Raw genomic sequence first — 53,404 nt, 5'->3', positions numbered from 1 at the left:
GGACCGGCGTGCCCCTGCCGGCGTGACCGTGCCCGCGAGCCCCAACCGGGAAACGGGCACCCGCCGTTTCGGGTGTCAGGGCCGCCGGACCTCGAAATGGAAGCAGCCGTACTCCACGGCCCGGACGTGCACCAGCACCGTCTCCGGGTCGGCGAACGCCTCCCCGAGGGCCGCGTCGAACGCGGCCTCGGCATCTTCCGGGACCTCCAGGAGCCGGCCGCCGGTGATCTCGCCCCGGGCGTTGTAGCGGCGCAGCACCCGCAGCGCGCCCGCGCGCACGGCCGGATACCGGCCGGCCGCGGCGTCCGGCCCGCCGCACGGCTCGGCGTGCACGAACACCGGGCCCTGCTCGTCGTAGGCCCCGGGCCGTGCCCCGGTCGCGTCCGCCCAGCGGCGCAGCGGCGCGTACGAGACCAGGGCGACCCGCTCGCCGGCGCGGACGTCGCGCAGACAGCAGCGCAGCGGACTGCCGACGGCGTCCAGCGGCACCCCGTCCTCGCGGGCGGTGAACGGTGCGGCGGGCCGGCCCGCGTCGTCGGTGCCGCGGAGTTCCTGGTGGGCGGATGCCGGAAGGGGGCGTGCGGTGTAGGTCGTCATGGGTCCAGCGTCGTCCGCCGGGGGCGCGTGCGCTGGCGGGAATCGGACGCCGTGATCGGCGCGTGCTCCCCCGCGCCGGGAGCCGGTGCGGTGCGGCGGCCGCGCACTCCGCCGATCACCACTCCGCGGGGGCCGGACCACGTGGAAGGATGGCCGAAGAGTCCGATGTGATAACCCATGCGAAGGAGATGGCCGGGTGCCTGGCACAAATCTGACCCGCGGCGAGGCGCAGGAGCGGGCGCGCCTGCTGACCGTGGACGCGTATGAGATCGACCTCGACCTCTCCGGTGCGCAGGAAGGCGGCGCCGGTGCCGAGGACGGGGGCGCAGGAGGCACATACCGGTCCGTGACGACGGTGCGGTTCGACGTCGCCGAGGCGGGCGCGGACTCCTTCATCGACCTGGTCGCGCCGGCCGTGCACGAGGTCGTGCTCAACGGCGAGGCGCTGGATGCGGGCGCGGTGTTCCAGGACTCGCGGATCGCGCTGGCGGGGCTGCGGGCCGGCCGCAATGAACTGAGGGTCGTGGCGGACTGCGCCTACACCAACACCGGTGAGGGGCTGCACCGCTTCGTCGACCCGGTCGACCAGCAGGCCTATCTGTACACCCAGTTCGAGGTGCCGGACGCCCGGCGGGTGTTCGCCTCCTTCGAGCAGCCGGATCTGAAGGCGACGTTCCAGTTCACCGTGAAGGCCCCGGAGGGCTGGACGGTGATCTCCAACTCGCCCACGCCGGAGCCGGCCGGGAACATCTGGCGCTTCGAGCCGACCCCGCGGATCTCGACGTACATCACCGCGCTGATCGTGGGCCCGTACCACAGCGTGCACAGCACGTACGAGAAGGACGGGCGGACGGTGCCGCTGGGCATCTACTGCCGGCCGTCGCTGGCCGAGCACCTGGACGCCGACGAGATCTTCGCGGTCACCCGGCAGGGCTTCGACTGGTTCCAGGAGAAGTTCGACTACGCCTACCCGTTCGCCAAGTACGACCAGCTCTTCGTGCCGGAGTTCAACGCCGGCGCGATGGAGAACGCGGGCGCGGTGACCATCCGCGACCAGTACGTCTTCCGGTCCAAGGTGACGGACGCGGCGTACGAGGTGCGGGCGGAGACGATCCTGCACGAGCTGGCCCACATGTGGTTCGGCGACCTGGTCACCATGGAGTGGTGGAACGACCTGTGGCTGAACGAGTCGTTCGCCACCTACACCTCGATCGCCTGCCAGGCCTACGCCCCGGGCTCGAAGTGGCCGCACTCGTGGACCACGTTCGCCAACTCCATGAAGACCTGGGCGTACCGGCAGGACCAGCTGCCGTCCACCCACCCGATCATGGCCGAGATCAACGACCTCGACGACGTCCTGGTCAACTTCGACGGCATCACCTACGCCAAGGGCGCCAGCGTCCTCAAGCAGCTGGTCGCCTACGTCGGCATGGACGAGTTCTTCCAGGGCGTGCAGGCCTACTTCAAGGCGCACGCCTACAAGAACACCCGGCTGTCCGACCTGCTGGGCGCGCTGGAGGAGACCTCCGGCCGGGACCTGAAGACCTGGTCGAAGAAGTGGCTGGAGACCGCCGGGATCAACATCCTGCGGCCGGAGATCGAGGTCGACGGCGCGGGCGTCATCACCTCCTTCGCGGTGAAGCAGGAGGCTCCGGCGCTGCCGGCCGGCGCCAAGGGCGAGCCTGTGCTGCGCCCGCACCGGATCGCGATCGGCGCCTACGAGCTGCAGGACGGCAAGCTGGTGCGCACCGAGCGGATCGAGCTGGACGTGGACGGTGCGCTGACCCCCGTACCGCAGCTGGTCGGCAGGCAGCGGCCGGCCGTGCTGCTGCTCAACGACGACGACCTGTCGTACGCCAAGGTCCGGCTGGACGAGGAGTCGCTGAAGACCGTCACCGAGCACCTCGGCGACTTCACCGAGTCGCTGCCGCGCGCCCTGTCGTGGGCCTCGGCCTGGGACATGACGCGGGACGCCGAACTCCCCGCCCGGGACTACCTGTCGCTGGTGCTGTCGGGCATCGGCAAGGAGTCGGACATCGGCGTGGTCCAGTCGCTGCACCGCCAGGTGAAGCTGGCGCTGGACCTGTACGCGGCGCCGGAGTGGCGCGAGACCGGTCTGGCGACCTGGACCGCGGCGGCGCTGGAGCAGCTGCGGGCGGCCGAGCCGGGCAGCGACCACCAGCTGGCGTGGGCCCGCGCGTTCGGCGCCTCGGCCCGCACGGACGCCCAACTGGACCTGCTGCAGGGCCTGCTGGACGGCACGGAGGAGATCTCCGGGCTGGCCGTGGACACCGAGCTGCGCTGGGGCCTGCTGCAGCGGCTGGCGGCCACCGGCCGGGCCGACGAGAAGGCCATCGCGGCGGAGCTGGAGCGGGACAAGACCTCCGCGGGCGAGCGGCACGCCGCGACGGCGCGCGCGGCGCGTCCCACGGCGGAGGCGAAGGCCGAGGCCTGGGCCTCGGTGGTGGAGTCGGACAAGCTCCCCAACTCCCTGCAGGAGGCCGTCATCGGCGGCTTCGTCCAGCCGGACCAGCGCGAGCTGCTGGCGCCGTACACCGCGAAGTACTTCGCCGCGGTGAAGGACATCTGGAGCTCCCGCAGCCACGAGATGGCGCAGCAGATCGTGGTGGGCCACTACCCCGCGCTCCAGGTCTCGCAGGAGACCCTGGACACCACGGACGCCTGGCTGGGCTCGGCCGAGCCGACCCCGGCGCTGCGCCGGCTGATGACCGAGTCGCGTGCGGGCATCGAGCGGGCGCTGAAGGCCCAGCGGGCCGACGCGGCCTCCTGACCGGCGTACGGCGCACGGTCCGGCGGCAGGGATGCCGCCGGACCCGGGCGGCGGCGGGAGGTCCTCCCGCCGCCGCGGCTCAGCCGTCGAGCGCGTCGAAGCGGCGGCCGAGTGCGGTGCGGCCGGCCTCGGTGAGGCCGCCGTGCAGCCGCATCCGCGCGAGGCCGCCGTCGGGGAAGACGTCCAGCCGCACGTGGGTGGCGGTGACGGCCGCCGGCAGGACGAAGCGGTGCGGGGTGTCGGGCTGGAGCCTGGTCTTCGGCAGGATCTCGAACCAGGAGGCCTCGTCGGCCGGGTCGCCGTCGCACCCGGACAGCGCGGCCCAGCCCGCCGAGTTGCCCTTGAGGCAGGCGGTGTCGATCTCCACCGCCCGGATCTCGCCCTGCGCGGCGAGCCGGAAGCGCACCCAGTCGTTCGTACCCCTGACCCGGCGGCGGCGGTTCTCCCAGCCGTCGTCCATCTGACGGGAGAGATCGGGCCGGATGATCTGGGTGGGCGAGGAGTAGAAGCGGTCGGAGGCGTCCTCGACGGTGCCGCCGTGCATCACCGAGGCCAGGTCGAGGGTGCCGAGCACATCGAGCCACGCCGGGTCCGGCACGACCTCACCGTGCACCCGGAGGCGGGCTATGCCCCCGTCGGGGTGCTGCTTGAGGCGCAGGTGCGTGAAGCGGCGTTCGGCGGTGACCTCGAAGCCGTTGGCGGCGTGGCCGCGTACCGGGGTGCGCGGGACCAGCTCCTCCCACTTCCCCCCGCCGGCGAGCAGTTCCTCGGGGCCGGGGCTGCCGGGCAGCGAGGTGCCCTCGACGGAGATCTGCTGGGGGTAGTTGCCGCGGAAGTGGGCGGTGTCGACGACGATGCCGCGGATCACGCCGGGGGTGGCGAGCCGGATCAGCGCCCAGTCGTGCGCGTCCTCCGCCGGGAAGGGGTGGTCGCCGTCGGTGCCGCGGCGGCGCCGGGTCTCCCAGCCGTCCATGATCTTGCCCTTGTGGCCGAAGTGCTCGGGGTCGAAGACCGCCGGGCCGGGCTTCAGCAGGTTCTCGCGCTCGGCGAAGAACTCGTCGTTCGCGGCGAGGACACCGGCGCCGAGACGGCGGTCGGCGAGGTCGACGAGCGCGGTGAAGGGGAAGTCCCCGCCGCGGTAGTCGGCGTAGGGGTCTCCGCCGCCGTACGGGTCGGCGTCGTTGGCGTGCGGATCGGTGGAGTCGGCGGCCGGGTTGGCGGTCATCGTTGCCCTTCGACGGGTGGAGGTGTGGACCACTTCACCGTCGCAGCGGACCACCCCATAGGTCCATCGAAAGTTTTTGAGGAATACGTTCAGCTGGACTGAACGGTTTCCTCGTCCGGCGGCTGCGCGGCGGCCGCCTGCCGGAGCGCCGCCAGCACCCGGGCCAGACCCGGCGCCCCCTCGGAGCCGCGCCGGGCGGCGGCGATCACATGACGGCGCGGCTGGTCCGCGTGCAGGACCCGCAGCGTGACGCCGTCGCCGGCGCGCTCGCGCCCGGCGCCGAGGCCGCCCGCCCGCGCCATCCGGGGCACCAGGGCCACCCCCATCCCCGCCGCGACCATCGTCCAGATCGCGCTCCAGTCGGCGGCGGCGTGCGCCTGCTCGGGCACGAACCCGGCGTTCTCACAGGCGGTGGTGGTGATCTGCGACCAGGGCCCGCTGCTGCCGAAGATCCAGGGCTCGTCCGCCAGATCGGCCAGCCGCAGCCCCGGAGCGGCGGCCAGCGGATGGCCGGCCGGCAGCGCCACGTCCAGCGGGTCGGCGAGCAGCGCGACCCGGCTGAACTTGGGGTCGCGCGGGGTGGGGGCGTGCGCGGCCAGGGACAGCGCCAGATCGACGCTGCCCTCCGCCAGCAGCTCGTAGGCGGCCTCCGCCTCCGCCTCCCGTACGGCGACCGACAGCCCGGGGTGGGTGCGGCGCAGCTCCTGCACGGCGGGGACCACCAGCGCGGGGATGGCGGTGGAGAACGCCCCGACCCGCACCTGGCCCGCCTCGCCCTGGAGGTAGCCGAGCAGCTCCGCGTCGGCGCGCTCCAGCTGGGCGAAGACCGCCTCCGCGTGGCGCAGCACCAGCTGGGCGGCGCCGGTCAGCCGCACGCGGCGGCCGTGGGCCTCCAGCAGCGTCACCCCGAGCGCCCTGGCCAGCCCGGTCAGCTGCTGGGAGACCGCGGAGGGCGTCATGTGCAGCGCCTCGGCGGTCGCGGTGACCGTGCCCAGCTCGTGGAGGGTGCGCAGGATGCGCAGCTTCTTGAGGTCCCAGTCGGCCATGCGGGCAGCGTACGCACCCGCTGCCGCGGTCACCGCGGACCACGGCAGCGGGAGCCGTCCGGGTCAGGCCCGGCGGTTGGCCTCGCGGCGGGCGAGGATGGCCGCCTGGCGCTCGTCGAACTTCCGCGCCTGGTCGTCCAGGCCGTTCATGAACAGCCCCAGCTCCTCCTGCGCAGCGAGCCCGGCCGGGCCCAGCCCGCCGATCTCCAGCACCTTCAGATAGCGCAGCACCGGCTGCAGCACGTCGTCGTGGTGGATGCGCAGGTTGTAGATCCCGCCGATGGCCATCCGGGCGGCGGACCGCTCGAAGCCGGGCATCCCGTGGCCGGGCATCCGGAAACCGGTGACGACGTCGCGCACCGCGCACATCGTCTGGTCCGGCGCCATCTCGAAGGCCGCACCGAGGAGGTTGCGGTAGAAGACCATGTGGAGGTTCTCGTCGGTGGCGATCCGGGCCAGCATCCGGTCGCAGACCGGGTCACCGGAGTGGTGGCCGGTGTTGCGGTGCGAGATACGGGTGGCCAGCTCCTGGAAGGCGACGTACGCCACCGAGTGCAGCATGCTGTGCGCGTTGTCGGACTCGAAGCCCTCCGACATGTGGGCCATGCGGAAGCGCTCCAGCTCGTCCGGGTCCACGGCCCGGCTGGTGAGCAGGTAGTCGCGCATCACGATGCCGTGCCGGCCCTCCTCGGCGGTCCAGCGGTGCACCCAGGTGCCCCAGGCGCCGTCACGCCCGAAGAGGGTGGCGATCTCGTGGTGGTAGCTGGGGAGGTTGTCCTCGGTGAGGAGGTTGACCACCAGGGCGATCCGGCCGATGTCGCTGACCTTGGACTGCTCGGGGTCCCAGGCCTCGCCGTCCAGCGGCCCGGGGAAGTTGCGCCCGTCGCTCCACGGTACGTACTCGTGGGGCATCCAGTCCTTGGCGATCTTCAGATGGCGGTTGAGTTCCTTTTCGACGACCTCTTCGAGCGCGTAGAGCAACTGGGCGTCGCTCCAGGCGGCATGGCCGAGCTCTCCGTTATGGCGGGCGGGGGCGATGGTCACGGGGGGAACTCCTGGGGACGATGACCTACGGGTCCGTAGGTTTGACCTACGGCTGCGTAGGTTACGTCATCGTAGGTTAGGGCGGGTTAAACGTGAGCCCCTCGCAAACCGGCCGAAATTCGCGCGATAGCGACCTCGCAACCCCCTTTTCCACCTGCGGAAATATCCGGGTACGACAAAGGGCGCCACTCGGTTCTGTAACCGAGGGGCGCCCTTGCGGCGTCGTGTGGTGCCCGGTGTCAGGCCTTGGTGCCGGCCTGCTTGTGGGACTTGTCGCCCACCATGACCAGCCCGGCGATGACCAGGAAGAGCACGATGGGCAAAGCGACGAAGAGGCCGAGCGTCGCGATCACGCTCAGACCCGGACCCGGGTCGTCACCATCGTCGCGGGTGAGCGCAAACGCGGGGGACGACATCAGCAGCATCAGCGCGGTGCCGGCGGTGATGGTTCCGGCGCGCAGGACATTCTTATTGACCTTGTTGCTCACGAAGTCAACGTATCGGACGCCCCGGCGCCCCGCGCGCCCGGGGTGGCACAACCGGCGCCGGCCCTCTCCCCGGCCCGTCCGACAGCTCCCGCATCAGGGCGTGCAGCCGGGGGGAGGCGGCCAGCTCCTCCAGGGTGTACGGGCGGCCGTCGGGGCCGGCGACCGGCAGCCGCCAGTTCGGGTACTCGTCGCAGGTCCCGGGGAGGTTCTGCGGGCGCCGGTCACCCACCGCGTCGGGCAGCCAGACGCCGACCATCCGCGCCGGGGTGCGCAGCAGGAAGCGGTGGACGGCCTTGACCGCCGCCTCCTCGTCGCCGCGGCCCTCGGGCAGCAGTCCGCGCCGGACCAACTCCCGCATCCACTCGGTGAGTTCCTGGGCGGCGCGGGACCGCTCCCGCTCCGGCGGACCGGCGAGCAGCCCGAGCCGTTCGCGCAGGGCGACGTCCGCGCCGGTCAGCCGGGCCGCGGTGGGCGGCAGATCGTGGGTGGTGACGGTGGCGAGGCAGGCGCCGCGCCACTCGTCGGGCGCCAGGATGCGGGCCGCGCCACCCGGTGCGGGTGCGGCCGTCTCCCGCACCGCCCCGCGCTCCCCCGCCGGGCCCGCTGCGGGGCCGTCGGCCACGGCCTCCGGCGCCACGGCCGCACCGGGACCGTCGCTCACCCGCACCGTGTCCGCCCGCGGCGCCCCGTCCCCCGCCTCCCGCTCCCCGGCCCCGTCGTCGTCCCCGCGGTCCCGGTAGTCCCGTTCGAACCACAGCACCGACGTCCCCAGCACCCCGCGTTCGGCGAGCGCGCCGCGGACGCCCGGTTCGACGGTGCCCAGGTCCTCGCCGATCACCGCGGCACCGGCCCGCCGCGCCTCCAGGGCCAGCACGGAGAGCATCGCCTCACCGTCGTAGCGGACATAGGCGCCCTCGGTCGGCGGCCGCCCTTCCGGGACCCACCACAGCCGGAACAGGCCCATCACATGGTCGATCCGCAGCGCACCGGCGTGCCGCAGCAGCCCGCGCAGCAGCTCGCGGTAGGGGGCGTAGCCCGCGGCGGCCAGCGCGTCGGGGCGCCAGGGCGGCAGGCCCCAGTCCTGGCCGCGGGCGTTGAAGGCGTCCGGCGGCGCCCCGATGGACATCCCGGCGGCGAAGGCGTCCTGCTGGGCCCAGGTGTCGGCGCCGGAGGGATGGACGCCGACGGCGAGGTCGTGCACCAGCCCGACGGCCATCCCGGCGTCCCGCGCGGCCCGTTGCGCGGCGGCCAGCTGCTCGTCGGTGAGCCAGGCCAGCCGGCAGTGGAAGTCGATCCGGTCCAGCAGCCGGTGCCGCAGCCGGGCGGTGTCCGGGGACCGGGGGTCGCGCAGCGCGGCGGGCCAGCCGCGCCAGTCCGGGCCGTGCCGCTCGGCGAACGCGTACCAGGTGGCGTGGTCCTCCAGCGCCTGGCCCTGCTCGGCGAGGAAGTCGCAGTACGCGGCCCGCCGGCCCGGACCGAGCGGGACCGCGCACACCAGCTCCAGCGCCGCGCGCTTCAGCTCCCAGACCGCGTCCCGGTCGATCAGCGCGCCCCGTTCGAGCACCTCGGAACGGAGCGCCCCGGCGCGGGCGGCCAGCTCGTCGGCCCGTAAGCGGGCGGTGCCGGTGAGGTGGGTGTACTCCGGGATGTGTTCGATCCGCAGATGGACCGGGTCGGGGAAGCGGCGCGAGGAGGGGCGGTAGGGCGAGGGGTCGGTGGGCGGGCCGGGGACGGCCGCGTGCAGCGGGTTGAGCTGGAGGAAGCCGGTGCCCAGGGCGCGCCCGGACCAGGCGGCGAGATCGGCGAGGTCCCCGAGGTCGCCCATGCCCCAGGACCGCCGGGAGAGCAGCGAGTAGAGCTGCACCAGGAAGCCGTGGCTGCGGCCGGCCGGCCCGGGCACCCGGTCGGGCGCGACGATCAGCGGGGCGCGGGCGGTCCGGCCGCCGGGGGAGGTGGCGTGCAGCACATGGATGCCGAGGGGCAGCCGGGCGAGCGCCGCCGGACCGGGCGCCACCGGCTCCGCCGTCCCCCCGCCTTCGGTCTCGACCCGGAGGGCGGTGCCCTCGGGGAGACCCGTGAGGTCGGGTGGCCGGCCGGGCCGGGCGACGACGGTGCGGGGAAGCAGGGTGCGGGCCGCGTCGTCCTCGTACGCGGCCAGGGCGGTGCGGATGGCGTGCGGGGTCGAGGCGTCGACACCGAGTGCGGCGAGCACGGCGACGGCGGTGTCGTCGGTGATCTGGACGCTCCTGCCCGGCGCGGGCGTGTACGACGTGGCGACGCCGTGCAGCCGGGCGAGCCGCGCGCGGCCCATCGGTCCTCAGACCTCCATGGACTCCGTGCCCATGCCCGCGGCCGTCGGCTCGCTGGTCAGCGGCAGCTCGGCGGCGATCGGGACCTCACTGGTCAGGGGTGCGGCGTCGGCGAGCGGGGGCTCGCTGGTCAGGGGCGGCTCGACGAAGCTGTAGGAGCCGGAGCCGTCCAGGCCGGAATCGGGGTCGGACACCCCGTCGAAGAGATCGGGCTCCACGGTCGCACCTCCCGGTTTGGAGGACAGAGCATCGAGGAGCAGTTGAGCGGACGCGGCCACGAGGGCCTCCCGTTCATCGGTAGTGGGACACGTGGGCCCTACCCACTCGACACGATCGCAGACGTATCTGCTCACGAAACGTGACCCAGGTCACATTATGCCCTACGCAGGCGATTTCACGGCGGCGGACACCGGCAGGCGCACAGAACGCCGAGAATCCGGGCCCCCCGGCGAAATTTCTGCGGACCCGCGACCCCCGCACACTCCCGCCCCGCGACGCCCGGCGGCCGCCGCCCGGACCGCGCCGACGGGGACCCCGCCATGGCCCTGTTGACACCCCGACCGCCACAATGGTGGGCTCACGGCCGAAGGTCTGTCCTAACGGGCATCGGCGGGGAAAACGGGGCGCCGGTGCGGACCGGTGAGTGATGGACGGGGACGAGGAGCAGCCGTGCGAGGCCGGGGCGTGTGGGGCGTCGGAAACGTCGGGAAGAACGGTAGGGGCGGCAAGGGCGGCGCAGCGGGCGCCCGCGCGCGCGTGGCGGGGACCACCGCCGTCGCCGCCGCCGTGATCGGAGGCCTGCTGGGCGGGGCGCCCGGCGCCCAGGCGGCGCCCGCGGAGCCCGCCATCGGCACGCCCGACCGGCCGGACCGGCCGGCCGGGGCGGAGCGCGCGCCCGCCGTCTGGCCGCGCCCGCAGTCGATGCAGGAGCTCGGCGCGGCCGTGCCCCTCACCGCCGAGGCGGCGCTGGTGGCGCCGCCGGACACCGATCCGTACGCACTGGACGCGCTGCGCGGGCTGCTGCGCGACGCCGGGGTACGCTCCGTCCGGACCCTGGCGCCCGGCGACCGGCTGCCCGCGGACGGCCTGGTGCTCAAGGCCGGCGGCGAGCAGGCCGCGGCCGCGCTGCGGGCGCTGCGGGCACCGGCCCGCGGGGACCTGCCCTCCGGCGGCTACCGGCTGGCCGTCGGCCAGGTCGCGGGCCGGGACACCGTCGCGCTGGACGGCGTCGGCCCGGACGGCCTCTTCCATGCCGCGCAGACGCTGCGGCAGCTGGTCACCGGGCGGCAGCTGGCGGCGGTGGCGGTACGGGACTGGCCCGGTACGGCCGTGCGCGGCACCACCGAGGGGTTCTTCGGGCAGCCGTGGAGCCAAGATCAGCGGCTCGCCCAGCTCGACTTCATGGGGCGCACCAAGCAGAACCGCTATCTCTACGCGCCCGGCGACGACCCGTACCGCCAGGCCCGCTGGCGCGAGCCGTACCCGGCCGGTGAGCGCGCCGGCTTCCGGGCGCTGGCCGAGCGGGCCCGCGCCAACCACGTCACCCTGGGCTGGGCGCTCTCCCCCGGCCAGGACCTGTGCTACTCGTCCGAGGACGACCTGCGGGCGCTGCGGCGCAAGGTGGACGCGATGTGGGCGCTGGGGGTGCGGTCCTTCCAGCTCCAGTTCCAGGACGTCAGCTACAGCGAGTGGCACTGCGACGCCGACGAGGACACCTTCGGCTCCGGCCCGCGGGCCGCGGCCAAGGCGCAGGCCCGGATCGCCAACGCCCTCGCCGCGCATCTCGCGGAGCGGCACCCGGAGGCCGCGCCGCTGGCGCTGATGCCGACCGAGTACTACCAGGACGGCGCGACGGCGTACCGCAGCGCGCTCGCCGACGCGCTCGGCGACCGGGTCGAGGTCGCCTGGACCGGTGTCGGGGTGGTCCCGCGGACCATCACCGGCGGGGAGCTGTCCACCGCCCGCCAGGCGTTCGGCCACCCGATGGTGACCATGGACAACTACCCGGTCAACGACTACGCCCAGGACCGGATCTTCCTCGGCCCCTACCGCGGCCGGGAGCCGGCCGTCGCCACCGGCTCCTCGGCGCTGCTCGCCAACGCCATGGCGCAGCCGCTCGCCTCCCGTATCCCGCTCTTCACGGCCGCCGACTACGCGTGGAACCCCCGCGACTACCGCCCCGAGGAGTCCTGGGAGGCGGCCGTGAACGACCTGGCGGGCGAGGACCCCCGGGCCCGTGCCGCGCTGCGGGCGCTGGCCGGCAACGACTCCTCCTCGGTGCTGGACCGCACCGAGTCGCGGTATCTGCAGGTGCTGATCAAGCGCTTCTGGGCGGCCCGCGAGAAGGCGACCAACCACGGGCGGCCCGGCAGGGACGCGGACCTCGACCGGGCGGCGCGGGCGCTGCGGAAGGCGTTCCGGACCATGAGCGGCGCGCCCGGCGCCCTGAACGCGGAGCTGGCCGCCGAGGTCCGCCCCTGGGCCGAGCAGCTGGCCCGCTACGGCACCGCCGGGGTGCACGCCGTGGACACGCTGATGGCGCAGGCCCACGACGAGGGCGACACCGCCTGGTCCGCGCAGCGCACGGCGCAGCGGATGCGCAAGGAGATCGGGCGCAGCCCGGCGACGGTCGGCAAGGGGGTGCTGGCGCCGTTCCTGGAGCGGGCGATGACCGAGGCCGACGCCTGGACCGGGGCCCGCCGCGAGACGCCCCGGCCCGACGACGACGCCGGGCCGACGTCCCTGACCGTGCCGTTCGAGCGGGCCCGCCGGCTGGCCGCGCTCACCGCCCAGACCGAGCCGGACCCCGCCGCGGGCGCGGTGTCCCTGGAGGCGCATGTCCCCGGTGAGGGCTGGCGCCGTCTCGGCCGGCTCTCCACCACCGGCTGGACGGAGGCGCACACCCCGCGGCTGCGTGCCGACGCGGTACGGCTGACCTGGGCGAAGGGCGCCAAGGCCCCGGCCGTGAAGGCGCTCACCCCGTGGTTCGAGGACACCGAACCGGCCGGGCTCGAACTGTCCCGCAAGGAGACCGACGCCCAGCCCGGCGACCACGCGACGGTGGACGCCCTGATCTACTCCCGGCGCCCCGCCGACGTCCGCGAGAAGCTCCGGGTCAAGGCCCCCAAGGGCTTCACCGTGCACGCCCCGCAGGAGGTGACCGCGCCGCGCGGCGGCACCGCCACCGTCCGGATCGCGGTCGACGTCCCCGAGAACGCCCCCTCCGGGACGTACCGCATCCCGGTGGAGTTCGGCGGCGCGGAGCAGACGCTGACCGTGCGGACCTATCCGCGCACCGGCGGCAGGGACCTGGCGCGCGGCACCGTCGCCACCTCCTCCGGGGACGAGACCCCGGACTTCCCGGCGTCGGCGGCGACCGACGGCGATCCGCGCAGCCGCTGGTCGTCGACCGCCGAGGACGGGGCGTGGCTCCAGTTCGCCCTGGCCCATCCGACCCGCCTCGGCCGGCTCGTCCTGAACTGGCAGGACGCCTACGCGGCGAGCTACCGCGTGCAGGTCTCGCCGGACGGCCGCACCTGGCGCACGGCGGCCACGGTCCGGGACGGCAAGGGCGGCCGGGAGTCGGTCCGGATGGACGCCAAGGACGCCCGCTTCGTCCGTATCCAGGGCGACAAGCGGGCCACCCGCTTCGGCTACTCGCTCTGGTCGGTGGAGGCGTACGCGGTGCAGGAGCCGGGCGACAAGGACAACGGCAGGGGCAAGGACGAGGGCAGGGGCGAGGACAAGGGCAACGGCAAGGGCAGGGGTAGGGACGAGCGCTGAGAGCCGTCCCGGGCCGGGCGGGCCAGGGCCGCAGTCACGGAAAGCCGTCCGGGGGCCGTCGGAGCCGCGCACACGGCGCGCACCCCCACGGTCCCCGGACGGAAGAACCCGGACCTACGCCGATACGGCGTCGATCCGGGCCAGGGCGTCATCCGCGCCGTACGGCTGCAAGTAGGGCAGCCAGCGCGGGTCACGATGGCCCGTACCGATGATCCGCCACGCCAGTCCTGACGGCGGGGCGGGCTGGTGCCGGAGCCGCCAGCCGATCTCGGCGACATGGCGGTCGGCCTTGACGTGGTTGCAGCGCCGGCAGGCGGCGACGACGTTCTCCCAGGTGTGCTGACCTCCGCGGCTGCGCGGGATGACGTGGTCGACGCTGGTTGCGACGCCACCGCAGTACATACAGCGCCCGCCGTCACGGGCGAACAGCGCCCGGCGGGTCAGTGGGACGGGCCCCCGAAAGGGCACCCGCACGAACCGCTTCAAGCGGACGACGCTCGGAGCAGGGATGACATGAGTCGCGCTGTGCATCAGGGCGCCGGACTCCTCAAGGCTGACAGCCTTCTCATTGAGGACGAGGATGAGCGCGCGGCGGAGCGGTACGACGCCGAGCGGCTCGTACGACGCGTTGAGGACCAGGACGTGCGGCACGGGTGCCTCCTTGTACGCCGGCGGCGCGTGGCTCGCGCCGGGACGATCTCCCCACAGTGTCCCCCGCTGCCTGGTCGGAGCGCCACCATGACCGAGTAACGGCCCGGAGGTGTTTTCCACCACACCCCGGCGCCGCTGTCTCGATCCCGCTCTTTCCGGCCCACGCAAAACCTGCCTGTTCGAACAAGAGCGCGGACCGTTTCCGTTGCCCCGTTAGTGTGGTTGGTCTGCCCGGTTCCTGGGGTCCCACCGAGGCCCGGGTCTGCTGTCCCACACGGAAGGTTCGACTGTGTTCTGGTCCGCTTCGCCGGTCGCCACCGCGCACCTGAGCGCCGCCACACCCGGCTCCTCCGGCCCGACGTCGCTCGACGACGCCACCGAGAAGGCCACCAGCGCCGCCGGCTGGGTGCAGGAGAACTGGGGGACGTGGCTCACGTCCGGCCTGCAGATCTTGCTGATCCTGGTGATCGCGGTGGTGCTGCGGCATGTGATCCGCCGCACCCTCACCAAGCTCATCGAGCGGATGAACCGCACCGCGGCCGCCGCCCAGGGCACCGCGCTGGGCGGCCTGCTCGTCAACGCCGAGAGACGCCGGCAACGCTCCGAGGCCATCGGCTCGGTGCTGCGCAGCGTCGCCTCCTTCGTGATCATGGGCACGGCCGCGCTGACGGTGCTCTCCGTGCTGAAGATCAACCTGGCGCCGCTGCTGGCGAGCGCCGGTGTGGCCGGTGTCGCCATCGGTTTCGGCGCCCGCAACCTGGTCACCGACTTCCTGTCCGGCGTCTTCATGATCCTGGAGGACCAGTACGGCGTCGGCGACGAGATCGACGCCGGGGTCGCCACCGGTACGGTCATCGAGGTCGGCCTGCGGGTCACCAAGCTGCGCGGCCCCAACGGCGCGATCTGGTACATCCGCAACGGCGAGGTCAAGCGGATCGGCAACCTCAGCCAGGGCTGGTCCACGGCCGCCGTCGACGTGGTGATCGCCGCCGACCAGGACCTGGAGCGGGCCCGCGACACCATCACCGCCGTCGGTGAGGACATGTCCAAGGCCGAGCCCTGGAACGAGCAGCTGTGGGAGCCGGTGGAGGTCCTCGGCCTGAGCGAGGTGCACCTCGACACGGTCACCATCAGCGTCTCGGCCAAGACCATGCCCGGCAAGTCCCTCGGCGTGGAGCGGGAACTGCGCTGGCGCATCAAGCGCGCCCTGGACGCGGCCGGTGTCCATCTGGCGCCCCGCCCGCTGCCCGGGGAGGAGGAAGCGGAGTCCACCGACCCCACGGCCGGTATGGCCGCCCCCTCGGCCCTCAACAACCCGCTGTCCCCCCAGTCCCTGGCGACGAACCCGATCGCCTCGCCGTCCAAGCTCGGCAAGTAGGCCCAGGCGACGGACTGACGGCCCCGCATCGGAGGGGAGGGGCGCACCACGACCGGTCGGTGTGCCCCTCCCTTTTTGTGTTGTCCGGGGGGAGGGGACAGGGCCTTTCGTGGGGGGCTGTGGGGCGGTGTGGGGCGCCGTGGTTCGCCGTGGGCCGCGCGCCCGGACGGGAATGCTCGGTGGTCGCGGGTCGCGGGTCGCGGGTCGCGGGTCGCGGGTCGCGGGTCGTGTGGGGACGCCCGGTGGCCGTCGGTCGTTTCACGGGGCATGCTGCTGGGCGTGTGGCCGGCTGCCGGGGCGGCGTTGAGGGAGGGGTGGGGGTGGCAGGTCTCAACTGCCTCAGCCGGCCTGGAAGGCAGGCCCCGCAGGGACGTACGTGACGGGAGTCCAGGTGGGGAGTCCGTGCCGGGGCCCGTGCAGGAAGTCTGTGCAGGGAGCTCGCACATGGAGTCCGCCATGCCGCCCCCTGCAGGGAGTCCGCCATGCCGCCCGTACGGACAGAATCCGGCTTACCGCGGCACCGGCCGGCCGGTGCCGCCTCGCTCGTTCCGAAGGCCTTCGTCGAAGGCGCCGCGCTCACCGGAGTGAAGGGCTGACCCGTATGCCGTCTTCCCAGGAACACACCCCGCGCACCCGCATCAAGCTCGCCGTGGTCGGCGGCGGCTCGACCTACACCCCCGAACTCATCGACGGCTTCGCGCGGTTGCGTGAGCTGCTGCCGCTGGAGGAGCTCGTCCTCGTCGACCCCGACACGGAGCGGCTGGAGCTGGTGGGCGGACTGGCCCGGCGCATCTTCGCCCGGCAGGGGCACCCGGGCCGGATCACCTGGACCGGCGACCTGGACGCGGGGATCGACGGCGCCGACGCCGTCCTGCTGCAACTGCGCATCGGCGGCCAGGCAGCCCGCCACCAGGACGAGACCTGGCCGCTGGAGTGCGGCTGCGTCGGCCAGGAGACGACCGGCGCGGGCGGCCTCGCCAAGGCGCTGCGCACCGTCCCCGTCGTCCTCGACATCGCCGAACGGGTACGCCGCCGCAACCCCGCCGCATGGATCGTCGACTTCACCAACCCCGTCGGCATCGTCACCCGGGCCCTGCTCACCCACGGACACCGGGCCGTCGGACTGTGCAACGTCGCCATCGGCTTCCAGCGCACCTTCGCCACCTTGCTGGGTGTGGCGCCCGCGCAGGTCGAGCTGGAGCACATCGGCCTCAACCACCTCACCTGGGAACGGTCCGTACGCGTCGCGGGTGAGGACGTCCTCCCCGAACTGCTGGCGGCCCACGGCGACACCCTCGCCGGCACCCTGCGGATGCCCCGCACCCTCCTCGACCACCTCGGCGCCATCCCCTCCTACTACCTGCGCTACTACTACCAACACGACGCCGTCGTACGGGAGTTGAGCGACCAGCCGTCCCGCGCCGCGGAGGTCGCCGCCCTCGAACGGCAGCTGCTCACCCTGTACGGCGATCCGGCGCTGGACGAGAAGCCGGAGCTGCTGTCCCGGCGCGGCGGCGCCTACTACTCGGAGGCCGCGGTGGCGCTGACCTCGTCCCTGCTGGGCGACACCGGCGACACCCAGGTCGTCAACACCCTCAACCACGGCACCCTCCCCTTCCTCCCCGACGACGCGGTGATCGAGGTCCCCGCGACCGTGGACGCGAAGGGCGCCGCACCCCTCCCCGTACGCCCCCTGGAACCCCGGTACGCCGGACTGGTCGCCCACGTCACCGCCTACGAACAACTCGCCCTGGAGGCCGCACTCCTGGGCGCCACCGCACGCGACACCAGCCGGGCCGAAGGCCGCGGCGCCGTCTTCTCCGCGCTCCTCGCCCATCCCCTCATCGGCCAGTTCGACCAGGCGGACCGGCTCACCGACGCGCTGATCGCGCACAACCGGGAGCATCTGACGTGGGCCTGACCGGCGCGGCAGCCGCCCGCACCGGCAGCGCGCTCGCCATCGACGCGGGCAACAGCAAGACGGATGTGGCGCTGGTGGCCTCGGACGGCAGCGTGCTCGCGACGGCGCGGGGCGGCGGCTTCCGCCCGCCGACGGTGGGCACCGGGCCGGCGGTCGACGTCCTGGCCCCGCTGGTGGCCTCGGTCCTGGCGCAGGCCGGGCCGGCCGGCCCCACCGACCGCCCCGCCCACGGCCCCGTCGACCACCTCGCCGCCTTCCTCGCCAACGCCGACCTCCCCGTCGAGGAGGCGCGGCTGGCCGCCGAACTCGCGGGCCGGGGATGGGCGCGTACCGTGCAGGTCCGCAACGACACCTTCGCCGTACTGCGGGCCGGACTGCCGGACGACGGGGAGCCGGTGGGGGTCGCCGTGGTGTGCGGGGCCGGTATCAACTGCGTCGGCCTCGGACGCGACGGGACCAGCGCGCGCTTCCCGTCCCTCGGCCGGATCTCCGGTGACTGGGGCGGCGGTTCGTACCTCGCGGACGAGGCACTCTGGTACGCGGCCCGCGCCGAGGACGGCCGCGGCGCCCCCACCGAGCTGGCCCGCGCGCTGCCCGCCCACTTCGGCCTGACCACCATGCGGGACCTGATCGAGGCCTTCCACCTGCACGGCATCCCCGGCCAGCGCCGCCACGAACTCCCCCCGGTCCTCTTCGCCGTCGCGGCCTCCGGCGACCGCATCGCCCGCGCCCTCGTGACCCGCCAGGCGGAGGAGATCGCCCTCCTGGCCCACGTCGCCCTGGAACGCCTCGCCCTCCTCGACGAACCCACCCCCGTCATCCTCGGCGGCGGCATCCTCTCCGCCCACCACCCCCTCCTCCACGACCACCTCACCCAACTCCTCGCCGAACGCGCACCCCAGGCGGTCCCACGTGTCCTCACCGCCCCACCGATACTGGGCGCGGCCCTCGCCACCTTGGACTGCGCAGGAGCGGGAGCGGGGGCTTACGAGCGGGTGAGGGAGGCTTGGAAGTAGGGCCCGCAGACCGCCAGAGGCCCTCACCCCACCCGCACGCTGTCCCCCCGCCAGGTCTCCAGGCGCTCCCCCGGCGCGAGGACGAGGTCCCGGGCGGGAGGGCGGCCCGGTGGTCGGAGGTGGTCCGGTGGTCGGGGGTGGGCCGATGGTCGGGGGTGGGCCGATGGTCGGGGGTGGGCCAATGCGTGGCCGTCGCTCGAAGCGCGGGCATCGCCCGGTCCGCAGCGCCGGCCCCGTTCGCCGACGAGCTCCGGAACGGTGGCGCGGCGGCTCCTGAACAGGGGGACGGGCGGATCGTGATGGTCGCTTTCCGTCACCACCGTGATGTAGCGGTCCGTCTCGTTGATGATCAAGGTCGCGGAGCCGTCCAGGCGGTGGGCGAGGGGATAGCTGCCGTGAGGGTCGATATAGGTCGTGCTGCCGATGGTCAGGAATCCGCTGGCCGTAGGGGAGTTGCCCGAGGTGGGGCCGGTGTCGGCGGCAGGGGTGGCGGTGAGGGCGGCGAAGAGGTTCTTCAGGCGGCGCATGGTGGTTCCTCCGATGCGGCGGCGCGGGTGGGCCCGTGCCGGTTGCTGGGACGCGGATCAACCTTCGTCACTCAGCGTAGTCGGAGGAGGGTGTGCGGGACAGCGGCGCGTGGGGGTGAAGTGGGGGGCGTGGGGAGGTGGTCCGCGCGCGGGCGGCGGGGGGTCAGGCGTCGAGCGGGAGGGCGAGGTCCCGTACGTGGCCGGCGAGGAGGAGGACGGCCGCGTCCACGGCGGCCTGCGGGTCCTGGGCGCGGAGCGCGTCGGTCAGGCGGGCGTGCGGGTCGTCGGGGGCCGCGGTGGCGGTGTCCAGGCAGGCGGCGCGGCGGAGTTCCTCGCGCAGGGCCGCGCTGAGGGAGCGGTAGATGTCGGCGAGTACGGGGTTGTCGCTCGCCTCGGCGACCAGGACGTGGAACTCGGCGTCGGCGGCGGTGAACGCCTCGTCGTCGTGCGCGGCGAGGGCGGCCTTGCGGCGGGCCAGCGCGGCTTCGATGCCCGCGAGCTGGGCGTCCGTGCGGTGGGTCGCGGCCTGGCGGGCGGCGACCACGTCGAGGCCCTGGCGGACCTGGGTGACGTGGCTGAGTTCGGCGCGTTCCAGGCGGCGGCGGAGGGCGACCGCACTGTCGTCGTCGGAGATCACGAAGGTGCCGTCGCCCTGCCGGGGTTCCAGGAGGCCGGAGTGCACCAGGGAGCGGACGGCCTCACGGACGGAGGCGCGGCTGACGCCGAGGGTTTCGGACAGCGCGCTCTCGGGCGGGATACGGCTGCCCACCGGCCAGGTGCCGTTCACGATCTGGCCGCGGATCTCGTCGGTCGCGGTCTCCACGAGCGACACCCGGCCCTTGCGGACGGACTGCACGGGACCACTCCCCTTCGGCGCGGCATCCGGGTCCGGGGAACACCAGATGTCTGATGACTCTCCGCCCACTCTAGTGCGGGGCGCGGGGAGGCGGCGGGCCCGTGCGGGGATCGCGATCCGAACAAGATCGGGGCAATCGCGGTGTGTCCGTCAGCGGCTGCGGACATACTGCTGCCCATGCACCAGTCCCTCTCGTGAGCGCTCCCGGCGCTGTGCGGCGGGGGCCGGTCCCGCCGTCAGCGCCCCAGGGGGAGGTTCCGTGTCGACCAGCAGCGTGTCCCCGCCCGCCGCGGGGCGCCGGACGGCCTGGGCCGAGGGAGTGGACGAACTGCGGGCCGCGGCGACGACCGAGCCGGGCCGGCTGCGGGTGATCGGTGCCGTACTGGCCCTGCTGGTGGTGCTGTTCGGCGCGGTCACGGCCTGGCAGGTGTCGGACCGGGCGGCGGCCGCGGACGACGTGGTGGAACACAGCCAGCCGCTCACCGCGGACGCGGCGAGCATCTACCGTTCGCTGGCGGATGCCGACACGACCGCGGCGGCGGGCTTCCTGGCCGGCGGCGAGGAGAGCCGGGCGACCCGTGACCGGTATGCCGCCGATATCGCGACGGCCTCCGCGCTGCTGGTCAAGGCCTCAGCGAACAGCGCGGGTTCGGACGTGGCGGGCGCGCAGATCGCCAAGCTCAACGGCGGACTGCCGCGCTACACGGGGCTGGTGGAGACGGCGCGGGCCAACAACCGGCAGGAACTGCCGCTGGGCGGCGCGTATCTGCGCTACGCGCACGAGCGGATGCGGACGGAACTCCTCCCCGCCGCCCGCGCGTTGTACGACGCGGAGACGGACCGGCTGGCCGCGGACTACGCCACGGCGCAGGCGTGGCCGTGGTGGGCGCTGGCGACGGGGGTGATGGCGCTGGGTGCGCTGGGGTGGGCCCAGCGGCGGCACTACCGGCGGACCAACCGGGTCTTCAACCGGGGCCTGTTGGCGGCGACGACGGCGTCCGTGGCGGTGCTGGTGTGGCTGGTGGCGGGACATGCGGTGGCGCGGGGCGGGCTGACCGGGTCGTACGAGCACGGTGCGCGGTCGTTGCGGGTGCTCAACGAGGCCCGGATCGACGCGCTGCGGGCGCGGGGGGACGAGAATCTGACGCTGGTGGCGCGGGGCGCGGTGCTGACCGACGGACGGGAGGACTACTACGAGGCCGGTTTCCGTGCCGGGATGAAGGATCTGGCGGGCGCGGGTGAGTCCGGTGCGGCGGCGGCAGGGAGCCGGCTGGGGGCGGCGCTGACACTCGCGGACGACGAGGCGGGGCGGCGCCCGGTGCGGGCGGCGCTGGCGCGGGTGCGGCAGTGGCAGGCACGGCACGCACAGGCGCGGGCGGCGGACGACATGGGGGACTACGACCGGGCGCTGGCCGGGGTGATCGGCGCGAAGGGCTCCACCGGGGAGTCCTTCGACGGCGTGGCCGCCGGGATGCAACAGGCACTGGTGCACGAGCAGGCGGAGTTCCGGTCGGCGGCGGACGGCGGGCGGGCGGCGCTGCGCGGGCTGCCGGTGGGGGCCGGGGTGCTGGCGGGGCTGGCGGCGCTGGGCACGGTGCTGGGGATCGGACGCAGGCTGGCGGAGTACCGGTGAGGAGACCGGATGAGGGGGACATGGGGATGCGAGCGCGAGGGCTGCTGAATCTGCGGGCCGTCCTGACGCCGGTCGGGGCGGGGATGTGCGCGATGGCGGCGGCCGCGGCGGTGCTGGTGCCCGCGCTGGGCGGGGCCGCGGCGGCGGACGGACCCGGCCGTGGTGCCGCGGCCGCGCCGACGGTGACACACCGGGCGTACGGGCCGGGGGCCGGGCCCGCCGCCGCGCGGTGCACGGAGCGGAACGCCGCGGAGAGTCTGCGGCCGTCGTCGAAGGACGGCGCGGCGGTGTCGCGGATCAAGCAGCGGGGCCAGCTGATAGTCGGCGTCGACCAGAACACCTACCGGTGGGGGTACCGCAATCCGGCGACCGGCAAGCTGGAGGGCTTCGACATCGACCTGGTGTGGGCGGTCGCCAAGGACATCCTCGGGCCGCACCCCAAGGTGGTCTTCAAGGCGGTGCCGACCAGCCTGCGGATACCGGCGTTGCAGCAGCGCACGGTCGACATGGTGGTGCGGACGATGACGATCAACTGCGCGCGCAAGGAACAGGTGGCGTTCTCCACGGCGTACTTCCAGGCGGGGCAGCAGGTGCTGGCCCCGAAGGCGTCGAAGGTCACGGCGTTCGACGACTCGCTGCGGGGCAGGCGGGTGTGCACGGCGGCGGGTTCGACGGGTGAGAGCGAGCTGGCGGCACGGCGGCACGGTGCGCGGGTGCTGACGGTGCCCAACCAGCTCGACTGCCTGGTGCGGCTCCAGCTGGGCGAGGCGGACGCGGTGGTCACGGACAACGCGCTGGCCGCGGCGCAGGCGGCGCAGGACCCGTCGGTGGAGCTGAAGGGCCGGCCGTTCACGGACGAGCCGTACGGCGTGGCGATGAACAGGGACGACACGGATCTGGTGCGGCGGGTCAACAAGGTCCTGGACGACTACCGGGGCGACGGGGGCGCGGACAGCCCCTGGATGCGGGCGTACCGCAAGTGGCTGGAGGCGGATCTGCCGGGCATACCGGGGCCGCCGTCGCCGGAGTACCGCGACTGATCGCTCCAAGGAGCGGTGTGCGCGGCCGATCGCCCCATGGAGCGGCCGGATGAGGTCACTATGGAGGAGGAAACGGGAGGAACGGACCGCAGCGGCTACCGGGTCGCAGCAATCGCCGTGCAGCGTACGCGTATTGGAGAGGTGATCGATGGGGGTCCCTGGACCCTTCCCCGGCACTCCGGGGAGGCCCGATGCCCCGGTGCTGGACCGGGAGGAGGCGGATCGTGCCCTGGCACGGCTCGGTGCCGAGTACGAGGCGATCGAGACGTCACTGCTCGCCTTGCAGGACCACGCGGGACGCCGGCTGCTGGAGGGCGCCGAACTGTCCGGCACCACCAAGGAACGCTGGGCCGAGGCGGAGCGTTCGATCACGGTCCTGTGGACGCTGTTCGACGCGTACACGGCCGCCCTGGAGTCGGCGCGTGAGCTGCGGGAACGGGGCCGCTGGCCGTCCGTCGCGGAACTGGCGGAGCTGACCGAGCTGCTGCACGGCGAGGGGGTGACGGTGCCGGAAGCGGCGGACGGCGCCCCGGAGGACGGTCCGCCCGGCCCGGCCGTACCGGGTGAACCGGGCAAGCGGTTCAGCCTGGAGGGACTCGTCGAACGGATCAACGGGCTCTACGCGCGGTCGCTCGACGTGATCGTGGCCGCCGACACCGTCTGGTCGGCGCTGCCGGCCCGGATAGACCTGCTGTCGGCCGAGTTGCAGCGGACACGTTCGCTGGCGCATTCGGTGGGGGTGCGGCCCGGGGAGCACCCGGCGGGTGACGACCTGGAGCGGATCACGGAGGAGCTGTCGCTGCTGCGGGCGCGGGTGATCGCCGACCCGCTGGCGTTCTGGGTGTCGTCGTCGACGGGGAGTTCGGCGCCGGGCGGGGGGCGGCCGGACACCGGGCGCTACGACCGTGCGGCCCGCGCCCTGGAGGACATCCGGCGGGAGGTGGCGGCCGTACTGGACGTGCGGCAGGACGCGGAGCGGCGGCTGATGCAGCTGCGGGACGTGCTGTCGCGGGCGGACCGCACACTGACCGAGGCCCGGCAGGCCCGCGGCGAGGTGCTGGCGAAGATCGCCGCGTCGGAGGTCCCGGCGGTCAGCGGCCCGTCGACGGCGCTGCACGAGCAGTTGGCGGCGGCGGCCGACTACCGCAGGCGGTCCCAGTGGCACCGGCTCTCCCCGCTGCTGGACAGCCTGGAGGAGCGCGCGGAGGACGAACTCCACCGGGCCCGCGAGTCGTTGACCGCGGTGACCGCGCCGCTCGCGGTGCGCGCCGAGCTGCGCGGGCGGCTGGACGCCTACCGGGCGAAGGTCGCGCGCCACGGCATGGCGGAGGACCCGCTGCTGACGGAGCGGTACGACCTGGCGCGCCGGATGCTGTGGAGCGCGCCGTGTGATCTGCGGGCGGCCGAGCAGGCGGTGTGGCGCTATCAGCAGGCCACGGCGGAGGCGTTGGTTCCGCAGCAGCCGGAGGGACAGGGGGAATCGTGACGGAACGGGCCGGCGAGCGCTGCCAGCGGCGGGACTGCGCGGGCGGCTACGAGGACGTCGGCGGCGGTGAGCGGTACTGCGACGTGTGCGGTCTGGCGCCGGTGGTCTCGCCGGGCGGGCTGCTGTCCTCGCCGCCCACGGGGCTGACGGACCGGGCGTCGGCGGAGGTCACGGCCGCGCGGGAGGCGGCCGGGGCGCTGCTGACGGTGCCGTCCCCCGCCCCGGAGCCGGGAGGCGGCGCGCCGTCCGGAGCAGGGTCCGGTGGCGGTGTGCCGTCGGCCCGCCCGTCGGCGTCGCGGCGGTCGGTGTCCGGGCGGCTGTCGCGGGCGGGGTCCGGCGGGGCCCGGACCCGCGGGGTCTCGGCGGTGTCGGTGCGCGGCTCGGGCAGCGGCGCCGCCTCCGGGCCGTCGCGCGGGCGGCTGGGCGCGGGGCTGGTGTCGGTGCCCGAGGTGCCGCGACCCGATCCGCGGACGGCGGTGCTGGCGCACCCGGAGGTCCCGGAGCGCAAGCGGTTCTGCAGCCGGGCGGACTGCGCGGCGCCGGTGGGCCGGGCGCGCGGCGAGGAGCCGGGCCGTACGGAAGGGTTCTGCGCCAAGTGCGGCCATCCGTACAGCTTCGTGCCCAAGCTGCGGCCCGGTGACATGGTGCACGACCAGTACGAGGTCGTGGGCTGTCTGGCGCACGGCGGGCTGGGCTGGATCTATCTGGCGACGGACCATGCGGTCGCCGACCGGTGGGTGGTGCTCAAGGGGCTGCTGGACACCGGCGACGAGGAGGCGCTGGCGGTGGCGGTGTCCGAGCGGCGCTTCCTCGCCGAGATCGAGCACGCCAACATCGTGCGGATCTACAACTTCGTGGAGCACCTCGACCGGACGACGGGCAGCCGCGACGGCTACATCGTCATGGAGTACGTCGGCGGCAGGTCGCTCAAGGACCTCGCCAACGACCGGCGCACCCCACTGGGCCGGCGCGATCCGCTGCCCGTCGAACAGGCCTGCGCCTACGGCCTGGAGGCGCTGGAGGCGCTCGGCCATCTCCACAGCCGCGGCTACCTCTACTGCGACTTCAAGGTCGACAACGCCATGCAGCAGCACGACCAGCTCAAGCTGATCGACATGGGCGCGGTGCGCAGGATGGACGACCGGGTGAGCCCGATCTACGGCACGATCGGCTACCAGGCGCCGGAGATCGCCGCGCTGGGCCCGTCGGTCTCCTCCGACCTCTACACCGTCGCGCGCACCCTCGCCGTCCTCACCTTCGACTTCCAGGGCTACACGAACATCTTCGCGGACTCGCTGCCCGACCCGGACAACATCGAGGTGTTCCGCGCCTACGAGTCCTTCTACCGGCTGCTGGTGCGCGCCACGGACCCGGACCGGGAGCGCCGGTTCGCCTCCGCGGAGGAGATGGCCGAGCAGCTGACCGGGGTCCTGCGGGAGGTGGTGGCGCTCCAGACGGGCACGCCCCGGCCCGCGCTGTCGACCCTGTTCGGGCCGGAACCCCGGGTGACCGACACGGAGTTGGTGCCCGCGGCGGACGGCGACAGTTCGCTGCTGGGGGCGCGCGGGGCGGCGCCGGACCGGACGGCGGCGCCGGCGTCCGGCGGTCCGCGGCTGCGCCCCCTGGACGTCGCCGGCGCCGCCCTCGCGCTGCCGGTGCCGCGGGTCGACCCGGGCGACCCGAACGCCGGGCTGCTGGCCGGGCTGCCAGCCGCCGGGACCGCCGAGCTGCTGGGCGCCCTGCGTGCCGCGCCGTCCGATTCCCTGGAGCTGCGGCTGCGGGAGCTGCGCGCCCGTCTGGAGGCGGGGGACGGCGCGGCGGCACGGGAGGTGCTGGAATCGCTCCCGGCGGAGCCCGCCGGGCCCTGGTCCGCCGCGGGGCGGAACACGGACTGGCGGGTGGTGTGGCACCGCGGGCTGGTGTCGCTGACGGCCGACGACCGGGAGGGCGCCGCACTGGCCTTCGACGCGGTCTACGACGCCTTCCCCGGCGAACCGGCGCCGAAGCTGGCGCTGGGCGTCTGCGCCGAGTTGCTGGGTCAGTGGGACAACGCGCTGGAGTACTACCGCCTGGTGTGGGCGACCGACCGCAGCTATGTGGGCGCCGCGTTCGGGCTGGCCCGGGTGCGGCTGGCGACCGGCGACCGGTCCGGCGCGGTCGCCGCCCTGGAGTCCGTGCCGCAGTCGTCCATCCACTACATCGCGGCGCGGATCGCCGCGGTCCGCGCCCGGCTGCGGGAGCGGCCGCCCCGCGACCCGCTGCTGCCGGACCTGCGGGCGGCCGCCGAACAGGTCGAGGCGCTCGCGGACTTCGGTCTGGACACCGAGCGCCGGGAACAGCTCACCACCGAGGTACTGGGCAGCGCCCTGGACTGGGTACTCTCCGGTAGCCACGGTGCCGGGCCGGACGGCACGGCGGACGCGCACGGGCAGCCGACGCTGCTCGGCAGCCCGCTGGAGGAGCGCGGCCTGCGCTTCGGCCTGGAGCTGTCGTACCGTCTGCTGGCGCGGCTGGCACAGCGTGGCGAGAAAAGGATCGAACTGGTGGAACGGGCCAACCGCTTCCGCCCCAGGACGTGGGTGTGACATGGGTGTGACTGGGCCGTCCCGGTGTCCGGGCTGTGACGAACCGCTCGACGCGGGGGACAAATTCTGCGGGCGGTGCGGCGCCGAACTCCTGGCGCCGGCCGCACCGTCGGCGTGCGGCGCGCCGCCCGCGCCCGGGGCCGCCGCCGTACCGCCCCCGCCGCCCCCGCCTCCGATGCCCGCCGCGCCGCCGGCGGCCCCCGCACCGGCCGGCCGCGCGGTGCCGGCCGGGCCGCCGCCCCCGGACCCGCAGGCCCGTCTCCCGTACGGGGACGCCGGGGCGCCGCCGGTACCGGGCCACCCGCCGCTGACCGACACCCCGCGGCCCGCCGACCCGCGCGTCGCCGGATACGAGGCGGTCGCCGACGCGGCCGCCGGAGCCGCGTCCGGGGCGCCCGCCGCGCAGCCCGCAGCGGAGACCGCGCCCGCCGCAGCGGACGGCCCGTCCGGTACGGCCGTTGCCGCCGCCCCGTCCGCCGACCCGTCCGCCGGCGGCACCCCGGTCTGCACCGCCTGCCGGTCCGGGACGGTGGACGCCGACGGCTACTGCGCGCACTGCGGTCACGCCCGGCCCCGCCCCCGCGACCACATGGAGGGCGAGCTGGGGGGCATCGCGGCGGTCAGCGACCGGGGCCACCGGCACCACCGCAACGAGGACTTCTTCGCGCTCCGCGCCGCCGCCCTGCCCGACGGCACCCCCGCCGTGGTGGCCGTGGTCTGCGACGGTGTCTCCTCTGCGACCCGTCCCGACGAGGCGTCCTCGGCGGCGTCCGAGGCCGCCGGGGAGGCGCTGCGGACGTCCCTGCCGCGCGGTACGCACCCCGCACAGGCCATGCACGACGCCATCCTGGCGGCCTCCTCGGCGGTCGACGCACTCGCCGCCGACCCGGCCCTGGCCCATGACGAGCACCGTCAGCAGAACGCCCCGGCCTGCACCTTCGTCGGTGCGGTGGTCGGCGGCGGCCTGCTGACCGTCGGCTGGGTCGGCGACAGCCGCGCCTACTGGATTCCCAACGACCGTACGGCGCCGCCCGCCCGGCTCACCGAGGACGACTCCTGGGCCGCCCAGATGGTCGCCAACAACCTGATGTCCGAGGCCGAGGCGAACGCCGACGAGCGGGCGCACGCCATCACGGGCTGGCTCGGCGCGGACGCCTACGAGGTCGAGCCGCACACGGCGACGTTCAAGCCGGACGGGCCGGGTGTCGTGGTGGTGTGCACCGACGGGCTGTGGAACTACGCCGAGTCCGCCGAGCAGATGGCCGCCGCGCTGCCGTACGACGCCCCCGACCGGCCACTGAACGGCGCCCGCACGCTGGTCACCCACGCGCTCGACGGCGGCGGGCACGACAACGTCACCGTGGCGCTGGTGCCGTTCCCCGCGCCGTCGGGGCAGGCGGCCCCGGCCTGACCGGCGCACCGCCGAGGCGGACGGGCGGGGGTGCGCGACACGGCGCGCCCCCGCCCCGTACGCCGCGCCGCGCGCCCTGCGCCATGTACGACGCACCACGTGTACCGACCGACCGGTTACGGCGTCTCAAGGAGCGGAACGGATGGCCAACTTCGCCAAGTCCCGGGTGCCGCGTTTCTCCGCCGAGGTGTACCAGAACCCCTATCTCCCCGAGGGCGGGCGGGAGGTGCACGCCATCGTCACGGTCACCGCGACCGGCGGCGGCACGACCGGGGGCCGGCCGGTGCCGGGCACGCGGGCCGGTGGTCCGGACGGCGGCGTGGTGATCGTGGTGGACTGCTCCGGGTCGATGGACCATCCGCCGGCGAAGCTGCGCGGCGCCCGGGAGGCGACCGCCGCCGCCCTCGACGCCGTACGCGACGGGGTCGGCTTCGCCGTGGTGGCCGGTACCCACCGGGCCGTCGAGGTCTACCCCGGCGACGGCCGGCTGGCGGTGGCCGGGGCCGCCACCCGCGCGCAGGCGAAGGAGGCACTGCGCACGCTGACCGCGGGCGGCGGGACGGCGATCGGAAGCTGGCTGCGGCTGGCCGGCCGGCTGCTGTCCTCCGCCGGGACCGGCGTCCGGCACACCCTCCTGCTCACCGACGGCCGCAACGAGCACGAGTCGCCGGGGGAGCTGCGGGCCGCTCTGGACGCCTGCGCCGGGTCGTTCACCTGTGACGCCCGCGGGGTCGGCACGGACTGGGAGGTCAAGGAGGTCACCGGGATCGCCTCGGCGCTGCTGGGCACCGCCGACATCGTGGCCGATCCGGCCGGTCTGACCGCCGACTTCACGCGGATGATGGCGGCGGCGATGGGCAAGGCGGTCGGCGGCGTCGGCCTGCGGCTGTGGACGCCGCTGGGCGCCGAGACCGTCTTCGTCAGGCAAGTGGCGCCCACCGTGGAGGACTTGACCGGCCGGCGCCGGGAGTCCGGCCCGCGGTCGGCGGACTATCCGACCGGCTCCTGGGGCGACGAGTCCCGCGACTACCACCTCTGCCTCCGGGTGCCGGCCGCCGGAATCGGCCGGGAAATGCTGGCCGGCCGGATCTCGTTGATCGTTTCCGCACCGGACGGCGGCCCCGCGCCGGACCCGCAGCGCCCCCTGTCGCAGGCCCTCGTACGGGCCCTGTGGACGGACGATGTGGCCGCTTCCACACCGATCCATCCGCAGGTAGCGCACTACACAGGCCAGGCGGAACTGGCGCAAGCCATTCAACAGGGCCTCGATGCGCGCAAGTCGGGCGATACCGGTGGAGCCACCGCGAAGCTGGGCCGCGCGGTACAGCTGGCCGCCGCCTCGGGGAACGAGGAGACTGCGAAACTCCTTGCGAAGGTGGTGGACGTCGTCGATACGGCGACCGGTACTGTGCGACTCAAGGCGAAGGTCGCCGACGCGGACGAGATGACTCTCGAAACGCGCTCGACGAAGACCGTTCGCGTGAAGAAATAGCCACGAACAGTACCGAGCGGCACTACCGGAAATTCGGTACGGAGGGGGAAGAACCGACATGCCGACCTGCCCGAGCGGCCACCAGTCGGTGGCCGAAGACTGGTGCGAGGTGTGCGGCCAGCGGATGGCGGGGGCTGTCCCCCCGCCGCCCTCCCTGCCTGCAGGATTCCTGAACACCCCGCCGCCCGGCCAGCCCGGCCCGCCTCCGGGACAGCCCGGTCCGCCCCCGATGCAGCCCGGCCCGCCGCAGGGCCAGCCGGGCCCGCCGCCCGGTGGCCCCGGCCCCGACTTCGGCGGCCCCGGACCCGGTGACTCCCAGGGTGGTTACGGCTTCCCTCCGCCGCAGCCCCAGCAGCCCGGACCCGGCGCACCCGGTACCCAGGGCGGCCAGGGCGGTTACGGCTTCCCGCCGCCGCAGGGCGGACCCGGTGCCCCCGGTCCCGGCCCCGGCCCGTCCGGACAGCCGGAGACCTGCCCGCAGTGCGGTACGCCGCGTGAGGCGATGGCGCCGTTCTGTGAGGGCTGCCGCTACAACTTCCTCACCAACTCCCCGACGTCCTACGCCCCGCCGCCCGGCGCACCCGGCCCCGGTGACTCCCAGGGCGGTTACGGCTTCCCGCCCCAGCAGCCCGGCCCCGGCGCACCCGGCCCCGGCACCCAGGGCGGCCAAGGCGGTTACGGCTTCCCGCCGCCCCACCCCGGCCCGCAGGGCGGGCCCGGCGCGCCCGGTCCCGGCGGTCCCGGCCCCCAGGGCGGCCAGGGCGGTTACGGCTTCCCACCTCCGCAGCAGCAGCCCCCGCAGCAGCAGGGCATGCCCGGCGGCCCCGGCGGCTTCCCCGACCAGCAGGGCCCGGGTGGCTTCCCGGACCAGCCCGGACCGGGCGGTTTTCCGGACCAGCCCGGACCAGGTGGTTTCCCGCCCGGCCCGCCCCCCGGCATGCCCGGCCCCGGTCAGCAGGGTGGTCCGCCGCCGCAGCAGCAGGCCGGCGACGACTGGACGCTGAACCCGCCGAGCGCCCAGGCCGCTCCCCCGCCGATGGCGCCCGCGCCGCCCGGCCCGGGCCCGCAGGCCCCGTTCGAGCAGCAGCAGCCGCCCGCCCCGTTCCCGCCGCAGCAGCAGCCGGGTCCGTACGAGCAGCAGCAGGCACCGTTCGAGCAGCAGCAGCCGTTCGAGCCGCACCAGCAGCAGCCCGGCCCGTACGAGCAGCAGCAGATGCCGCCGCAGCAGCCCGGACCGGACCAGCAGTGGAACGGCGGCACCGGCCAGGGTCCGGCGGCACCGCCGCAGGGTCCGGCGCCGGTCGTCGGCACCGGCTGGGTGGTCGCGGTCGCACCGGACCGTGAGTACTTCATGGCGATGATGGGCCGCTCCGGCCCGGAGGCGGCGGGGCTCAACCTGCCCGCCTACTCCCCCGAGCAGGTGCTCCCACTCGCCAACGGCCAGATCGCGGTCGGCCGCCGCCGCAACAGCACCGGCGAGTCCCCGGACATCGACCTGGGCAGCACGCCGGAGGACCCGGGCGTCTCGCACCAGCACGCGCTGCTGGTGCAGCAGCAGGACGGCAGCTGGGCCGTGGTGGACCAGAACTCCACCAACGGCACCACGATCAATCTCGCCGAGGACCCGATCCAGCCCTATGTGCCGGTGCCGCTCCATGAGGGCGACCGGGTGCACGTCGGCGCCTGGACGACACTGAGCATCCGCCGCGGCTGAGCCGCCGCCGGACGCGGGCGACCCCGGGGCGTGACCAACCGGTCACGCCCCGGCGGCGTTTCCGGCCCCGGCACCGGCCGCGTCCTACGACCGGAGACCTCCGCCGGGGCGTCTGCCACCATGGACGGGTGAACAAGATTCCACGCGGCACGCTCGAGGAGCAGACCTTCTACGAACAGGTCGGAGGCGAGGAGACCTTCCGGCGCCTGGTGCACCGCTTCTACCAGGGAGTCGCCGAGGACCCGCTGCTGCGGCCGATGTACCCGGAGGAGGACCTGGGCCCGGCCGAGGAGCGGCTGGCGCTCTTCCTCATGCAGTACTGGGGCGGTCCCCGCACATACAGCGACGGCCGCGGCCACCCCCGGCTGCGGATGCGGCACGCCCCGTTCACCGTCGACCGGGCCGCCCACGACGCCTGGCTGCGGCACATGCGGGACGCGGTGGACTCGCTCGGCCTGTCCGAGAAGCACGAGACGCAGCTCTGGAACTACCTCACCTACGCGGCCGCCTCGATGATCAACGCCGCGGACTGAGAAGCACCTCACACCGCCCCGGCTCCGCGCCTTCGCCGTCACGATCCGGCCAGGGTTGTCCACAGCCCCCTCCGCCCGCGCCGCTCGTCTGACACCATTCGTTCATCTGTGTGGTGCTGAGCGCGGTAAGGGGGGTCCGTGTCCGGCTTTGTGTTCCTGCGGGTGCGGGCGCACCGACTGCTGCTGACCGCGGCCCTGCTCTCGGTGCTGCTCACCACGACCGTGCTGACGACGCTCGCGGCCTTCTCCGGCGCGATCGGGGACGCCGGGCTGCGGCAGGCGCTGCGGACCCGCGCCGCGGCGGCCGCCGCACTGCAGGTGAAGGCCCAACTCCCGGCCGGGGCAAGGGAACCGGCGGACCGGGCGGTCACCCGGGGCGCCCGGCGGGCCTTCGACGGGCTGCCGTTCACGGTGCACACCCTGGTCCGTTCCGGGCCGTACGCGCTGCCCGGCACCCTGCGGTCACCGGACGCGCGCCGGGGTGAGCCGGATCTCACCCACCTCGCGGCCATGGACCGCTCCCGTCTGACCCTCACCGCCGGCCGCTGGCCCGCCCCCGCCGCGCACGGCCGGCTGCCCGTCGCGCTGCCGGAGGCCGCGGCGGCCCGGCTGGGAGTGAAGCCCGGCCGGCGCATCACCCTCCACAACCGGCTGTCCGGACCGGCCCGTCTGACGGTCGAGGTCACCGGCGTCTACCGGCCCCGGGACCGCGCCGACCCGTACTGGAAGCTCGACGACCTCGGCGGGCGCGGGGTGCGCACCTCCGGCTTCACCACCTACGGGCCGCTGCTCACCGACCCTGCGGCGTTCCGCGACGGGTCGCCGGTCCAGGACTCGGTGGGCTGGCTCGCCACCGCCGACTTCCGCCCGCTGACCGCGGACCGGCTGCCCGCCCTGACCGCCGCGGCCGCGCGGGCGCCCAAGGCGCTGATGGCCGATCCGGCATTCGCGGGCCGGGCCACCGCCACCACCGATCTGCCCGCCACGCTGGGGCAGTTGCAGCGGGCGCTGCTGGTGAACCGCTCGACGATCCTGATCGTCGCGTTACAGCTGATCCTGCTGGCGGGCTACGCCCTGCTGCTGGTGGCCCGGATGCTGAGCACCGAGCGGACCGGCGAGACCGCGCTGCTGCGGGCCCGCGGCGGGTCCCGGCGGCGGATCGCGGGACTGGCCCTGGCCGAGTCGCTGCTGCTGGCCGCCCCGGCGGCGGTGGGCGCCCCGCTGCTGGCCGGGCCGCTGCTGCAGCTGCTGTCCGGCCGGGGCGCGTTGGGCCGCATCGGGCTGCCGCTGGACACCCGGCTGACCGCGCCGACCGTGCTGACCGGCCTCGGTGTGGCGCTGGGCTGCGCCCTCGCGGTGGCCGCGCCCGCGCTGCTGCGGACCGGTCCGGAGGGTCCGCGGCGACGGCGGGCGCGGGCGCAGCCCGGCGGCACGGGAGCCTCCGCCGCCCGAGCCGGGCTGCGGACCTGGGGCAGGACCGGGGCCGACCTCGGGCTGCTGGTGGTCGCCGGTGTCGCCTACTGGCAGCTCCAGCGGCAGACGGCGGGCGGCGGCAGTGGCAGCGGGGTGCTGACCACGGACGGCGCCGGACAGTTGGGCATCGATCCGGTGCTGGTGGCCGCCCCGGCGCTGGCGCTGCTCGCCGGTACGGTGCTGACGCTGCGGCTGCTGCCGCTCGCCGCCCGGATCGCCGAGCGGGGCGCGGCCGGCGGCCGGGGCCTGGCGGCGGCGCTGGCCGGCTGGCAGATCAGCCGCCGTCCCCTGCGGGGCGCCGGTCCGGTGCTGCTGCTGGTGCTGGCCACCGCCCTGGGCATGCTGGCGATCGGCCAGGGCGCGTCCTGGGACCGTTCGCAGGACGACCAGGCCGACTTCCGCGCGGGTGCGGCGGTGCGCGTACTGGCCGGGCGGACACCGCCGTTGGGCCAGGGCGGTGCCTACGGGACGACGCCGGGGGTGGCCGCGGCGCTGCCCGTAGGGGTGGCCGGTCTGGACCTGTCGGGCGGCGGGTCGTCCTCGCTGCTCGCGCTGGACACCCGGCGCTCGGCGGGGGCGCTGCTGCTGCGCGGCGACCTGCTGGGCGGCGGCGCGGACGGTCCGCGGGGGCGGGCGGCGGACGGCGTGCTGCGCGCGGTGGCGCCGGCGGGCGGCGCCCCGGCGGGGCTGCAACTGCCGCCGGGCTGCGACCGGTTACGGCTGACCGCCACGCTGCGCTCCCTGCGGGCGCTGCCGCCGCCTCCCGGCCAGGAGGCCGCCGGGCCCGACACCGGGCCGGTGCCGGCCGCCCTCTCCGTCCTCGTCACCGACCGCCACGGCATCCCGTACACCCTGCCGCTCGGCCCGCTCCCGGCCGACGGCGCACCGCACACCCTGAGCGCGGACCTCGGCGCCGCGGCCGGTGCCCCGGCGGGCCGCCCGGCCGGTCCGCTGCGGATGACCGGACTGGTCGCCGCCCTGGACCAGCCGCATGTCGCGCACCGTCAGCGGCTCACCGTCACCGCCGTGACGGCCGCCACCGGCCACGGCCCGGCCCGGCCCCTCGCCGCACCCGGCGGTCCCGGCTGGCGGGCGCGGATCACCGACGAGAGCAGCTCGGCGGGCGAACCGTCCGGCCCCCGCGCGGGCCGGGCCGGGGTCCCCGCCGGAGGGCTGCTGTCCCAGACGTTCGACACCGGCGCCCGGGTGGACGACTGGGGTGCCGCGGCGACGACGTTGCGGATCACCGCCGCGCACGCCGCCCGCCCGCCGCTCGCCGCCGTCGCCACCGAGGCGTACCTGCGCGACAGCGGCTCGCGGACCGGCTCCCTGATCGAGGTGCCGGTCAACGGGCGGCCGCTGAAGGCCCGGATCGTCCGGGCGGTGCGGGCGCTGCCCGGCCCGGCGGACGCGCCGGCCACCGGCGGGCTGCTGGTCGACCTCGGCGCCGTCAACGAGGCGCTGTCCGACCGCGGCGCGCCGCCGCTGTCCGCCACCGAGTGGTGGCTGCGCCCCCGGCCGGGCGCGGCGGGCACGGCCGTCGAGGCGCTGCGGGCCCGCCCCGACACCGACCCGGGCCAGGTGCTGGTCCGCGACGAGATCGCCGGGCAGCTGCACGACGATCCGCTGGGGATCGGCCCGCAGACCGCGCTGACCGCGGCGGCCGCGGTCGCGGTGGCGCTGGCGGCGGTCGGCTTCGCGGTCGGTGCCGCCGGGTCGGTCCGCGAACGGGCCCGGGAGTTCGCCGTGTTGCGGGCCCTGGGGGCGCCGCGCCCGCAGCTGGCCCGGATGGTCGTCGCCGAACAGGGCGTACTGATCGTGCTGGCGCTGGGCGTCGGTACGGCGCTGGGAACGGTGCTGACCCGGGCGGTGGTCCCGCTGATCGTGCTGACCGGGGAGGCGGGCCGTCCGGTGCCGCCGGTGCTGGTGGAGCTGCCGCCGGGCCCGGTGGCCGCGCTGCTGGCGGCGGTCGCCGCGGTGCCGCTGCTGGTGGTCGCGGCCCTCGGACTGCGCCGCGGCGACCCGGTGCGGGCCCTGCGCGGCCAAGGGGGGCTGTGAGGTGACCGGACAGGACAGCGGGCCGGTGGCAGGGCTCCGCACGGAACCACGGCCCGCCGCAGAGGCCCCGGGCCCCGGACTGCGGGGTGAGCGCCGGTGAGGGCGGCGACCTGGTGGAACCGGCCGCGTCCGGCGCGCGCGGCGCAACTGGCCCTGGGCGCGCTGGTGCTGGTCACGGCGTTTATCGCGGCGGCGTTCCCGCGCGGGGTGACGGCGTACGAGACCCGCGGGGTGCGCCATGCGCTGGGCTCGGTGGCGGCCGGACAGCGGACGGTGGAGGTCACCGTCTCGCGTACGGACCTGCCCGGTGACCCCGCCGCCTGCGCGGCGGGCGAACTCACCCGCCAGGACCGGGCGATCCGGGACCTGTTCCGCGACCCGCTGCGGATCGCCCCGGGCGCCTCGCTGTACGGCGTGCGCACCACCAAGCCGCTGCCCGCACAGGACTCCTGGCTGCCCCGGCCCGACGGCCTCGCCCCCGGCCTCTCGCTGTACGCGGCCGCCGGGCTGGGCACGCATGCCAAGCTCACCGAGGGCCGGCTGCCGCACGCCGCGTCCCCCGGGAAGCGCACCCTGGAGGCCGCGGTCACCGTCGCCACCGCACGGACCCTGACCCTGCGCGTCGGCAGCACCCTGCACCTGGACGGGCTGACGGTGCGGATCTCCGGGCTGCTCACGCCGCGCGCCCCGGACAGCGCGTACTGGGCCGCCGACCCGCTGATGGCGGCCGCCCATCAGGACACGACGCCGGACATCCCGCCGCAGCGGCTGTGGCGGGCCGGTCTGCTGCTGGCCCCCGAGGACGGCCCGGCGCTGCTGCGCACCGAGGGCGAGCCGGAGAAGTTCTGGCGCTACCCGGTCGACACCCGCGCGCTGACCGCCGGTGACGCCGCGCGGCTGCGGGACCGGCTGGTCTCCCTCGAACACGGCGCGGCGCTGGCCCGGTTGCGTGAGGTGGCGGGCGGCGGTGCGCTGGCCGACAGCGCGGTGGACGGTCTGCTGGACGCCTTCGCGCGGACCCGGGCCGCGGTCGCGCCGGTCGTCGCGGTGGCCGCGTACGGCGTCGGCACCGTCGCGGCGGTGGTGCTGCTGATGACCGCCGGGCTGACCGCGGCGCGGCGGCACGCCGAACTGGCCCTGCTGCGGGCCCGTGGTGCGTCCCTGGCCGGGCTGGCCGGGCGGCTGGCGGCGGAGACCGGGGCGGTGGCGCTGCCCGCTGCGGCGGCCGGCGGCGTTCTGGCGCTGCTGCTGGTGCCCGGGGAGCGGGTGCTGCCCTCGCTGCTGGCGGCGGCCGGCACCGGGCTGCTGGCAACGGTCGCGCTGCCGCTGCGGGCGGCCGTCGCGCACCGCCGCCCGCGCCCCGTGGAGCGCGCCGACGCGGTGGGCGCCCGCCCCTCCCGGCGCCGTACGGTCGCCGAACTCACCGTGCTGGTCCTGGCGGTGGGCGCGGTGCTCGCGCTGCGTGGCCGCAGTACGGCGGCCGGCGGGGTGGACACCCTGGTCAGCGTGGCCCCGGTGCTGGCCGGGGTGATCGCCGCGCTGGTGCTGCTGCGCCTCTCTCCGCTGCCGCTGCGGCTGGCGGCCCGCCCCGCCGCCCGTACCGCCGGGCTGACCGGCTTTCTGTCGCTGGCCCGCGCGGGCCGCGCCCCGGCCACCGCCGGACTGCCGCTGCTGGCCCTGGTGGTGGCGCTGACCACGGCGTCCTTCGGCGGCTCGGTGCTGGCCGGGGTCGCCACGGCACGGGACCACGCGGCGCTGACCGCGGTCGGCGCGGAGGCCCGGCTCTCGGCCGGCGCACCGCTGCCCGAGGAGCTGCGGCGGGCGGCCGGCCGGGTGCCGGGCGTCGTGGACGCGGTGCCGCTGCGCATCGATGTGCAGGCCGCCGACGACAACGGGTCCCCGCTCTACGTGGTCATCGCCGACGCCGAGGCGTACGCCCGGCTCTCGCGGACCACCGGCCTGGGTGCCTTCGACGCGCGGGAGCTGGCCGACCCCGGCGGCGACCAGCCGCTGCCCGCGCTGGTCTCCCCCCGTTTCCGCACCCGCTTCGGGGACGCGCCGATGGCCCTCCAGCCGGAGCTCGGCCAGCTCGTCATCCGCCCGAAGACGGTCCGCGCCGACACTCCCGCGCAGCCCGGCGGCGACTTCGTCGTCGTCGACGCCAGGAGCGTCGCCCGCCGCCATCCGGACACCTACCGCGACCCCGCCACCGGGCCCTCCGTCCTCCTGCTGTCCGGCCGCTCCCTGGACACCCGGGCGCTGCGTGCCGCCGTCCGCGCCCACAGCCCGGCGGACCGGCCCGTCCGGCTGGCGCTGCGCTCCGCCGTCCGCACCGAGTTCGCCGACTCGCCCCTCCAGCAGGGCGCGGTACGCCTCTACACCGCCGCGGTCGCGGCCGGCGCCGGCTTCGCCCTGCTCGCCCTGCTGCTGTCGCTCCTCCAGGCCGCCCCGCAGCGCGGCCAACTCCTGGCCGGACTGCGCACGATGGGGCTGCCCCGGGCCCAGGGGCGGCGGCTGCTGATCCTGGAGGCGCTGCCGCAGGCCCTGCTCGCGGCCCTCGGCGGGGCGCTGACCGGCGCCGCCACGGTCCGGCTGCTGGGCCCCGGTACCGACCTCACCGCGCTCGCCCTGCCCGGCACCCCGGGCGGTGCCGCGGACACCGTACGACTGCACACCGATCCCGCGTCCCTGCTGCTGCCGTCGGCGGCCGTGCTCGCCCTCGCCCTGGCGGTCGCCCTGGCCCAGGCCTGGCTGAGCGGACGGCGGGGCGTGAGCACCGAGTTGAGAGTGGGGGACCCCCGATGACCACACGCCCCGACGCCACACCGCCGGACGCCGCCTCCCCCGGGGCGGAGGCGGCCCGGCCCGCCGAGCCCACCAGCCTGGCCGAGCTGGAGCGGCGCGCGGCCTCCCGGCGCGGACGCCCCGCCTACGGGCACGACGCGCTGATCGCCTGCGACCGGCTGGTGCGGGTCTTCACCGCCGACGGGGTGGAGGTACAGGCGCTCCAGGGGCTCGATCTGCTGGTCGCGGAGGGCGAGTTGATGGCGCTGGTCGGGGCGTCCGGCAGCGGCAAGTCGACCCTGATGAACATCCTGGCGGGCCTGGACGTGCCGACCGCGGGTGCCGCCACGGTCGCCGGCCGCGACCTGCTGACGATGGACGCCAGGGCCCGCCTCGGCTACCGCCGCGACGTCGTCGGCTTCGTCTGGCAGCAGACCTCCCGCAACCTCCTGCCGTACCTGACGGCACTTCAGAACGTGATGCTGCCGATGCAGTTGCGGGGCGGTCGGCGGCGGGCGGCCCGTACGAAGGCGGCCGGCGAACTGCTGTCGATGCTCTCCCTCGACCACTGCCGGGACCGCCGCCCCCCTCAGCTCTCCGGCGGCGAACAGCAGCGCACCGCCATCGCGGTCGCCCTGGCCAACACCCCGTCCGTCCTGCTGGCCGACGAGCCGACCGGCGAACTGGACTCGCACACCGCCGAGCAGGTCTTCACGGCGTTCCGCACCGCCAACGAGGAACTGGGCACCACGATCGTGATCGTCACCCATGACCAGAAGGTGGCGGGCGAGGTCCGGCGCACCGTCGCGATCCGCGACGGCCGTACGTCCTCCGAGGTCCTGCGCCGCACCGAACGGGACGCGACGACCGGCCAGGAGTCCCTGGTGGCCCGCGAATACGCCATGCTCGACCGGGCGGGCCGCCTCCAGCTACCGGCCGACTACACCGCCGGCCTGGGCATGGCACACCGCGTCCTCCTGGAACTGGAACCCGACCACATCGGGGTGTGGCCGGACGACACGGCGGAGGAGGGCAGTCGGGGGCGCGGTGAAGGCTCGGACGGGGGCGCGGGGGCGGGCACGGGCACGGAAGAGGAGGGCCGGGCCGGAGACGGCTGATGTGTCTTCCTGGGGCCGTGCCGAACACCGTTGATCGGCCGTCCTGCGGCGTATCCGGTGTGGCCCTGCGGTGAAGGAGGCGGCCGACCTGGCCTCACCAGGGGCCGTGCTGGCGGCAGTTGTCCCTAGGGGCAGAGCGGGTACGAATGCCACAGCCCGCTACTGGCCCGCGGCAGTCGGCCCCCGGACGAACGGCCCGCTCCGGAGCCGCCCGCCTCACACCTGCGCGGGGGCTCCCGACCGGCGGCCTCCCTGGCAGCGGCGGCGCCAGAACCGGCCTCCTGAGCCACGCCCCGCACCGACCGCCCCACTCCCCTCAGACCGGTGTCACCGTGAGGCCGGACAACCCGGTCGGCCCCGCCGGGCCGCCGGTCCGTACGGCGACCGACCCGTACGGGGTGCTCAGCCGCAGCCAGCCGCCCGCGGACAGCAGGCTCAGCGAACGCTGCTCGGGCCGCGCGGGCCCGACGCCGCCCCCCGCGAGCGCGCCGGCCCGCACCGGCCGCAGAAAGCCCAGTGACTGCGCGGCATGGGCGGCGCGCAGCGGAAGGTGGGTGTCCCCGAGGGTGCGCGACCAGATCTCCCGGCCGATACGGTCCCGTTCGGTACGGGTGCGGTGCTGCGGCGGCAACGCCTCGTCCCGGGCACGGAATTCGGCGACCGCGGCGGCCACCGCACGCAGCAGCGCCTCGGGCGCGGGCAGCCCCGGCACCCGCTGCCAGCCGCCGCGCGGCGGCAGCAGCCCGGTCCACGGCGGACCGGTGACGGCGGCGGGCACGGTCAGCCCGTCCGCCGGCGTCTCCACGCCTTCGAGGAGTTCCCCGGCGGAGACCGTCCGGTCCAGCGTGGTGTCGTCGGCGAGCCGGGCGGTACGGACCGCCAGCACCTCGAAGGACGGCGGGCGGCCGAAGACGGCGAGCACCCCGCCGCCGGCCTGGAGCCGTACCGCGGCGGCGCGGTCGTAGTGGATCAGGCGGGCGAGGAAGGCGGCGAGATCGGCCGCCTCCCCCGCGTCGGCCAGGTGCAGCGCCGTCATACCGCGGCGGACCCCTCCTGATGTGCGGCGTCGTCCAGATACTCCTTGAGGATCGCCTTCTCCTCAGCGGTCAGCCGGCGCGGACGCTCGTCGGTGAAGCTGTACGGCACGACGACGGTCGAGGCCCGCAGATAGAGGGTGTCCTCGTCCTTGACCTCGTAGCCGACCGTCATCGACGCGGCGCTGATCTTCTTCACCCACAACTCGACGGTCACCGGGGCGTGCCGGTGGACCAGCGGCCGCACATAGTCGATCTCGTGCCGGGCGACGACCGAGCCGCCCGTGAACGACGGGCTGCCGCCCCCCGGCGCCAGCCGGTGCATGAAGTCGATCCGCGCCTCTTCGAGGTAGCGGACGAACACCGCGTTGTTGACATGGCCGAACGCGTCCATGTCCGACCAGCGCAAGGGGCAGGAGTAGAGGTGTCGCACGCCGTCAGCCCCGGGTGAGCTTCTTGTACGTGGCGCGGTGCGGGCGGGCCGCGTCCGCACCGAGGCGCTCGATCTTGTTCTTCTCGTAGGACTCGAAGTTGCCCTCGAACCAGAACCACTTGGACTCGCCCTCGTACGCCAGGATGTGCGTGGCGACGCGGTCGAGGAACCAGCGGTCGTGGGAGACGACCACGGCGCAGCCCGGGAACTCCAGGAGCGCGTTCTCCAGCGACGACAGGGTCTCGACGTCGAGGTCGTTGGTGGGCTCGTCGAGGAGCAGCAGGTTGCCGCCCTGCTTGAGGGTGAGCGCCAGGTTGAGGCGGTTGCGCTCACCGCCGGAGAGCACCCCGGCCGGCTTCTGCTGGTCCGGGCCCTTGAAGCCGAACGCGGAGACATACGCCCGCGAGGGCATCTCGACCTGGCCGACGTTGATGTAGTCCAGCTCGTCGGAGACCACGGCCCACAGGGTCTTCTTGGGGTCGATGTTCTCGCGGCTCTGGTCGACGTAGGAGATCTTGACGGTCTCGCCGACCTTGATGTCGCCGGAGTCCGGGGTCTCCAGGCCCTGGAGCATCTTGAACAGCGTGGTCTTGCCGGCGCCGTTCGGGCCGATGATGCCGACGATGCCGTTGCGGGGCAGCGTGAAGCTCAGGTCGTCGATGAGGACCTTCTCGCCGAAGGCCTTGTTGAGCTTGTCGACCTCGACGACGACGTTGCCCAGACGCGGACCCGGCGGGATCTGGATCTCCTCGAAGTCCAGCTTCCGCATCTTGTCGGCCTCGGCGGCCATCTCCTCGTAACGCGCAAGGCGCGACTTGGACTTGGCCTGCCGCCCCTTGGCGTTGGAGCGGACCCACTCCAGCTCTTCCTTCAGGCGCTTGGCGCGCTTGGCGTCCTTCTGGCCCTCGACCTTGAGACGGGTCTCCTTGGTCTCCAGGTACTTGGAGTAGTTGCCCTCGTAGCCGTGCAGGCGGCCGCGGTCGACCTCACAGATCCACTGGGCGACGTGGTCGAGGAAGTACCGGTCGTGGGTGACGGCGACGACGGTGCCGTGGTACTTCGCGAGGTGCTGCTCCAGCCACTGCACGGACTCGGCGTCCAGGTGGTTGGTGGGCTCGTCGAGGAGCAGCAGGTCGGGGGCCTCCAGCAGCAGCTTGCACAGCGCGACGCGGCGGCGCTCACCACCGGAGAGGTTGGTGACCGGCCAGTCACCGGGCGGGCAGCCCAGCGCGTCCATGGCCTGCTCGAGCTGGGTGTCCAGGTCCCACGCGTTGGCGTGGTCGAGGTCCTCCTGGAGCTTGCCCATCTCCTCCATGAGCTCGTCGGAGTAGTCGGTCGCCATCAGCTCGGCGACCTCGTTGAAGCGGTGGAGCTTGCCCATGATCTCGGCGGCGCCGTCCTGCACGTTCTGCAGCACGGTCTTCGACTCGTCCAGCGGCGGCTCCTGCAGGAGCATGCCGACCGTGTAGCCCGGGGAGAGGAACGCGTCACCGTTCGACGGCTGCTCAAGACCGGCCATGATCTTCAGCACCGTGGACTTACCGGCGCCGTTGGGACCCACGACACCGATCTTTGCGCCCGGCAGGAAGCTCAGCGTCACGTCATCGAGGATGACCTTGTCGCCGTGCGCCTTGCGCGCCTTGCGCATCGTGTAGATGTACTCAGCCAAGAGAAACCGTCCGGCAGATTGGATCGATCAGGGTCTGTGCGGCACCGCCCCGGGGCCATCATGCGCGGCGACCGTGGGAGGGCAGATACACCCCATCTTGCCGTACGGCCGCGCTCTGGCGGAAACGAGTACCTCAGGGGCCCGTGACCTGTACCACAGACCGATCCGGTCATGCCTCTTCGGTCGATCACTGTCGCCGTCGGTCACCGTCGCCGTCGGTCACCGTCGTGGCCGGCAGGCCGAGCAGCGGTCCACAAGCGGCCGAGGCGGCATGCGATGGCGCAGGGCCGTGGTGAATGCGGCGAGACGCCCACACCACTGGTCCCCGAGGGGACAGGATGCTGCTGACCTGAAAGGCACGACCACTCTGGAGGCTCCATGGGAGACGCCTTAATCGGACTGACCGCGGCAATAGTCGGTGTGGCCGGCACACTCAGCGCTCCCGTGCTGTCACAACGCCTGATGGGGCGCGTTCAGAGAGACCAGTTCGAGCGCCAACAGCAGGTCGAAGAGGCCCAATGGATTCGCCAGGAGCAAGCCGCTGAGCTGGACCGCAGGCGCAAGTGCTACATGGCGGTGAACGCGGCCTTCCGGACGTACCGGACCCACCTGATGAACTTCCTGTGGCTCATACACAAGGGGGAGGTCACGCCGGAGGCCCGTGAGGTGGTGGAGGAGGCCAGGCGCGCCCACCACGCCACCTTTGCCGAAGCCCAGATGATCGCCTCTCCACCGGTGCTGATCGAGCTGGACGGGATGACGATGGCTCTCTCTGAGACCTACCGACGGACCATGTGCCTGGAGGAAGGAAATCTGGACCCGGATGGCTCATTCGACGAGATCCGAGCGGACTTCCGACGGCTCTGGCTCCGGTGGGAAGGGATGCGTGACGTCATGCGCACCGACCTCGGCGTAACCGCGCGCCCCTGATCCCGTGCTTCATGTCCACGACGCGTGCTTCATGTCCGCGACGGCCCACGGACGGCCCAGACCACCCCAGAGGCGAGGCAGCGGGCCGTTTCGCCGCAGAGGGGGACCGGGGCCGGGGCTTCGCCGGCGGTCGGCGCACAGGGCGCTCGAATGCCGACGGCCCCGGAGCGCGGTGGCGCTCCGGGGCCGTGGGGTGGTGCTTCGCCGGTGATCGTCCGCTCACCGCTCACCGTCGGGTGAGCGAGCGGCCGCCGGGCAGGGCCTGGCGACGGCGGTCACCAGGCGCCGGGTGTCACTGGGCGGGGGTGCCGACCTTCTTCTTACGGAGGAAGAACACCGCGCCGCCGCCGACCACGACGAGCACGACCGCGATGCCCGCGATCATCGGGGTGGCGTTGCTGGAGCCGGTCTCGGCGAGGTCGCCGCCCTTGTCCCCACCGGTGTCCCCGCCGGTGCTGCCGCCGACCGAGGCCGGGCTGGGCTGGCTGGAGGGCTTGCCGCCGCCACTGCCGGCGGTCTTGCAGTCCAGGACCCCGGAGAACGACTTCTTGAAGCCGCCCTCACCCTTGATCGTGATGTTGTACGGCTGGTCCTCGGCCACCGGAACGGTCACGGTCTGCGACTTGCCCGGGGCGATCTCGTGGTCCTTGCCGGAGAGCTGGAAGCGGAACGCCTCATCGCCCTTGTTGGTGGCCGTGACGTCCACCCCGCCCTTGGCGCAGTTCTTCTCGGCGGTGATCGCCGGGATGGCGCCCTGCTTCTTCCAGGAGAACGTGGCGGCCGCGGAGACCGTGGACTCACTGGAGCCGGCCAGGATCTGGGTCTGGCTCTTGGCGTGCTCACCGATACCGGTGAAGGCGCGGCCGACCGGAACCTTGGTGGCGGCCTGCGCGGTCAGCGAGCTGCTGCCGTCCGCGGCGCCCGCGGGCACGTCGAAGAACAGCTGGGTGCCGTCGGCCGCACTGGTGACCGGCTTGCCGTCCTTGCCGACGACCTTGGCACCGGCAGGCACACCGGCGGCCGGGGAGATCGTCACGCTGTCGGCGTTGGTGTGCACGGTGACCGGGCCGAGCTTGCTGCCGGACTTGCCGGAGACGGCCGGCGGGTCGAGCGTCAGCGAGGCCTTGGGCTCGGCGAGGTTCTGCGCGCTCTTCTCGAGGTAGTCGGCGAGCTTCTCGGCCGACGGGTCGAGCGCGTCCACCTTGGCGTGGTCGGAGAAGCGCCAGATCGCGACCTGGGTGCCGGCCGCGGCGGTCTTCTCGGTGAGGTTCCCGGCACCGGCCTTGGCTGCGAGCGAGGCCAGGTCGTTCACCTGCGGGTAGGAGTTCTGCAGAATCCAGCGGATCTTGCCCGCGTCCCCGTTGTTGTGCAGCGACGAGGCGCTCCAGGGCACTTCCTGGTACTTCGCCTGCTGCTGCGTCGGGTTGTGGATGTCGATGCAGTACGTCTGGAGCGTGCCGCCGTTGTCGACCGCCATCTCGAAGAGGCCGGCGCCTACGCGCTGGTCCCCTCCGTCGTTGTGCACGACCGCCTGGTCGAAGGTCTTCAGACCGCCGAGCGTGGCGGTGGCACCCCCGTGCGCGGGGTTCGTCTCGTCCGCCGCGGCAGGCCCCGCGGTGGCTATCGCACCCGCCGCGACCAGGCCGGAGGCCACGACCGCGGCGGCAAGGCGGGCTGCGCCCCGCCTCTTCATCGAAAGCATGAAATTCCCCTCTGGGCGAGGCGGTCGAGTGGGAGAGGGTGCCTCGCCGGAAAGATCCCAAAGAACTCAACAGCCGAACACGTCAGCCCCCGTGAGTACTTGTCGGATCTTAAGGAGCAGGTGCATCAGGGTCCCCGGTAATGGCATCCCATAAGCGATCCGAATCGCAATCGTTACCGACACCAGGCACCCTGACCTGGCATTATCGACAAATCGTCAGCCTCTTTCAGGACAAAGACGCCTTCTCGGATGAATGGGCCATGGCGGAAGCCGCGGCGGCGGAGCGCCCCGAAGCCTCGACGACAGCCGCAATCCCCCTGGTCGCAGGCGTTTTGGAGGTCACTGCGGCCTTGGCGACGAGGGCTTCGGCCGCCGCGACGGCCTAAGTGCCCATGCCGGCCTTGGCGGTCGCGGCGGCCTCGTTGGGCGGCTGCTCCTTGCGGCCTGCGCGCTCTCCGGCGGCGGCCTGCCGTGCTCCGGAAACCGACCTCGCCCCGGAAACCGACCTCGCCTTGGCGGTCTTTGGCGTGCCGGCGGCCGGCTTGGCTTCCGTCGCTCCGTCATCTGCGCCCGTTCGCGGTCCGGCTTCCGGCAACGGGCTTTCCCATAAATCCTGTTGGGTGGGTGGAGTGCGGCGCGATGCTCGCGGTGGTAAGGACGAGTCCGCTGACGGGGGCGATTCCGGCGCCGGGGAGGACTCCGTTGCCGCCGCAGGAGCCTGCGCCGCTGAGGATGCTCCCGCTGCCGCAGCCGGTTGCTGAGCCGGAACCGGCGCGCCCTCCACTCCCGCTCCCGCGCCCGCCCCCGTACGGGATACCGACCGGAGGACCCTTCGGAACGCGGCGGTGCCCCGTGTGAGGTCATGGCCGACCGCCACCGCGTCGACCTCCGCCGAGAACCAGCGCTGTCCGCCCTTCTCGGGTGGCTGCTCCCCCTCCCTCAGCCGCAACCGTCCCTGCACGATGAGTGGTTCACCCACCGCCACCGATGCCGCCACGTTGTCGGCGAGCCCACGCCATGACCGGACCGTGTAGAAGCTCGTCTCCCCGTCGGTCCAGCGCTCCTGCGCCTTGTCCCACCGGCGCGAGGTGGCCGCCAGCCGGAACCGCGCCACTGTCACCCCCGCCGCCGTCAGCCGGTGCTCCACCGCCGTCGCGGCGTTCCCCACCAGCGTCACCATCGTGTCGTTCACCTGATACGCCTCCCCCGTGTCCCGCGCTCGCTCCCGTCACCCGCTGCTCGCGCTGCGTTGATCTCATGCTGCACGGGTTCGGCGAGCGCCGCGGCGGCGTGTGGACAGGCGGCCGACTGTGGACAACTCGGCCACCCGGAAGGGTGAGCGGCGGCGGGCGCGGCGGCCGTCGAGCGGCCCGCGAGCCGCCCTCAGCGCCGCCCGCCCCGCTGCTCCCCTTCCGTATCCGCCGTCACGCGCCCGAGGCCACCGCGTACTGCTCCCGCACCTCGCGATAGCGCAGCAACTCGGCGGCGACCGGCTCCAGCACCCGCGCCCGTCCGCATGCCGCCGCCGCACCCCGCAACCGCCGCTCGGCGTCCTGCCCGTAGCGCCGGGCCGGTCCGCGCGCCACCACCCGGCACACCCACGCCAGTGCCGGCCCGCCCACCGACCCGAGAACCGCGGGCGCCAGCCCCGAGAGCCAGTCCGTCGCCTCGCCCACACCGGTGATCGCACCCAGCAGCCACAGGACACCGACGACCTGGAGTACGGTCAACATCCCCTGGAGCGAGGCGGCCACCGTCCACCAGCGCGGTCTCACAGCCGGCCCGCCCCGGAGGGACTCCTCGGCATCCGCCGCCACCTTGTCGAGCGCCTCCGGCAGCCCGTGGGCGCCTCGGTCCGCCGCCTCCCGCACCGCGTGGGCCCAGGGCGACGGCAGGCCGTGCGCCGCCTCGGCGGCCACCGTACGGACGGCCTGCTCCACCACCGGCCGGGCCGCCGCCCGGCCGTCCACCGCCGACACCTCAGCGGCACCGGCCGCGGCCCCGGCGGCGCCCGGTTGCCCGGCCGCCCGCCGCCGCCCCACCAGGCCCCGCCGCATACCGCTCCGCCCGGAAGCGGCCAGTCCTTCGGCCCCCTCCCCGTTCCGCCCGGCCCGGACCCGTCCCACGCCGTGCCGCCCCACACCTGCCGTCCCGACGCCCGGGTGCCCTCCCGGGCCTGCCCCCGCCCCCGTCATCCCCAACCCGGTTGCCTCCGCCCCGAAACCACGGCCTCCCCACCTGCTCCCCCGCCACCGCCGCATCCGCGACCACGGAGATCCACAGGCGCGCTCCGCGTACCGCAGCCAATCCCGTTCCGCCGCCCGCCCGGTGGCCACCGCCCCGACCGCCTCGGCCAACCGGTCGTCGAACTCCGCACGGGCGTCCTCCGTCAGCCCGACCCGGCTCTGCGCCACATACACCGACCGCAGGCGCTCGGTCGCCGCGTCCACGTCCGCCGCCAGCCGCCGGTCCGCCGCACCCCGTTCCGCGACGAACTGGCCGAGCGCCTCCCGCAGTTCCGCCACGCCCCGGCCGGTGGCCGCGGACAGCGCGAGCACCGCGGCACCGGGCTCCCCGTGTTCGCCGAGCGCCAGCCCGTCCTCGTCCAGGAGCCGCCGCAGATCGTCCACCACCTGGTCGGCGGCGTCCCCGGGCAGCCGGTCCACCTGGTTGAGGACGACGAACATGACCTCGGCGTAGCCCGCCAGCGGCCGCAGATACCGCTCGTGCAGCACCGCGTCCGCGTACTTCTCCGGGTCCACCACCCAGATCACCGCGTCCACCAGCTCCAGCATCCGGTCCACCTGAGCGCGGTGCTCGGTGGCCGAGGAGTCGTGGTCGGGCAGATCGATCAGGATGAGTCCGCGCAGCTCGGAGCTGCCGTCCGCCGGGACGTGCCGACGGTGGACGGGCACTCCCAGCCGGTGCAGCAGCCCGTCCGCGCCCGGCCGGCTGCCCGGCCAGACGCAGGCCACCGGCTCCGCGGTCGTCGGCCGGCGCGGCCCGACCTGTGAACGGTTCGCTCCGGCCAGCGCGTTGAACAGCGACGACTTACCACTGCCGGTCGCTCCCGCGATGGCGACGACGGTGTGCTCGCCGGAGAGCCGGTACCGCTCGTCGGCCGTCTCCAGCACCCTGCCCGCCCCCTCCAGCGCCCGCCCCTCCAGCCGGGTCCGGGACAGCGCGATCAACTCCCGCAGCGCGTCCAGCCGCCCACGCAGCCCACCCCCCACGGCCCGCCGCCCCCCGTCCGCGACCCACCGGTACGTGACCCCGTCATCGCTCTCCACCTCGGCCGGCGAACGCGGCTGCACCATCGCCTCCACCCACGCGTCCACCCGTGCCCCGCCCCGCGCTCGCTCGCTCCGCGCCCTCTCAAGGAGGGACTCCGCGCGATGCGCTTCCGCGGTACGGAACTCCGCAGCCCGGGTGTGCCTGTGGCGCGCCTCCCCGGCCCGCGACGCACCCTCCAGCCGCACACCCGCCTCGGTACGGGCCCCGACCGGCGCCCCCACCGCAACAGCGGCCTCCCCCGCGACCTCTGCTCCCGGAGGCGGCTCGATCCGCGACCCCGGCCTGGGCACCCCCGCATCCCGCGCCCGACGTGCGATCAACCCGTCATCCCACGTCCGGCCCACTTCCGCCCCCGCCCTCGGCTCCAGCCCTGCCCCCGGCTCCGGCACCGCCGCCCCCACAGCCGCCCCGTTCTCCTGCCGCTCCATCGACACCGCGCCCCCCTGCCCCTCCTGAGATTCCACAACCCCCACGGCCCCCCCAGACCCCACGACCTCCCCGGAGCCCATCGACACCACGTGCTCCACAGACCTCACAGGCACTACAGACTCCACGCGCACTGCAGACTCCACGGGCTCCCCACCCTCAGCGGCCGCCGCCTCCGCCACCGCCGCACCCACCGCCCCCGGTTCCTCCGCCGGCTCCGCTCCCCTGCCCCCACGCCACTCCACCGGCGCCACACCTTCCCCCGGCGTCACACCCCGCGCCCCTTCGCCGGCCTCGCCAGCCCCCATCCCCCGCCCCGTCGCCCCCGGTCCCGCCCCGGAACCAGCCACATCGGAATCGCTCACCCCGACACCTCCTCCTTCTCCATCACCCTCATCCGCGCCCTCTCCTCCGCCTGCGGCTGCTCCCGCCGCCGCTCCTTCTCCCTCCCCGTCCGGTTTTCCTGCCGCTGCTTCTCCCTCTGCACCACGGACAGCGCGGCGATCAGCTCCGCCTGCTGGTCCAGCGGCACCGTCAGCTGGTCCAGGGGCGCCAGCCGCCGTTCACGCTCACCGTCCAGCGCGCGCTCCAGGTAGGTGGCGAGGAGGCGGCCGCCCCGTTCGCAGAGCCGCAGGGCGGTCTGTGCGCCCAACAGGTCGGCGAGGTTCTCGCCCGCCGTACGGGCGCGACGGCCGCCGAGCAGCGCGGTGGCCAACAGCGCCGCCGACTCCTCCGGCTCCACCGACCCCGCGCGCTCCCCGGCCTGACCGGCGCGCGCCTCACGGGTCTCCTCCTCGGCCAGCTCCTCCAGGCAGCGCCGCCAGCGCCGGACGATCACACCGAGCCGGCCGCCCGCACCGGCGGCGCCCGCGGCGGCCGTCAGCGAGACCTCGCCCGCCGCCGGGTCCCGCCGCCAGGCGGCCGCGGCCCGCTCGTCGGCCTCGTCCACGGCGCAGGTCAGCAGCGAGGTCAGCCCGTCGGTCAGCGCGTCGAGCAGCTCGTCCGACCGGCCGTCGAGGCCATGGTCCCGCCAGTGGGCGCGCGCGTCCCCGGACAGCACCTCACCGGCCGCGACCTCCTCCCGTACCCGCTCAGCGGCCCGCTCGTACGCCTCCTCGACCCGGCCGGCCAGCCGCAGGGCCGCGGCGTGCTGGGCGGCGGCGGCCCCGGCCAGCGCCGGCAGCCGGCTGCGCAGCGAGGCGATCACCCCGGCGGCCGTACGCTCCGCCGCTGCGGTGCGGGCGACGGGGTCCTGGGCATGCCGCTCCAGCCAGCCCCGCAGCGCCGCGACGGCCGTGGCGGGCAGCAGCCCGCTGCCGCCGCCGGCCGACTCGGGCAGCTCCGGGATGGTGAACCGCGGGACATGGCCGAGACCGGCCCGCTGGAGGAGTTCGGCGTAGCGCCCGGAGATGTCGGTGGCGATCTGGTGCGGCACCCGGTCCAGCACGGTCACCAGCGTGACGTCGTACTCCTTGGCCGTACGCAGCAGATGCCAGGGCACCGCGTCCGCGTACCGGGCGGCCGTCGTGACCAGCACCCACACGTCCGCCGCGCAGATCAGCTCGGCGGCCAGCTCACGGTTGCGCGCGACCAGCGAGTCGATGTCCGGTGCGTCCAACAGCGCCAGCCCACTGGGCAACGCCGGATCGGTCTCGATCCGCACCGTCAGCATCCCCGCCTCGCCCCCGCCCCCCACCGCGCCGTAGGCCCCCGGCCCAGGCCCCCCGGAAAGCTCCCGAGGCCCCCCGTGCGACCCATGGTCCGCGCTCTCCCCGCGCGCCATACGGGCGCCCGGCCCACCGGCCGCACCGTCTCCGCCGGCCACCCCGTGGCCGCCCGCCGCCGGACCGCCCGCCCCCTGGCCCCCGAGCCCGTAGTCCCCCCGGCCCAGGCCACCGCCCGCCGGGTACTCGTCCTCGCCGCCGTCGTCCTGCTCGGGGACCCACACCCGGGCGAGCTGCGGCAGGACCCGGGTACCGGCGAACCAGTGGAGATCGTCGGGATGGCAGACCAGCACCGGCGTACGCGTCGTCGGCCGCAGCACCCCGGCCTCCGAGACCCGCCGCCCCACCAGCGAGTTGACCAGCGTGGACTTGCCCGCCCCGGTCGACCCGCCGATCACCGCGAGCAGGGGCGCCTGAGGGGAGCGGAGGCGGGGAATCACATAGTCGTCGAGCTGGGCGAGCAGCTCGGCCCGGTTGCGCCGGGCCCGGGCAGCGCCCCGAAGTGGCAGCGGGAAGCGTGCGGTGTCGACGCGGTCGCGCAGAACGGACAGTGCGTCGATCAGCCGGGGTCGTACATCCAAGGTCGCCACATGTGCAGAATGCCCAATTTCGTTAGGTTTTTGAAGCGTATACCCCCTAGTGCGCGCCAAAAGAACCCGCACAGAACGGGATAAGTGGCACGCGAGACACTCGCGGCAAGCGAGGCGCAGGCATAACGAGTGCACAACACCCGCCGCACGAGGCGCCAAAAGCGATGCAGGATTCGTACCTGCCTGCGATTATCGGGACCGCTTCACCGAACCTCCACAACGTGCCACGGAGGTGAAGCAACCGGGACGAGGCACCCGGACCTCTATCCTTGACCGCGGTCCGTGATCCACGTCCACACCGGCCCCCGTAGCTCAGTGGATAGAGCAGGTGCCTTCTAAGCACTTGGCCGCAGGTTCGAGTCCTGCCGGGGGCGCTCCGCAAGACCCTCCCCCCGGGAGGGTCTTTTTGCTGGTCGGGGCAGGTGTGGCGGCGCATGCGGAAGCACTGCCTCCGGGGCGCCGACGGAGGGCTTCGCCGGCCTCCGGCCGCCGCTTGAGAGGTGGAAGCCGCCCGGGGATGCAAACCCGAGCACGCCAGCCCGGCTGCGTTGTCGGCGCGGCGCCGATCCGGCAGGCGGCCCGGCCGGCTGTCGTGGCCGCGGCGTCGCGGCGCACACCGCGTGCCTGGTCCGGCTCGGTGACGCTGCCTGCTCTTTCCGCCTCGCCGGCCTGGAGCCTGCGCCGACGGCCTCGACCACTGCGGCACGCCCCCTACCGGAGAACTGCCGCGCGAGCCGCTCGCCGCACTCACGGGCCCGGCCGCAGAGCGGTCCCAGCTGGGCCACCGCCCTCACGCGACCAGCGCATGCCCTGGAGGAGGGTCTCTTTTGCGCTGATCGGCTCACCTGACGAGGGTGCGTACGACGCGTCATTCATGTATCAGATGCACAATCTGGCGCGCGACCTCAGTGCGGCGCAGCGCCTGCCTGACGTGATGAGGATCGCCGAATCCCGCACCATGAAGCCGATTTCCGCGGACGGCATGGCGGTGGGAACCTGGGAGGGCGCACATATGAGGCTTCTGGGGTGCGCCGGTTATCCCCCCTCCATCGCGCGGGAAGTCATCAGGGATTCGACTGCGCTTCGTGACCGCCTGCCACTCTTCGTGGAATCCGGGTCAGGTATGTCCAGCGCCGATCTGGGGAGCCTGAGCAGCGGCAAACAGGCATGCATGATTGCCCCGATCGAGCAGCACGGCGGAAAGATGGCAGGCGTGCTTTACCTGGCCGTGCGCGCCTATGCAGCAGAGGGGCACCGCCCGAGCGACGTCCTGCAGCGGACCAACGGATTGCTGCTGGAGCTCGGCACCGATCTGTTGGCGACCTGTTGTTGTGTATGGGTGGACCTCGCCATGGGAACGGCCGAGGTGTGCACCGCCGGTCACCCGCCTCCGCTACTGCATTCCGAAAACGGAGTGGAGGCCCTGGAGGGGCCGCATGGCCTGCCACTGGGGGTACAGGCAGGCACCTTTTATCAGTCGAGGGAATTCAATCTGCCGCAGAATTCCGTTCTGGCGCTCTACACCGATGGCCTTGTACGTTCCCATGAAGTGGATGAAGAGTCCGGCACGCGTCGCCTCTACGAGGTCTTCTCCGGATTTGGCGGGCGTCACCTCGAGGACTTGGCGTCACGGCTCATCGAGATCACAGACGGGGATACGCGCGACGATGTGGCATTCCTGCTGATTCGGCTTCAGGGCTGGGGGTGGGAGGAAATCTGCCCTGAAGCGGAACTCCTGGCCTCAGAACTCGTCACCAACGCCCGGGTCCACGCGGACCGTGACGTGGATGTCAGGATTCGCCTCACTCCCGACCGTGCGCGGATAGAGGTGAAGGACTCCGACCCCCGTCTCCCAGGCCGACGCCCATAGTGCTGTCCGCCGGCGCTGACGCGGACTCCGAGAACGGAAGGTGACTTCTTGGCCGGAGGTTCGAGTCCTGCCGGGGCGCCGGAGCAGCCCCTCTGGTTCGGCCCGGCACGCGGGCGAAGTCGTAGCAGGTGATCTCGAACGCCGGCGCCGCGTGCGACGCCGGCCTGCCGGTGCCCAGCTGGCCAACGGCACACCCGCAGGGCCCGAGAGCCGGAGTCATGCCGTCGACCGCGCCTGGCTAAGGTGATCGGGAAGTCCGCGGGGGCTGTGCAGCCAGCAGGAGGTGACAAGTGGGGCCATCCGATCCCCCGGTGATACGCGTGCCGGTCGGGAAAGGCTCCGATCGTTGGGTCAGCCGGGCAACGCCTCGCCGGGTCCTGCTCGTGGTGCACAACGTCGCCTCCGGCGGGCGCCTGCTCGACGTACTGCCGCTGTTCCACGACGACTTCCGGGTGCAACTGTTGATCACTTCGACAGAATCATCCGCATTCCAGGGCGGAACCCGAAAGCTCTTCGGCGATATGGGGCTACCCGTCATGCCCTGGGCTCAGGCTCTGCTCACCCCGGTGGACCTGGCGATTTCCGCCAGCTTTGGTGGTCAACTGCACCATCTCAAAGGCAACTTGACCATTCTGTCGCACGGTGTTGGGTACACTAAGAGGTTGGCCAAGCCGGGAGCCGGGAGCCGGGAGCCGGGAGCCGGGAGCCGGGAGCCGGGAGCCGGGAGCCGGGAGCCGGGAGCCGGGAGCCGGGAGCCGGGAGCCGGGAGCCGG

35 protein-coding genes and 1 tRNA gene are annotated in these 53,404 nt (G+C 74.2%); 19 read left to right on the top strand and 17 right to left on the bottom strand.

Annotation, left to right across the window (positions count from 1 at the left end; all coding sequences use genetic code 11):
- Nucleotides 1-75: 75 nt before the first annotated feature.
- On the bottom strand, nt 76-597 hold the full coding sequence (locus ACWC9R_RS21315) for a DUF1203 domain-containing protein (protein WP_450733621.1): 522 nt from the start codon (nt 595-597) through the stop codon (nt 76-78).
- A 196-nt stretch (nt 598-793) separates the two neighbouring features.
- On the opposite strand from ACWC9R_RS21315, the gene pepN reads away from it, so the two are divergent.
- On the top strand, nt 794-3,388 hold the full coding sequence (pepN, locus tag ACWC9R_RS21310; RefSeq protein ID WP_450733619.1) for an aminopeptidase N: 2,595 nt from the start codon (nt 794-796) through the stop codon (nt 3,386-3,388).
- 79 nt (nt 3,389-3,467) lie between these two features.
- On the opposite strand, the gene alc is transcribed toward pepN, so the two are convergent.
- The 6 genes from alc to ACWC9R_RS21280 all read right to left on the bottom strand — a co-directional run bounded on the left by alc (nt 3,468) and on the right by ACWC9R_RS21280 (nt 9,778).
- Nucleotides 3,468-4,613: an allantoicase gene (gene alc / locus ACWC9R_RS21305; protein WP_450733618.1), complete on the bottom strand. Its 1,146-nt coding sequence runs from the start codon at nt 4,611-4,613 to the stop codon at nt 3,468-3,470.
- 89 nt (nt 4,614-4,702) lie between these two features.
- Entirely contained in the window at nt 4,703-5,659 is a 957-nt protein-coding gene (locus tag ACWC9R_RS21300) for a LysR family transcriptional regulator (RefSeq protein ID WP_450733617.1), read from the bottom strand.
- 63 nt (nt 5,660-5,722) lie between these two features.
- Nucleotides 5,723-6,703 carry an acyl-ACP desaturase gene (locus ACWC9R_RS21295; RefSeq protein ID WP_450733616.1) on the bottom strand — a complete coding sequence of 327 codons (981 nt, stop codon included), beginning with the start codon at nt 6,701-6,703 and terminating at the stop codon, nt 5,723-5,725.
- Between the two features lie 239 nt (nt 6,704-6,942).
- Complete coding sequence (locus ACWC9R_RS21290; protein ID WP_362611760.1) at nt 6,943-7,191, bottom strand: hypothetical protein; 249 nt, start codon at nt 7,189-7,191, stop codon at nt 6,943-6,945.
- Nucleotides 7,192-7,195: 4 nt separating this feature from the next.
- Nucleotides 7,196-9,502, bottom strand: a complete 2,307-nt coding sequence (gene malQ / locus ACWC9R_RS21285) for a 4-alpha-glucanotransferase (RefSeq protein WP_450733615.1) — start codon at nt 9,500-9,502, stop codon at nt 7,196-7,198.
- Nucleotides 9,503-9,508: 6 nt separating this feature from the next.
- Nucleotides 9,509-9,778, bottom strand: a complete 270-nt coding sequence (locus ACWC9R_RS21280; protein ID WP_450733613.1) for a hypothetical protein — start codon at nt 9,776-9,778, stop codon at nt 9,509-9,511.
- 478 nt (nt 9,779-10,256) lie between these two features.
- Between ACWC9R_RS21280 and ACWC9R_RS21275 the strand changes: the two genes are divergently transcribed.
- Nucleotides 10,257-13,283, top strand: coding sequence for a beta-N-acetylglucosaminidase domain-containing protein (locus ACWC9R_RS21275; protein ID WP_450733631.1), 3,027 nt, complete (start codon nt 10,257-10,259; stop codon nt 13,281-13,283).
- A 114-nt stretch (nt 13,284-13,397) separates the two neighbouring features.
- Here the strand turns inward: ACWC9R_RS21275 and ACWC9R_RS21270 are convergent, their stop codons facing one another.
- Entirely contained in the window at nt 13,398-13,934 is a 537-nt protein-coding gene (locus ACWC9R_RS21270; RefSeq protein ID WP_006605595.1) for an HNH endonuclease, read from the bottom strand.
- A gap of 289 nt (nt 13,935-14,223) precedes the next feature.
- Here ACWC9R_RS21270 and ACWC9R_RS21265 point away from each other — a divergent pair, with 289 nt between their 5' ends.
- From ACWC9R_RS21265 to ACWC9R_RS21255, 3 genes are all read left to right on the top strand, one after another.
- The gene (locus ACWC9R_RS21265) at nt 14,224-15,312 is read left to right on the top strand and encodes a mechanosensitive ion channel family protein (protein WP_450733611.1); all 1,089 of its coding nucleotides are present in this window, start codon (nt 14,224-14,226) and stop codon (nt 15,310-15,312) included.
- A gap of 637 nt (nt 15,313-15,949) precedes the next feature.
- Nucleotides 15,950-17,233, top strand: coding sequence for a 6-phospho-beta-glucosidase (locus ACWC9R_RS21260; protein WP_450733629.1), 1,284 nt, complete (start codon nt 15,950-15,952; stop codon nt 17,231-17,233).
- Nucleotides 17,224-18,249 (top strand): N-acetylglucosamine kinase, encoded by a 1,026-nt coding sequence (locus ACWC9R_RS21255; protein WP_450733609.1) that lies wholly within the window; start codon nt 17,224-17,226, stop codon nt 18,247-18,249. The genes ACWC9R_RS21260 and ACWC9R_RS21255 overlap by 10 nt, the downstream gene beginning before the upstream one ends.
- A gap of 23 nt (nt 18,250-18,272) precedes the next feature.
- On the opposite strand, the gene ACWC9R_RS21250 is transcribed toward ACWC9R_RS21255, so the two are convergent.
- Nucleotides 18,273-18,776: a hypothetical protein gene (locus ACWC9R_RS21250; protein WP_450733607.1), complete on the bottom strand. Its 504-nt coding sequence runs from the start codon at nt 18,774-18,776 to the stop codon at nt 18,273-18,275.
- A gap of 163 nt (nt 18,777-18,939) precedes the next feature.
- Nucleotides 18,940-19,632 carry a FadR/GntR family transcriptional regulator gene (locus ACWC9R_RS21245; RefSeq protein ID WP_362611746.1) on the bottom strand — a complete coding sequence of 231 codons (693 nt, stop codon included), beginning with the start codon at nt 19,630-19,632 and terminating at the stop codon, nt 18,940-18,942.
- A gap of 259 nt (nt 19,633-19,891) precedes the next feature.
- On the opposite strand from ACWC9R_RS21245, the gene ACWC9R_RS21240 reads away from it, so the two are divergent.
- The 11 genes from ACWC9R_RS21240 to ACWC9R_RS21190 all read left to right on the top strand — a co-directional run bounded on the left by ACWC9R_RS21240 (nt 19,892) and on the right by ACWC9R_RS21190 (nt 38,959).
- Nucleotides 19,892-21,265, top strand: coding sequence for a hypothetical protein (locus ACWC9R_RS21240; protein ID WP_450733605.1), 1,374 nt, complete (start codon nt 19,892-19,894; stop codon nt 21,263-21,265).
- Between the two features lie 20 nt (nt 21,266-21,285).
- Nucleotides 21,286-22,305 carry a glutamate ABC transporter substrate-binding protein gene (locus ACWC9R_RS21235; RefSeq protein ID WP_450733603.1) on the top strand — a complete coding sequence of 340 codons (1,020 nt, stop codon included), beginning with the start codon at nt 21,286-21,288 and terminating at the stop codon, nt 22,303-22,305.
- A gap of 148 nt (nt 22,306-22,453) precedes the next feature.
- Complete coding sequence (locus ACWC9R_RS21230; RefSeq protein WP_450733602.1) at nt 22,454-23,791, top strand: hypothetical protein; 1,338 nt, start codon at nt 22,454-22,456, stop codon at nt 23,789-23,791.
- Nucleotides 23,788-26,376, top strand: a complete 2,589-nt coding sequence (locus ACWC9R_RS21225) for a tetratricopeptide repeat protein (RefSeq protein WP_450733600.1) — start codon at nt 23,788-23,790, stop codon at nt 26,374-26,376. Before ACWC9R_RS21230 ends, ACWC9R_RS21225 begins: the two co-directional genes overlap by 4 nt.
- A 1-nt stretch (nt 26,377) precedes the next feature.
- Nucleotides 26,378-27,787, top strand: coding sequence for a protein phosphatase 2C domain-containing protein (locus ACWC9R_RS21220; protein ID WP_450733598.1), 1,410 nt, complete (start codon nt 26,378-26,380; stop codon nt 27,785-27,787).
- A 142-nt stretch (nt 27,788-27,929) separates the two neighbouring features.
- On the top strand, nt 27,930-29,279 hold the full coding sequence (locus tag ACWC9R_RS21215) for a vWA domain-containing protein (protein WP_450733597.1): 1,350 nt from the start codon (nt 27,930-27,932) through the stop codon (nt 29,277-29,279).
- Between the two features lie 58 nt (nt 29,280-29,337).
- Nucleotides 29,338-30,993, top strand: coding sequence for an FHA domain-containing protein (locus ACWC9R_RS21210; protein ID WP_450733596.1), 1,656 nt, complete (start codon nt 29,338-29,340; stop codon nt 30,991-30,993).
- 128 nt (nt 30,994-31,121) lie between these two features.
- On the top strand, nt 31,122-31,526 hold the full coding sequence (locus tag ACWC9R_RS21205) for a globin (RefSeq protein ID WP_042154860.1): 405 nt from the start codon (nt 31,122-31,124) through the stop codon (nt 31,524-31,526).
- A 138-nt stretch (nt 31,527-31,664) separates the two neighbouring features.
- Nucleotides 31,665-35,057 (top strand): FtsX-like permease family protein, encoded by a 3,393-nt coding sequence (locus ACWC9R_RS21200; protein ID WP_450733594.1) that lies wholly within the window; start codon nt 31,665-31,667, stop codon nt 35,055-35,057.
- Between the two features lie 96 nt (nt 35,058-35,153).
- Nucleotides 35,154-37,862: an FtsX-like permease family protein gene (locus ACWC9R_RS21195; RefSeq protein WP_450733593.1), complete on the top strand. Its 2,709-nt coding sequence runs from the start codon at nt 35,154-35,156 to the stop codon at nt 37,860-37,862.
- Nucleotides 37,859-38,959 carry an ABC transporter ATP-binding protein gene (locus ACWC9R_RS21190; protein WP_450733592.1) on the top strand — a complete coding sequence of 367 codons (1,101 nt, stop codon included), beginning with the start codon at nt 37,859-37,861 and terminating at the stop codon, nt 38,957-38,959. Before ACWC9R_RS21195 ends, ACWC9R_RS21190 begins: the two co-directional genes overlap by 4 nt.
- 316 nt (nt 38,960-39,275) lie before the next feature.
- On the opposite strand, the gene ACWC9R_RS21185 is transcribed toward ACWC9R_RS21190, so the two are convergent.
- From ACWC9R_RS21185 to ettA, 3 genes are read right to left on the bottom strand one after another with little or no spacing between them, the layout of a single operon-like run.
- Nucleotides 39,276-39,995 (bottom strand): hypothetical protein, encoded by a 720-nt coding sequence (locus ACWC9R_RS21185; protein WP_450733591.1) that lies wholly within the window; start codon nt 39,993-39,995, stop codon nt 39,276-39,278.
- Entirely contained in the window at nt 39,992-40,426 is a 435-nt protein-coding gene (locus tag ACWC9R_RS21180) for an acyl-CoA thioesterase (RefSeq protein WP_362612081.1), read from the bottom strand. The genes ACWC9R_RS21185 and ACWC9R_RS21180 overlap by 4 nt, the downstream gene beginning before the upstream one ends.
- 4 nt (nt 40,427-40,430) lie before the next feature.
- Entirely contained in the window at nt 40,431-42,095 is a 1,665-nt protein-coding gene (gene ettA / locus ACWC9R_RS21175; RefSeq protein ID WP_450733589.1) for an energy-dependent translational throttle protein EttA, read from the bottom strand.
- Nucleotides 42,096-42,473: 378 nt separating this feature from the next.
- Here ettA and ACWC9R_RS21170 point away from each other — a divergent pair, with 378 nt between their 5' ends.
- Nucleotides 42,474-43,025, top strand: coding sequence for a hypothetical protein (locus ACWC9R_RS21170; RefSeq protein ID WP_450733588.1), 552 nt, complete (start codon nt 42,474-42,476; stop codon nt 43,023-43,025).
- Between the two features lie 292 nt (nt 43,026-43,317).
- On the opposite strand, the gene ACWC9R_RS21165 is transcribed toward ACWC9R_RS21170, so the two are convergent.
- The 4 genes from ACWC9R_RS21165 to ACWC9R_RS21150 all read right to left on the bottom strand — a co-directional run bounded on the left by ACWC9R_RS21165 (nt 43,318) and on the right by ACWC9R_RS21150 (nt 50,752).
- Nucleotides 43,318-44,727 carry an LAETG motif-containing sortase-dependent surface protein gene (locus ACWC9R_RS21165; protein WP_450733586.1) on the bottom strand — a complete coding sequence of 470 codons (1,410 nt, stop codon included), beginning with the start codon at nt 44,725-44,727 and terminating at the stop codon, nt 43,318-43,320.
- A 382-nt stretch (nt 44,728-45,109) separates the two neighbouring features.
- Complete coding sequence (locus ACWC9R_RS21160) at nt 45,110-45,919, bottom strand: single-stranded DNA-binding protein (RefSeq protein ID WP_450733585.1); 810 nt, start codon at nt 45,917-45,919, stop codon at nt 45,110-45,112.
- A gap of 232 nt (nt 45,920-46,151) precedes the next feature.
- Entirely contained in the window at nt 46,152-48,053 is a 1,902-nt protein-coding gene (locus tag ACWC9R_RS21155; RefSeq protein ID WP_450733627.1) for a GTPase, read from the bottom strand.
- 755 nt (nt 48,054-48,808) lie between these two features.
- Nucleotides 48,809-50,752 carry an ATP-binding protein gene (locus tag ACWC9R_RS21150; protein ID WP_450733625.1) on the bottom strand — a complete coding sequence of 648 codons (1,944 nt, stop codon included), beginning with the start codon at nt 50,750-50,752 and terminating at the stop codon, nt 48,809-48,811.
- A 310-nt stretch (nt 50,753-51,062) separates the two neighbouring features.
- Between ACWC9R_RS21150 and ACWC9R_RS21145 the strand changes: the two genes are divergently transcribed.
- Nucleotides 51,063-51,135 (top strand) — tRNA-Arg (locus tag ACWC9R_RS21145).
- Between the two features lie 500 nt (nt 51,136-51,635).
- On the top strand, nt 51,636-52,631 hold the full coding sequence (locus ACWC9R_RS21140) for an ATP-binding SpoIIE family protein phosphatase (RefSeq protein WP_450733583.1): 996 nt from the start codon (nt 51,636-51,638) through the stop codon (nt 52,629-52,631).
- Nucleotides 52,632-53,404: the final 773 nt, after the last annotated feature.

This window comes from Streptomyces sp. NPDC001219, from assembly GCF_053597915.1.
This window is presented reverse-complemented; position numbering and strand designations above follow the sequence as displayed.

Bases quoted from the DNA above. Each gene is read 5' to 3' on its own strand.
- ACWC9R_RS21250 (WP_450733607.1), bottom strand. From the start codon at position 18,776: ATGCGCCGCCTGAAGAACCTCTTCGCCGCCCTCACCGCCACCCCTGCC.
- ACWC9R_RS21235 (WP_450733603.1), top strand. From the start codon at position 21,286: ATGGGGATGCGAGCGCGAGGGCTGCTGAATCTGCGGGCCGTCCTGACG.
- ACWC9R_RS21215 (WP_450733597.1), top strand. From the start codon at position 27,930: ATGGCCAACTTCGCCAAGTCCCGGGTGCCGCGTTTCTCCGCCGAGGTG.
- ACWC9R_RS21230 (WP_450733602.1), top strand. From the start codon at position 22,454: ATGGGGGTCCCTGGACCCTTCCCCGGCACTCCGGGGAGGCCCGATGCC.
- ACWC9R_RS21315 (WP_450733621.1), bottom strand. From the start codon at position 597: ATGACGACCTACACCGCACGCCCCCTTCCGGCATCCGCCCACCAGGAA.
- ACWC9R_RS21300 (WP_450733617.1), bottom strand. From the start codon at position 5,659: ATGGCCGACTGGGACCTCAAGAAGCTGCGCATCCTGCGCACCCTCCAC.
- ACWC9R_RS21220 (WP_450733598.1), top strand. From the start codon at position 26,378: ATGGGTGTGACTGGGCCGTCCCGGTGTCCGGGCTGTGACGAACCGCTC.
- ACWC9R_RS21140 (WP_450733583.1), top strand. From the start codon at position 51,636: ATGTATCAGATGCACAATCTGGCGCGCGACCTCAGTGCGGCGCAGCGC.
- malQ (WP_450733615.1), bottom strand. From the start codon at position 9,502: ATGGGCCGCGCGCGGCTCGCCCGGCTGCACGGCGTCGCCACGTCGTAC.
- ACWC9R_RS21210 (WP_450733596.1), top strand. From the start codon at position 29,338: ATGCCGACCTGCCCGAGCGGCCACCAGTCGGTGGCCGAAGACTGGTGC.
- ACWC9R_RS21190 (WP_450733592.1), top strand. From the start codon at position 37,859: ATGACCACACGCCCCGACGCCACACCGCCGGACGCCGCCTCCCCCGGG.
- ACWC9R_RS21165 (WP_450733586.1), bottom strand. From the start codon at position 44,727: ATGCTTTCGATGAAGAGGCGGGGCGCAGCCCGCCTTGCCGCCGCGGTC.
- alc (WP_450733618.1), bottom strand. From the start codon at position 4,613: ATGACCGCCAACCCGGCCGCCGACTCCACCGATCCGCACGCCAACGAC.
- ACWC9R_RS21185 (WP_450733591.1), bottom strand. From the start codon at position 39,995: ATGACGGCGCTGCACCTGGCCGACGCGGGGGAGGCGGCCGATCTCGCC.
- ACWC9R_RS21170 (WP_450733588.1), top strand. From the start codon at position 42,474: ATGGGAGACGCCTTAATCGGACTGACCGCGGCAATAGTCGGTGTGGCC.